General features: G+C 65.7%; 56 protein-coding genes (1 of these 56 only partly in view). 34 read left to right on the top strand and 22 right to left on the bottom strand.

All coding sequences use genetic code 11. The features are described from left to right. The first annotated feature begins 47 nt into the window (after positions 1-47). The 5 genes from ACZ1A1_RS20280 to ACZ1A1_RS20260 all read left to right on the top strand — a co-directional run bounded on the left by ACZ1A1_RS20280 (position 48) and on the right by ACZ1A1_RS20260 (position 2,274). On the top strand, positions 48-218 hold the full coding sequence (locus ACZ1A1_RS20280) for a hypothetical protein (RefSeq protein WP_463621322.1): 171 nt from the start codon (positions 48-50) through the stop codon (positions 216-218). Further along, positions 215-403, top strand: coding sequence for a hypothetical protein (locus ACZ1A1_RS20275; RefSeq protein WP_415212592.1), 189 nt, complete (start codon positions 215-217; stop codon positions 401-403). The genes ACZ1A1_RS20280 and ACZ1A1_RS20275 overlap by 4 nt, the downstream gene beginning before the upstream one ends. A gap of 199 nt (positions 404-602) precedes the next feature. Continuing rightward, positions 603-794: a hypothetical protein gene (locus ACZ1A1_RS20270; RefSeq protein WP_313196375.1), complete on the top strand. Its 192-nt coding sequence runs from the start codon at positions 603-605 to the stop codon at positions 792-794. A gap of 210 nt (positions 795-1,004) precedes the next feature. Continuing rightward, on the top strand, positions 1,005-1,778 hold the full coding sequence (locus tag ACZ1A1_RS20265) for an NAD kinase (RefSeq protein ID WP_313196374.1): 774 nt from the start codon (positions 1,005-1,007) through the stop codon (positions 1,776-1,778). A 31-nt stretch (positions 1,779-1,809) separates the two neighbouring features. After that, complete coding sequence (locus ACZ1A1_RS20260) at positions 1,810-2,274, top strand: hypothetical protein (protein WP_463621321.1); 465 nt, start codon at positions 1,810-1,812, stop codon at positions 2,272-2,274. A 46-nt stretch (positions 2,275-2,320) separates the two neighbouring features. Here ACZ1A1_RS20260 and prfB read toward each other — a convergent pair. The 4 genes from prfB to ACZ1A1_RS20240 all read right to left on the bottom strand — a co-directional run bounded on the left by prfB (position 2,321) and on the right by ACZ1A1_RS20240 (position 7,990). Then, positions 2,321-3,452 (bottom strand): peptide chain release factor 2 gene (gene prfB, locus ACZ1A1_RS20255; RefSeq protein WP_463621320.1). Its coding sequence is split into 2 segments (ribosomal slippage): positions 2,321-3,382 and positions 3,384-3,452, totalling 1,131 coding nucleotides; the frame shifts between segments, so codons are not numbered across the junction. Between the two features lie 132 nt (positions 3,453-3,584). Beyond that, entirely contained in the window at positions 3,585-3,950 is a 366-nt protein-coding gene (locus ACZ1A1_RS20250) for a hypothetical protein (protein ID WP_463621319.1), read from the bottom strand. Positions 3,951-4,028: 78 nt separating this feature from the next. Further along, a complete protein-coding gene (locus ACZ1A1_RS20245) occupies positions 4,029-6,479 on the bottom strand; it encodes a penicillin-binding protein 1A (RefSeq protein WP_463621318.1) in 2,451 nt (816 codons plus the stop codon). Positions 6,480-6,763: 284 nt separating this feature from the next. After that, positions 6,764-7,990, bottom strand: coding sequence for an N-acetylmuramoyl-L-alanine amidase (locus ACZ1A1_RS20240; RefSeq protein WP_463621317.1), 1,227 nt, complete (start codon positions 7,988-7,990; stop codon positions 6,764-6,766). 652 nt (positions 7,991-8,642) lie between these two features. Between ACZ1A1_RS20240 and ACZ1A1_RS20235 the strand changes: the two genes are divergently transcribed. Both ACZ1A1_RS20235 and ACZ1A1_RS20230 read left to right on the top strand, forming a co-directional pair. Then, the gene (locus ACZ1A1_RS20235) at positions 8,643-11,516 is read left to right on the top strand and encodes an Rne/Rng family ribonuclease (protein ID WP_463621316.1); all 2,874 of its coding nucleotides are present in this window, start codon (positions 8,643-8,645) and stop codon (positions 11,514-11,516) included. A 128-nt stretch (positions 11,517-11,644) separates the two neighbouring features. After that, positions 11,645-12,409 carry an SDR family oxidoreductase gene (locus tag ACZ1A1_RS20230; protein ID WP_463621314.1) on the top strand — a complete coding sequence of 255 codons (765 nt, stop codon included), beginning with the start codon at positions 11,645-11,647 and terminating at the stop codon, positions 12,407-12,409. Positions 12,410-12,483: 74 nt separating this feature from the next. Here ACZ1A1_RS20230 and ACZ1A1_RS20225 read toward each other — a convergent pair whose 3' ends face one another. Then, positions 12,484-13,623: a pyridoxal phosphate-dependent aminotransferase gene (locus tag ACZ1A1_RS20225; RefSeq protein WP_463621313.1), complete on the bottom strand. Its 1,140-nt coding sequence runs from the start codon at positions 13,621-13,623 to the stop codon at positions 12,484-12,486. Between the two features lie 208 nt (positions 13,624-13,831). Here ACZ1A1_RS20225 and ACZ1A1_RS20220 point away from each other — a divergent pair, with 208 nt between their 5' ends. The 5 genes from ACZ1A1_RS20220 (at position 13,832) to aat (ending at position 17,647) form a co-directional block, all read left to right on the top strand. After that, a complete protein-coding gene (locus ACZ1A1_RS20220) occupies positions 13,832-14,593 on the top strand; it encodes a DsbA family protein (protein ID WP_313196383.1) in 762 nt (253 codons plus the stop codon). Between the two features lie 144 nt (positions 14,594-14,737). Then, positions 14,738-15,175 (top strand): type II 3-dehydroquinate dehydratase, encoded by a 438-nt coding sequence (aroQ, locus tag ACZ1A1_RS20215; RefSeq protein WP_119258645.1) that lies wholly within the window; start codon positions 14,738-14,740, stop codon positions 15,173-15,175. A 22-nt stretch (positions 15,176-15,197) separates the two neighbouring features. Beyond that, positions 15,198-15,662 carry an acetyl-CoA carboxylase biotin carboxyl carrier protein gene (gene accB / locus ACZ1A1_RS20210; protein WP_463621312.1) on the top strand — a complete coding sequence of 155 codons (465 nt, stop codon included), beginning with the start codon at positions 15,198-15,200 and terminating at the stop codon, positions 15,660-15,662. A gap of 10 nt (positions 15,663-15,672) precedes the next feature. Then, positions 15,673-17,019 carry an acetyl-CoA carboxylase biotin carboxylase subunit gene (gene accC / locus ACZ1A1_RS20205; RefSeq protein ID WP_313196364.1) on the top strand — a complete coding sequence of 449 codons (1,347 nt, stop codon included), beginning with the start codon at positions 15,673-15,675 and terminating at the stop codon, positions 17,017-17,019. 13 nt (positions 17,020-17,032) lie between these two features. Beyond that, positions 17,033-17,647 carry a leucyl/phenylalanyl-tRNA--protein transferase gene (aat, locus tag ACZ1A1_RS20200; protein WP_463621311.1) on the top strand — a complete coding sequence of 205 codons (615 nt, stop codon included), beginning with the start codon at positions 17,033-17,035 and terminating at the stop codon, positions 17,645-17,647. 16 nt (positions 17,648-17,663) lie between these two features. Here aat and ACZ1A1_RS20195 read toward each other — a convergent pair whose 3' ends face one another. The 4 genes from ACZ1A1_RS20195 to gatB all read right to left on the bottom strand — a co-directional run bounded on the left by ACZ1A1_RS20195 (position 17,664) and on the right by gatB (position 20,735). Continuing rightward, the gene (locus ACZ1A1_RS20195) at positions 17,664-18,104 is read right to left on the bottom strand and encodes a DUF2155 domain-containing protein (RefSeq protein ID WP_313196362.1); all 441 of its coding nucleotides are present in this window, start codon (positions 18,102-18,104) and stop codon (positions 17,664-17,666) included. 76 nt (positions 18,105-18,180) lie between these two features. Beyond that, positions 18,181-18,576 carry an NADH:ubiquinone oxidoreductase subunit NDUFA12 gene (locus ACZ1A1_RS20190; protein WP_203318668.1) on the bottom strand — a complete coding sequence of 132 codons (396 nt, stop codon included), beginning with the start codon at positions 18,574-18,576 and terminating at the stop codon, positions 18,181-18,183. A 151-nt stretch (positions 18,577-18,727) separates the two neighbouring features. Next, positions 18,728-19,228, bottom strand: a complete 501-nt coding sequence (locus ACZ1A1_RS20185; RefSeq protein WP_463621310.1) for a GNAT family N-acetyltransferase — start codon at positions 19,226-19,228, stop codon at positions 18,728-18,730. A 4-nt stretch (positions 19,229-19,232) separates the two neighbouring features. Further along, a complete protein-coding gene (gene gatB / locus ACZ1A1_RS20180) occupies positions 19,233-20,735 on the bottom strand; it encodes an Asp-tRNA(Asn)/Glu-tRNA(Gln) amidotransferase subunit GatB (protein ID WP_463621309.1) in 1,503 nt (500 codons plus the stop codon). Positions 20,736-20,864: 129 nt separating this feature from the next. On the opposite strand from gatB, the gene ACZ1A1_RS20175 reads away from it, so the two are divergent. From ACZ1A1_RS20175 to ACZ1A1_RS20160, 4 genes are all read left to right on the top strand, one after another. Further along, a complete protein-coding gene (locus ACZ1A1_RS20175) occupies positions 20,865-21,170 on the top strand; it encodes a DUF1294 domain-containing protein (protein WP_463621308.1) in 306 nt (101 codons plus the stop codon). Positions 21,171-21,227: 57 nt separating this feature from the next. Then, the gene (locus ACZ1A1_RS20170) at positions 21,228-21,671 is read left to right on the top strand and encodes an Rrf2 family transcriptional regulator (RefSeq protein WP_463621307.1); all 444 of its coding nucleotides are present in this window, start codon (positions 21,228-21,230) and stop codon (positions 21,669-21,671) included. 84 nt (positions 21,672-21,755) lie between these two features. Continuing rightward, on the top strand, positions 21,756-22,658 hold the full coding sequence (locus ACZ1A1_RS20165) for an NAD(P)/FAD-dependent oxidoreductase (protein ID WP_463621306.1): 903 nt from the start codon (positions 21,756-21,758) through the stop codon (positions 22,656-22,658). A gap of 187 nt (positions 22,659-22,845) precedes the next feature. After that, complete coding sequence (locus tag ACZ1A1_RS20160; RefSeq protein ID WP_463621305.1) at positions 22,846-23,106, top strand: YjhX family toxin; 261 nt, start codon at positions 22,846-22,848, stop codon at positions 23,104-23,106. Positions 23,107-23,154: 48 nt separating this feature from the next. Here the strand turns inward: ACZ1A1_RS20160 and ACZ1A1_RS20155 are convergent, their stop codons facing one another. The 4 genes from ACZ1A1_RS20155 to ACZ1A1_RS20140 form a co-directional block, all read right to left on the bottom strand. Next, positions 23,155-23,667, bottom strand: coding sequence for a GNAT family N-acetyltransferase (locus tag ACZ1A1_RS20155; RefSeq protein ID WP_463621303.1), 513 nt, complete (start codon positions 23,665-23,667; stop codon positions 23,155-23,157). A gap of 113 nt (positions 23,668-23,780) precedes the next feature. Further along, positions 23,781-25,262, bottom strand: a complete 1,482-nt coding sequence (gene gatA, locus ACZ1A1_RS20150) for an Asp-tRNA(Asn)/Glu-tRNA(Gln) amidotransferase subunit GatA (protein ID WP_463621301.1) — start codon at positions 25,260-25,262, stop codon at positions 23,781-23,783. A 44-nt stretch (positions 25,263-25,306) separates the two neighbouring features. Beyond that, positions 25,307-25,594, bottom strand: a complete 288-nt coding sequence (gene gatC, locus ACZ1A1_RS20145; RefSeq protein WP_119258661.1) for an Asp-tRNA(Asn)/Glu-tRNA(Gln) amidotransferase subunit GatC — start codon at positions 25,592-25,594, stop codon at positions 25,307-25,309. Positions 25,595-25,812: 218 nt separating this feature from the next. After that, the gene (locus ACZ1A1_RS20140; RefSeq protein ID WP_463621300.1) at positions 25,813-26,517 is read right to left on the bottom strand and encodes a metal-dependent hydrolase; all 705 of its coding nucleotides are present in this window, start codon (positions 26,515-26,517) and stop codon (positions 25,813-25,815) included. 133 nt (positions 26,518-26,650) lie between these two features. On the opposite strand from ACZ1A1_RS20140, the gene ACZ1A1_RS20135 reads away from it, so the two are divergent. Both ACZ1A1_RS20135 and ruvX read left to right on the top strand, forming a co-directional pair. Then, a complete protein-coding gene (locus tag ACZ1A1_RS20135; protein WP_463621299.1) occupies positions 26,651-26,947 on the top strand; it encodes an alkylphosphonate utilization protein in 297 nt (98 codons plus the stop codon). A 9-nt stretch (positions 26,948-26,956) separates the two neighbouring features. Next, positions 26,957-27,439: a Holliday junction resolvase RuvX gene (gene ruvX / locus ACZ1A1_RS20130; RefSeq protein ID WP_463621298.1), complete on the top strand. Its 483-nt coding sequence runs from the start codon at positions 26,957-26,959 to the stop codon at positions 27,437-27,439. Here ruvX and ACZ1A1_RS20125 read toward each other — a convergent pair. Then, positions 27,388-27,711, bottom strand: coding sequence for a DUF6105 family protein (locus tag ACZ1A1_RS20125; RefSeq protein ID WP_463621296.1), 324 nt, complete (start codon positions 27,709-27,711; stop codon positions 27,388-27,390). The genes ruvX and ACZ1A1_RS20125 overlap by 52 nt on opposite strands. Continuing rightward, complete coding sequence (locus ACZ1A1_RS20120) at positions 27,708-27,866, bottom strand: hypothetical protein (RefSeq protein WP_162911518.1); 159 nt, start codon at positions 27,864-27,866, stop codon at positions 27,708-27,710. The genes ACZ1A1_RS20125 and ACZ1A1_RS20120 overlap by 4 nt, the downstream gene beginning before the upstream one ends. A gap of 183 nt (positions 27,867-28,049) precedes the next feature. Between ACZ1A1_RS20120 and ACZ1A1_RS20115 the strand changes: the two genes are divergently transcribed. After that, positions 28,050-28,985 carry an AEC family transporter gene (locus ACZ1A1_RS20115; RefSeq protein ID WP_313196352.1) on the top strand — a complete coding sequence of 312 codons (936 nt, stop codon included), beginning with the start codon at positions 28,050-28,052 and terminating at the stop codon, positions 28,983-28,985. Here ACZ1A1_RS20115 and ACZ1A1_RS20110 read toward each other — a convergent pair. Next, positions 28,967-30,613 (bottom strand): acyl-CoA dehydrogenase family protein, encoded by a 1,647-nt coding sequence (locus ACZ1A1_RS20110; protein ID WP_313196351.1) that lies wholly within the window; start codon positions 30,611-30,613, stop codon positions 28,967-28,969. The genes ACZ1A1_RS20115 and ACZ1A1_RS20110 overlap by 19 nt on opposite strands. Positions 30,614-30,785: 172 nt before the next feature. On the opposite strand from ACZ1A1_RS20110, the gene ACZ1A1_RS20105 reads away from it, so the two are divergent. From ACZ1A1_RS20105 to dprA, 4 genes are all read left to right on the top strand, one after another. Continuing rightward, the gene (locus ACZ1A1_RS20105) at positions 30,786-31,727 is read left to right on the top strand and encodes an aspartate carbamoyltransferase catalytic subunit (protein WP_463621295.1); all 942 of its coding nucleotides are present in this window, start codon (positions 30,786-30,788) and stop codon (positions 31,725-31,727) included. Continuing rightward, the gene (locus tag ACZ1A1_RS20100; RefSeq protein ID WP_463621294.1) at positions 31,724-33,016 is read left to right on the top strand and encodes a dihydroorotase; all 1,293 of its coding nucleotides are present in this window, start codon (positions 31,724-31,726) and stop codon (positions 33,014-33,016) included. The genes ACZ1A1_RS20105 and ACZ1A1_RS20100 overlap by 4 nt, the downstream gene beginning before the upstream one ends. Before the next feature lie 172 nt (positions 33,017-33,188). Further along, entirely contained in the window at positions 33,189-33,794 is a 606-nt protein-coding gene (gene plsY, locus ACZ1A1_RS20095) for a glycerol-3-phosphate 1-O-acyltransferase PlsY (protein ID WP_463621358.1), read from the top strand. Positions 33,795-33,796: 2 nt separating this feature from the next. Next, positions 33,797-34,948, top strand: a complete 1,152-nt coding sequence (gene dprA / locus ACZ1A1_RS20090; RefSeq protein WP_415214268.1) for a DNA-processing protein DprA — start codon at positions 33,797-33,799, stop codon at positions 34,946-34,948. On the opposite strand, the gene ACZ1A1_RS20085 is transcribed toward dprA, so the two are convergent. Then, entirely contained in the window at positions 34,880-35,134 is a 255-nt protein-coding gene (locus ACZ1A1_RS20085; RefSeq protein WP_415214267.1) for a hypothetical protein, read from the bottom strand. The genes dprA and ACZ1A1_RS20085 overlap by 69 nt on opposite strands. A gap of 259 nt (positions 35,135-35,393) precedes the next feature. Here ACZ1A1_RS20085 and topA point away from each other — a divergent pair, with 259 nt between their 5' ends. From topA to rpmG, 6 genes are all read left to right on the top strand, one after another. After that, positions 35,394-38,042 carry a type I DNA topoisomerase gene (gene topA, locus ACZ1A1_RS20080; protein WP_463621293.1) on the top strand — a complete coding sequence of 883 codons (2,649 nt, stop codon included), beginning with the start codon at positions 35,394-35,396 and terminating at the stop codon, positions 38,040-38,042. Positions 38,043-38,046: 4 nt separating this feature from the next. Next, positions 38,047-40,398: a ribonuclease R gene (gene rnr, locus ACZ1A1_RS20075; RefSeq protein ID WP_463621292.1), complete on the top strand. Its 2,352-nt coding sequence runs from the start codon at positions 38,047-38,049 to the stop codon at positions 40,396-40,398. A gap of 30 nt (positions 40,399-40,428) precedes the next feature. Then, complete coding sequence (locus ACZ1A1_RS20070) at positions 40,429-40,899, top strand: DUF983 domain-containing protein (RefSeq protein ID WP_463621290.1); 471 nt, start codon at positions 40,429-40,431, stop codon at positions 40,897-40,899. Beyond that, positions 40,896-41,558, top strand: a complete 663-nt coding sequence (locus ACZ1A1_RS20065; RefSeq protein ID WP_463621289.1) for an NUDIX hydrolase — start codon at positions 40,896-40,898, stop codon at positions 41,556-41,558. The genes ACZ1A1_RS20070 and ACZ1A1_RS20065 overlap by 4 nt, the downstream gene beginning before the upstream one ends. A 13-nt stretch (positions 41,559-41,571) precedes the next feature. Further along, entirely contained in the window at positions 41,572-42,756 is a 1,185-nt protein-coding gene (locus ACZ1A1_RS20060) for an MFS transporter (RefSeq protein ID WP_463621288.1), read from the top strand. A gap of 94 nt (positions 42,757-42,850) precedes the next feature. Beyond that, positions 42,851-43,018, top strand: a complete 168-nt coding sequence (gene rpmG, locus ACZ1A1_RS20055; protein WP_006727600.1) for a 50S ribosomal protein L33 — start codon at positions 42,851-42,853, stop codon at positions 43,016-43,018. Positions 43,019-43,675: 657 nt separating this feature from the next. Here the strand turns inward: rpmG and ACZ1A1_RS20050 are convergent. Together ACZ1A1_RS20050 and ACZ1A1_RS20045 are read right to left on the bottom strand one after the other, a co-directional pair. Then, on the bottom strand, positions 43,676-45,043 hold the full coding sequence (locus tag ACZ1A1_RS20050) for a PleD family two-component system response regulator (RefSeq protein WP_463621287.1): 1,368 nt from the start codon (positions 45,041-45,043) through the stop codon (positions 43,676-43,678). Positions 45,044-45,050: 7 nt separating this feature from the next. Beyond that, positions 45,051-45,422 (bottom strand): response regulator, encoded by a 372-nt coding sequence (locus ACZ1A1_RS20045; RefSeq protein ID WP_313196341.1) that lies wholly within the window; start codon positions 45,420-45,422, stop codon positions 45,051-45,053. A 141-nt stretch (positions 45,423-45,563) separates the two neighbouring features. On the opposite strand from ACZ1A1_RS20045, the gene ACZ1A1_RS20040 reads away from it, so the two are divergent. The 3 genes from ACZ1A1_RS20040 (at position 45,564) to ACZ1A1_RS20030 (ending at position 48,748) form a co-directional block, all read left to right on the top strand. Further along, complete coding sequence (locus ACZ1A1_RS20040) at positions 45,564-45,863, top strand: DUF3572 domain-containing protein (protein ID WP_463621286.1); 300 nt, start codon at positions 45,564-45,566, stop codon at positions 45,861-45,863. Between the two features lie 123 nt (positions 45,864-45,986). Continuing rightward, positions 45,987-47,333, top strand: a complete 1,347-nt coding sequence (locus ACZ1A1_RS20035) for a DNA polymerase IV (protein ID WP_463621285.1) — start codon at positions 45,987-45,989, stop codon at positions 47,331-47,333. Positions 47,334-47,443: 110 nt separating this feature from the next. Beyond that, positions 47,444-48,748: a L,D-transpeptidase family protein gene (locus tag ACZ1A1_RS20030; RefSeq protein WP_463621284.1), complete on the top strand. Its 1,305-nt coding sequence runs from the start codon at positions 47,444-47,446 to the stop codon at positions 48,746-48,748. Here ACZ1A1_RS20030 and ACZ1A1_RS20025 read toward each other — a convergent pair. Then, positions 48,741-49,358, bottom strand: coding sequence for a TetR/AcrR family transcriptional regulator (locus tag ACZ1A1_RS20025; RefSeq protein ID WP_463621283.1), 618 nt, complete (start codon positions 49,356-49,358; stop codon positions 48,741-48,743). The two genes, ACZ1A1_RS20030 and ACZ1A1_RS20025, sit on opposite strands and share 8 nt — an antisense overlap. Positions 49,359-49,458: 100 nt before the next feature. On the opposite strand from ACZ1A1_RS20025, the gene ACZ1A1_RS20020 reads away from it, so the two are divergent. Then, a complete protein-coding gene (locus ACZ1A1_RS20020) occupies positions 49,459-49,983 on the top strand; it encodes a DinB family protein (RefSeq protein ID WP_463621282.1) in 525 nt (174 codons plus the stop codon). A 13-nt stretch (positions 49,984-49,996) separates the two neighbouring features. Here the strand turns inward: ACZ1A1_RS20020 and dnaE are convergent, their stop codons facing one another. Beyond that, complete coding sequence (gene dnaE, locus ACZ1A1_RS20015) at positions 49,997-53,491, bottom strand: DNA polymerase III subunit alpha (protein WP_463621281.1); 3,495 nt, start codon at positions 53,489-53,491, stop codon at positions 49,997-49,999. A gap of 475 nt (positions 53,492-53,966) precedes the next feature. Here dnaE and ACZ1A1_RS20010 point away from each other — a divergent pair, with 475 nt between their 5' ends. After that, on the top strand, positions 53,967-54,557 hold the full coding sequence (locus ACZ1A1_RS20010) for a hypothetical protein (protein WP_463621280.1): 591 nt from the start codon (positions 53,967-53,969) through the stop codon (positions 54,555-54,557). 6 nt (positions 54,558-54,563) lie between these two features. Here ACZ1A1_RS20010 and ACZ1A1_RS20005 read toward each other — a convergent pair whose 3' ends face one another. Next, on the bottom strand, positions 54,564-54,572 hold the 3' end of the coding sequence (locus ACZ1A1_RS20005; protein WP_463621279.1) for an ABC transporter ATP-binding protein. Its footprint extends 678 nt past the window's final position; only the last 9 of its 687 coding nucleotides appear in the window; its start codon lies off the right edge, out of view — the gene reads right to left on this strand; it ends in the stop codon at positions 54,564-54,566.

The following is a 54,572-nucleotide window of genomic DNA, read 5'->3' as shown; positions in this document are numbered from 1 at the left end:
TGACGTTTGTCGAAAATCAGAACATAAAGAGAACATCGGAGGATACGATGATGCGGAACGATACGCTCGAACGTGGAAATGCCATCCTTGAAGCCTGCCGGTCGCTGCGGGAGCGGCAGATGCAGAACCGTCTCGAACTCCAGCGCAAGGCCGCGGCCGTCGCCAAGCCGCTCTATGTGCTGAAGGGCAAGAAACAATTGGAGCTGCGGCTGCAATGACCGTGTTCCGTTCACCCACCGGGCGCGAGGAAGCAGCCGAGATTCTTGCGCTTCACAATGGAGACGCGTTGGAAGCGCTGCGCACGATGATCGCCGAGCGCGATGCCGTCGAGGAACGGCTGGCCATCGCGACGATGATCATGGCGCGCCGATGCGACGGCCTGCGGCATGGCCGGGCTGGTTAGGTCTCCAGACAGGCCGCGAACAGGTCGCCCCTGTGGAAGCTGCGTGCCTGACGGGCAATTCCATCAGCTTCGGCGCATTGCCGTGCGCCCTCACCTGTCCTATAGGCGTCTGTAGCTCGAACCCGGTGCCCTGGGGCACCTGTCCTGCGATCGCTGCCGATGGCGGCATGGCGCGGGGCGATCATGCGGAGGAACGGACGTGGCGGCAGACAAGGAACCGGTTTCCAAGGTCACGGTGGAGAAGGACAGCAAGGGACGTTATTTCTTCGCGCTGACCTATCGCGGCGTCACCTATCCGGTGAACGGCCCCTTCGCCAATCCGCTCCAGGCGGCCGCCGCGGGACAGGCCGTGCTCAAGCGCCTCGAGGCGCAGGCCGGCGGAAAATCCTGAGTACGACCTGCCGGCGGCGCCCTTCACCGGCATCCCTGTCATATTTTTCAGATGCGCGTGCCGTAAAGGCATGCGACAAAGACCGGCCCGGGCAATTCCGGCATATGCGCGAAGCGCGTCTGCGGGGGAATCGCGCGGGCACAGGGAACTGTGGCGTGGAAAGCGGGCGGCACCCGGACGAGGCTTTGCAGCGAGGATGCGGATCAGGGCATGACGCGTAATTTCACCTCCTTCTCCTTCGTGGCCTCGCAGGCCCCCGAAGCACAGGAAGCGCGCGACGAGCTGATCGCCATCTACGGCAATACGGACCCGGAGGAGGCCGACGTGATCGTGGCGCTCGGCGGCGACGGCTTCATGCTGCAGACGCTGCACACGACGATGAATTCCGGCAAGCCCGTCTACGGCATGAACCGCGGCTCGGTCGGGTTCCTGATGAACCGCTTCGACACGAAGGACCTTGCGGGGCGAATCGACGGCGCGGTGGAAAACGCCTTCCGCCCGCTGGAGATGACGACAGGCGATGCGAGCGGCCAGGAGCGCCGGGCGCTCGCCATCAACGAGGTCTACCTCTTCCGCCAGTCCTACCAGGCCGCCAAGCTGCGCGTCAGCGTCGACGGGCGCGTGCGGCTGGAGGAGCTGATCTGCGACGGCCTCCTTCTGGCGACGCCGGCAGGCTCGACAGCCTACAACCTTTCCGCCCACGGCCCGATCCTGCCGCTGGAGGCCCCGCTCCTCGCCCTGACGCCCGTCAGCGCCTTCCGGCCCCGCCGCTGGCGCGGCGCGCTGCTGCCCAACAAGGTGACGGTGGAGATCGAGGTGCTGGAGGCGGAGAAGCGTCCGGTCAACGCGGTCGCCGACAATACCGAGGTCAAGTCCGTGACGACGGTGCGCATCGCGGAATCGATCGGCCTTTCCGCGCGCATCCTCTCCGATCCGGATCATTCCTGGTCCGACCGGATTCTTGCCGAACAATTCGATTACTGACGGTGCGACAGCATCAGGACAGGAGTTCGCCATGAGACGGCACCGGCTCGCCAGCGCCCTCGCCTTCCTCCTCCTCACCGGCTCCGCCGCCTTCGCCGCGGACGAGACGCCCGTTCCGGAAACCGTTACCTTCGTCGTGAGCACCGGCTTCTGGGAGGAGCCCGCCGAGGATGCCGCGGAAGGTACGATGCGCCGCGGCTATTACAAGCTCGCCGCCGTGCGCCAGCCGGACGGCACGGCGCAGGTCCATCTCCAGCAGATCGAGGCGACCGACGACGGCCCGAAGATCGCCTCCTCGACAGTCCTCGAGGAATTCTCGGCGCTGAAGCCCTACGTGACCGACATCCGCCCGGAAAACTCCTCCGGCATCACCGCCGAGCCCGGCCTCTTCGCCACCGTCTACCTGAAGACCGATCCCAAGGCCGCCGAGCCCGAAAGCTGGACCGTGCTGATCGACGATCTCGGCGAGATCAAGGTCGAGCGCGCGACGAACTGAAAACGGGCGCCGAAGCGCCCGTTTTCCATGTCGTATCCGGCAGGTCTCAGTTCAGGTCGTCGACGACCGCGTCCGCACCGCCATTGACGCGGTGGGCGAGCGCAGCTTCCATGAACTCGTCGATCTTGCCGTCGAGCACATCCGACGGAGCCGAACTTTCGACGCCGGTCCTGAGATCCTTGACGAGCTGGTAGGGCTGCAGCACGTAGGAGCGGATCTGATGGCCCCAGCCGATGTCCGTCTTGGAGGCGGATTCGGCGTTGGCGGCATCCTCGCGCTTCTTCAGCTCCGCCTCGTAGAGACGGGCGCGCAGCATGTCCCACGCCTTGGCGCGGTTCTTGTGCTGCGAGCGTTCCTGCTGGCAGGCGACCACGATGCCGGTCGGGATATGCGTGATGCGCACGGCCGAGTCGGTCGTGTTGACGTGCTGGCCGCCGGCGCCCGACGAACGATAGGTGTCGATGCGGCAGTCGCTCTCGTTCACCTCGATGTTGATCGTGTCGTCGACGACCGGATAGACCCAGATCGACGAGAACGAGGTGTGGCGCCGCGCATTGCTGTCATAGGGCGAGATGCGCACCAGGCGATGCACGCCCGATTCGGTCTTGAGCCAGCCATAGGCATTGTGGCCCTTGACGAGCATGGTCGCGGACTTGATGCCGGCCTCTTCGCCGTCGTGGATTTCCAGCAGCTCGACCTTGTAGCCGGAGCGTTCCGCCCAGCGGGTGTACATGCGCAGGAGCATGTTCGCCCAATCCTGGCTTTCCGTGCCGCCGGCGCCCGAATGCACTTCGAGATAGGTGTCGTTGCCGTCCGCCTCGCCCGAAAGCATGGCCTCGACCTGCTTGCGCGCGGCCTCGGCCTTGAGCACCTTCAGCGCTTCCTCGGCGTCCTTGACGATCGAAGCGTCGCCCTCTTCCTCGCCGAGCTCGATCAGCTCGACATTGTCCCGGAGCTGCTGCTCGATGGCCTTCACGCCGTTGATGCCCTCGTCAAGCTGCTGGCGCTCGCGCATCAGCTTCTGGGCTTCCTGGGCATCGTTCCAGAGGGTGGGATCCTCCGCCTTGTTGTTCAACCAGTCCAGTCGTCTTACCGCCTGATCCCAGTCAAAGATGCCTCCTCAGCAGGCTTATGGCCTGCTTGATTTCGTCGACGATATTCTCGATTTCCGCGCGCATGTCCGTTTCTTCGATGCTTCAGGTTTCGGTGGCCCCGAAATAGAGAGGGCGGGCGCGGATGTAAAGCCCCGCGTGAACGAGGCAAGCCGGCGGGCTCCTCCAATGGCATAGCGGCCGATCTGGCTGGTATTGTTACGTCGATGGCCTCAACGGAACGGCTTCACGCTTGGCTTTCTGCTCTGCAACCAGCTCGTCCCAGAAAAGCAGAGGGAAGTTGGCTACGACCTGCTCATACTCAAGGGGCGCGATAGAACGAAAAGAAACCCAGAGGTAATTAAAGGCAAACAAAAACAAGAACGGAGCCAAAAGAAATTCAGCCAGAAACAACAGATTCACGGACAGTTTCAATAGATTTTCGATACGATGCACTATCTCCCTCAAGGAATCTTCCCCGACGGTAGAAAGGCCGATAAGAAGCAGCATCTCAAGGAAAAGAAAATAACCGACAGGAACGGCCAATGCCGCGACCGCCAATCGCCGGTTAGTTTTCCGTTTCAATCCCAACTCCGAGCTGCTTGCTGAACATAACAATCGAAGCAGTCGCCCAGCCCCGATGGAGCTGGGCCAAGAAGCGTATCAGAACAGTCCGCCGCTGCCGCCTGTCACGGCCTGGTTGGCCTGCGGCGAGCTCTTCAGGATTTCTTCGGGCGTCGCATATTCGTCGCCGCCGATGACGGAGAAGACGTCGGCCGGGCCGGTGCCGGGCTTGAAGGCTTCCATGATCGTGTCCGGGTCGCCCTCATAGGCCTGCATGCCGGTCTTGCGGTTGACGGCGATGAACTTCATGCCTTCCGGCACGATGAACTTCGTCGGGCGCGTGCCTTCGACGGCGGCCTGCATGAACTCGTTGAAGATCGGCGCGGAGAGCGAGCCGCCGGTACCGCCGCGGCCGAGCGGGGCCGGGTTGTCGAAGCCGATATAGAGGCCGGCGACGAGGTCCGGCGTATAGCCGACGAACCAGGCGTCCTTCTCGTCGTTGGTCGTGCCGGTCTTGCCGGCCGTCGGGCGGTCGAGCTTGATCTTGCCGGCGGCGGTGCCGCGCGTGACGACGCCTTCCATCATTGAGGTGATCTGGTAAGCGGTCATCGGGTCGAGCACCTGCTCGCGGTTGTCTACCAGCTCCGGCTCCGACTGGTTTTCCCAGTCGTTGGCGTTGCAGTTCTCGCAGGTGCGTTCCTCGTGGCGGAAGATCGTCTTGCCGTAGCGGTCCTGGATGCGGTCGATCAGCGAGGGCTTGATCTGCTTGCCGCCATTGGCGAGCACGGCATAGGCCGAGACCATGCGCATCACGGTCGTCTCGCCCGAGCCGAGCGACATTGCCAGAACGGGCAGCATCTTGTCGTAGATGCCGAAGCGCTCGGCATATTCGGCGACGAGGTTCATGCCCATGTCGTTGGCGAGGCGAACGGTCATCAGATTGCGCGAGCGCTCGATGCCGAGGCGCAGCGTCGAGGGGCCTGCCGAGCCGCCGCCGTAGTTCTGCGGGCGCCAGACCTGGCCGCCCGAGACCATCTCGAAGGGCGCGTCGAGGATCACCGAGGCGGGCGTGTAGCCGTTGTCGAGCGCGGCGGCGTAGACGAAGGGCTTGAAGGACGAACCCGGCTGGCGCATCGCCTGCGTGGCGCGATTGAATTCCGACTGGCCGTAGGAGAAGCCGCCGACCATGGCGAGCACGCGGCCGGTATGCGGATCCATGGCGACGAGGCCGCCCTGGACCTTCGGCGGCTGGCGCAGGCGGTAGGAGTTGCCGTCCTCGGTCGGCTCGACATAGACGACGTCGCCGACCTCGAAGACGCCCGCCGGGGACTTCGCCGTCTTGCGGTCGCCCTTGGCCGAGCGATAGGCCCAGCTCATGTTCTTGGCCTCGATGCGGCCGGTCACGCGCTCGGCGACGACCTTGCCGGACGCCTCCTTGCTCGGTTGCAGGCCGATATCGGCACCGTTGTCGTCGACGGCGAGGACGACCGCGAGCTTCCATTCCGGCACGTCGGAGAAGGCGTCGACCTTGGCGAGCGCCGGGCCCCAGTCGCCGCCGACCTCGATGGTCTTGATGGGCCCATGGAAGCCGCGGCGCTCGTCATAGCTCAGGAGGCCGTGCTGCAGCGCCTTGCGGGCCGCGACCTGGATGCGCGGGTCGAGCGAGGTGCGGACCGAAAGGCCGCCTTCGTAAAGGGCGTTGTCGCCGTAGCGGTCGATGATCTGGCGGCGGACTTCCTCCGAGAAATAATCGGAGGCGAAGAGGTAGGTCCCGCGGTGGCGCGGCGTGACGCCGAGCGGCTGGGCCTTGGCTTCCGCGCCGTCGCTCTGCGTGACATAGCCGTTCTCGACCATGCGGTCGATCACCCAGTTGCGGCGCTCCAGCGCGGCGTCCGGGTGGCGGAAGGGATGGTAGTTCGACGGCCCCTTCGGCAGGGAGGCGAGATAGGCGCTCTCGGCGATGGTAAGCTCGGTGACGGACTTGTCGAAATAGGTGAGCGCCGCGCCGGCGATGCCGTAGGAATTCAGGCCGAAGAAGATCTCGTTGAGGTAGAGCTCGAGGATGCGGTCCTTGGAATAGGCCTGCTCGATGCGGAAGGAGAGGATCGCCTCCTTGACCTTGCGGTCCATCGTCTGGTCGGAGGACAGGAGGAAGTTCTTGGCGACCTGCTGCGTGATGGTGGAGGCGCCGACCGGGCGGCGGCCGGAACCCATGTTCTGTACGTTGACCATGATGGCGCGGAAGAGGCCCGTCACGTCGACGCCGGGATGCTGGTAGAAGTTCTTGTCTTCCGCCGAGAGGAAGGCGGCCTTCACGCGGTCGGGGATTGCCTGGATCGGCAGGTAGAGGCGGCGTTCGCGGGCATATTCGGCCATCAGAGCGCCGTTGCCGGCGTGCACGCGGGTCGTCACCGGCGGGGCGTAGTTGTTCAAGACCTCATAATCGGGAAGATCCTTGGCCACACTTGCGAGATAGAGGGCGACCGCCCCCGCCACGCCGAGAAAGAACACGGCGCCAATCCCGAAGAAATATCCAATCAGTCTGATCATGAGCCAGTTACCGATGCCTTATGTCTTATAATGTCATCGGGCGATCCTGCCGCCCGGCCGAGCCGCCCCGGCCTCTTGTGCCGCGCCTTGCCTGTCGAAGACGAGTCGTCCCCATTTTTCCCGATCCGGTCTAGCGATCGGAATGTGAGGAAAATAGGGCTTACAGCATGCGTCGGGCCTTCGCCACCGCACAATGGCGGCCGCTGTCACTTTTCCGGCACAGGCCGACACGGGCGAAAATAGCATGCCTGCCCGCCCGCGTCTCGGCCATCCGCCGGATAGGCTTAACCGCCGTTCGCGACGACCGTCGCCCGGTATTCCTCCACCGCCTTGGCGATAAGGCCGGCAACCTTCTTCTGCCATACCGGATCGACCAGCAATTGCTCGTCCTCCTTGTTCGACAGGAAGCCGAGCTCCAGCAGGATCGAGGGCACGTCGGGCGCCGTCAGCACGCGGAAGCCGGCATGGCGGTGCGGATTGTTGATCAGCAGCACCTCGTCTTTGAACTTGCCGACGACGCTCTCGGCGAGATTGATGGAGAAGGCCTGCGTCTCGCGGCGGGTGAGGTCCAGCAGGATGTCGGCCACTTCGGCCGGCTCGTCCACGAAGGCGATGCCGGCGATCTGGTCGGAAAGGTTCTCGCGCTCGGCAAGGCTTGCGGCGAGGCTGTCGGAGGCCTTGTCGGAGATCGTGTAGACCGTCGCGCCGCGGATGTCCTTCTGCTTCAGCGTATCGGCATGGATGGAGATGAGGAGATTCGCGCCCTCGCTGCGGGCAAGCTGTACGCGCTGGGAGAGCGACAGGAACTCGTCCTTGTCGCGCGTCAGGATGGCGCGCGTGCCGGGCAGCCTGTTCAGCGCCTCGGCAAGCTGGCGGGCGAAGGCGAGCGTGACGTTCTTCTCCTCCGTCTTGGTGGTGGCGCCGCGCGCGCCGTTGTCGATGCCGCCGTGGCCGGCATCGACCGCGATGACGAAGGGGCCATCCGCCTTGCCGCCCGGCAGGATGACCGATGGCTGCTCGCCGGCGGGGGCGGAGGCCTGCTGCCAGCTCTGCTTTTCCATCTGGCCCTGGAAGACCTCGCCCGTGACGATCGCCGTGTCGATGACGAGCCGGTAGCTTGCCGCCCCCTGCTCTTCCTGCACTTCCGCCAGTACCACGCCGACGGGACGCGAGGCGGTCAGCACGATGCGGGAGCGGCCCTCTGCCATGGTGCCGTAGCGGATGTCGGAGAAGATGCCGCGCGCATCCAGCTCGTCCGGCTTGATGCCGAAATCGGTCTCCGGCAGGTCGATCAAGACGCGGTAGGGATTGGCGACATAGTGGACCTTGAAGTCCGGCTTGCGATCGAAGTCGATGATGAGGCGCGTGCGGGCATCATCGCCGGCAATGCGGGCGCCGAAGGCGAGCAGCGGCGCGGCGGAGGCGGAAGCGGAGGCGGCAAGCGCCGGCGACAGGATCGCAAGGCAGAGGGCAGCGGCAAGCGCGCCCGCCGCACGGCGGAAAAAGCTCATTGTCGGAAGGTTCGGCATCACCACCTGCAGTCCGTTCAAACGCGTGGAAACCGCGCGATGCGGCGCTGGACAAGGCCTATAGATGCCCCCATATGGTTAACCGAAGCTTGCCGCGCACACCCGTCGGCGGGTTCACGCACAGATCACGGCAAATCGATCAAGATTATGACGCTTTTGGCTTTTCCCTTGCCATTGTGACATATCCGCCATAAAAGCAAAATCAGGGAAAAAGAATTGACGGGATAGAATCGCTTAGAGCAGGCAGCCACTCCTTCGGGGTCTTGGCGCCGAACCGGGCCTTCATCCGCCGTCGCGCTGCTTTTTCCCGGCCGATTAGATCGCGTAAACCGGCGGTGGCCGGAACAGTCAAGGTGGGTTTCCACCGCACGCCCTTACCAAAGGGCATTTCATCGGACCGAACAGGTCTATGGCACTGGCATTCTCGTTGGACGTTGATGTTGTCACGGCGGATTTTATCAGAGGGTAACCGGCATCGGGGCGCATGCGTTCCGACCTCCCTCCGTCCGCTTACCCCTCACCGGGGCCCGACGGGAACTTACTTATCCGGCGCATCCCACTCCTCCCCCGGCACGTCCCTTTCAGGGACCGGCTCGCCGCCAGGATTGCGGCTGCGCCGAGGAGCTCAAATTACATGGCAGAGAAAATGCTTATCGATGCGTCTCACGCTGAGGAGACGCGGGTTGTCGTCGTACGCGGGAACCGCATAGAAGAATTCGACTTCGAATCCCAATACAAGAAGCAGATCCGCGGCAATATCTACCTTGCCAAGGTCACGCGCGTCGAACCGTCGCTCCAGGCGGCCTTCGTCGATTACGGCGGCAACCGCCACGGCTTCCTGGCCTTCGCCGAAATCCACCCGGATTACTACCAGATCCCCCTCGCCGACCGTCAGGCGCTCCTGAAGGCCGAGGCCGAGGAACATCGTCGCGACGACGATATCGAGCCGATCGAGACGGGCACGCGCGCCTCCGAAGAGATCGAAGTGCCGGCCGAGGTCGAGATTGAGGCCGCCGCAGCCGTCGAGGAAACCGTAGCCGCCGCACCGGCCGAGCCGGACGTCGCCGAAGCCTCCGCCGATCTTGCCGCCGAGGAAGCGCCGGCCGAAAAGCCGAAGAAGCCCCGCCGCACCCGCAAGGCCAAGGCGAAGACCGAGGAAGAAGCCCCGGCCGCGGAAGAGGCCGCTGCTCCCACCGAAGGAGGCGACGACGAGACGCCCGGCGGCGCGATGGCCATGGCCGTCGATACCGACGAGATCTCCGAGCCGGCCGAGCGTTCGCGTGGCCGCCGTCGTCGCCGCGACGACGACGACGATGACGACGATCAGGGCGGCGAGGAGAAGGAAGTCATCGAATCCGTCGGCGCCGAGGACGCCATGGAAGAGGTGCCGGACCGCACGCAGCGCAAGCCGCGCAAGCAGTACCGCATCCAGGAAGTCATCAAGCGCCGCCAGATCCTGCTCGTGCAGGTCGCCAAGGAAGAGCGCGGCAACAAGGGCGCGGCGCTGACCACGTATCTGTCGCTCGCCGGCCGCTACTCCGTCCTGATGCCGAACACGGCGCGCGGCGGCGGCATTTCCCGCAAGATCACCAACCTGCAGGACCGCAAGCGCCTGAAGGAAATCGCCCGCGACCTCGAGGTTCCGCAGGGCATGGGCGTGATCCTGCGCACCGCCGGCGCGAACCGCACCCGCGTCGAGGTCAAGCGCGACTTCGAATACCTGATGCGCCTGTGGGAGAACGTCCGCACGCTGACGCTCGCCTCCACCGCCCCCAGCCTCGTCTACGAGGAAGGCTCGCTCATCAAGCGCTCGATCCGCGACCTCTACAACAAGGACATCAGCGAGATCGTCGTTGCCGGCGAGGAAGGCTACAAGGAGGCGAAAGCCTTCATGAAGATGCTGATGCCGAGCCACGCGAAGGTCGTCCAGCCCTATCGCGACGTGCATCCGATCTTCTCGCGCTCGGGCATCGAAGCCCAGCTCGACCGCATGCTGCAGCCGCAGGTGACGCTGAAGTCCGGCGGCTACATCATCATCAACCAGACCGAGGCGCTCGTCTCGATCGACGTTAACTCCGGCCGCTCGACGCGCGAGCACTCCATCGAGGAGACCGCGCTCCAGACGAACCTGGAAGCCGCCGAGGAAGTGGCGCGCCAGCTCCGCCTGCGCGACCTTGCCGGCCTCGTCGTCATCGACTTCATCGACATGGAGGAGAAGCGCAACAACCGGGCCGTCGAGAAGCGTCTGAAGGACCATCTGAAGAACGACCGCGCGCGCATCCAGGTCGGCCGCATCTCGCATTTCGGCCTTCTCGAAATGTCGCGCCAGCGCATCCGCGCCTCGGTTCTCGAATCGACCATGCAGACCTGCCCGCACTGCAACGGCACGGGCCATATCCGCTCGCAGTCGTCGGTCGCGCTGCATGTCCTGCGCGGCATCGAGGAATATCTCCTCAAGAACACGACGCACGACATCACCGTCCGCACCACGCCGGATATCGCGCTCTACCTGCTCAACCACAAGCGCACGACGATCATCGACTATGAGGCCCGCTTCGGCGTCGCCATCATCATCGAGGCGGATGCCCATGTCGGCGCGCAGCACTTCGCGATCGATCGCGGCGAGCCTGTCGAGAACCCGGTCAAGATCGAACAGCTCCTGCATTTCGAGCCGGAGCCGGAAGAAGACGACGTCGTGATCGAGGACGAGATCGACGAAGAGGAAGAAGACGCACGTCCCGCCGCTGCGGGCCAGGCCTCGCCGTCCGCCTCCTCCGACGAGAACGGCCGCAACAAGCGCAAGCGCCGCCGCCGCCGTCGCGGTCGCGGCCGCGAGAACGGTGAAGGCACGGATACGGCCTCCTTCGGCGGCGAACAGGCCGGCGACGAGGACGTCCTCGACGATGACGAGGCGGAAGGCGACGACGGCCAGGAAACCACGCAGGCCGATGCCGGCGATTCGGCCGAAACGCGCCGCAAGCGCCGCCGCCGCGGCAAGCGCGGTGGCCGCCGCAACCGCCCCGAAGACGGTGTGGAAGCAGCAGCGGACGGCGACGAGGCCGAAGGCGACGGCGATAGCGACGAGGACGCGGCGGAAGACGTCGTCACCGTCGAGGCCGAGGTCGCCGAGGTAGAGGTCGCCGCCGAGGAAGCGCCGGCCGAGCCGGTTGCCGAAGAGGCGCCCGCCAAGCCGAAGCGCGCACGCCGCAGCCGCGCCAAGGCCGCCGCCGAAACGCCGACCGACGAAGCTGCCCGCAGCGAGATCGAGGCGCAGCCCGCACCGGTTCCGGCCGAGCCGGAAGCCGAAGCGACGCCGGCCGAACCGGAAGTCGAGACGGCCGCCGCCGACCTCGCCGAGCCGGCGAAGCCGGTCCGCGCGAACCGCGACATCAGCAACATCGCCTCCGAACCGGTGGTGAAGTCCTCCACCGCCAAGGAAGGCGCGCCGGAAGACGAGCCCGAAAAGCCCAAGAAGGGCGGCTGGTGGCAGCGCCGCGGCTTCTTCTAAGAAGCTGCCTGCATTACGGAATTGAAGAGGCCCGGTGAAAACCGGGCCTTTTTCTTGCGCTGGAATCGGGTGGTTGCGCCCTCCTCCTTCTGCGACATGGCTGTCGTCAGAACCAACAGGAGTTCCCCATGACACGCCTCGACGACAAAGTCGCCATCATCACCGGCGCAAGCTCCGGCATCGGCCGGGCCGCCGCGCTGCTTTTCGCCCGGCAGGGTGCGAAGGTCGTGCTTTCGGCGCGCGGACGCGAACGGCTGGAAGCGGTCGCCGACGAAATCCGCGCGGCCGGCGGTTCGGTCACCGCCATTGCCGGCGATGTGAGTGAGGAAGCGCATCACGAAGCGCTGGTCGATGCCGCGCGGACGGAATTCGGCGGCCTCGACATCGCCTTCAACAATGCCGGCACGACGGGGCCGGTCGGTGCCCTGCCCGCGCTTTCCATGACGGAATGGCAGAAGGTGCTCGACATCAACCTGACGAGCGGCTTCCTGGCCGCGAAGTACCAGCTTCCCGCCCTGGAGGCGCGCGGCGGCGGCAGCCTCGTCTTCACCTCCACCTTCGTCGGCCATACGGCGGGCTTTCCGGGGCTGGCGGCCTATGCCGCCTCGAAGTCCGGCCTCATCGGCCTGGTGCAGGTGCTCGCCTCCGAATATGGCCGCAAGGGCATCCGGGTGAATGCGCTGCTGCCGGGCGCGACGGATACGCCGATGGGCCGCGCGGTCGCGAACACGCCGGAGGCGTTGCAGTTCGTCACGGGTCTCAATGCCTTCAAGCGCATCGCCGATCCGGCGGAAATCGCGGAGGCCGCCCTGTTCCTCTGCTCGCCGGCCTCCAGCTTCACGACCGGCACGGCGATGCTCGTCGACGGCGGCGTGTCGATCAACCGCGTCTGAGAAAGTGATTCAAGTGCCTGAAAGATCGATTCCGCCTGCGGGCGCAAGCTACTGAAGCGGAATCGCTTTCGTTCTCAGGCGAGCCAGCGCGCGAGGCGGTCGACCGCCTCGCTCATCTCCTCGAAGGAGCCGGCATAGGAAAAGCGCATGGTGTGGTGACCGTCGCGCGGATCGAAATCGATGCCGGGCGTTGCCGCCACATCCGTCTCGGCCAGCATGCGGCGGGCAAAGGCCATGCTGTCATTGGTGAAGCGGCGGACGTCGACATAGGCATAGAAGGCGCCGTCCATCGGCGAGGCGATGGAGAAGCCGAGCTGCGGCAGGCGCTCGACGAGGAAATCGCGGTTCACGAGGTAGGCGTCGCGATAGACGTTCAGCTCCGCCTCGGCGCCGAGCGCGGCCTCCGCGGCAATCTGGGACAGTTCCGGCGCGGAGATGTAGAGGCTCTGCGCGATGCGCTCGACCGGGCGCACCAGCTTTTCCGGCAGCACCATCCAGCCGATCCGCCAGCCGGTCATGCAATAGTATTTCGAGAAGGAGTTGATGATCACCGCCTCCTCGCCGAATTCCAGCGCCGTAGCCTCCTCGCCGACGAAGGTGAGGCCGTGGTAGATCTCGTCCGAGATGAAGGCGATGCCGTTGTCCCGGCAATAGGCGGAGAGCGCCGCAAGCTTCGCCCGGCCCGTCACGGTGCCGGTCGGGTTGGCGGGGCTTGCCAGCAGCACGCCGTCGATACGGCCCGCCGCCTGCAAGGCCTCGGGCGTCAGCGTGAAACCGTTCTCGGCGCTCACCTCGATCTCCACCGTCTCGATGCCGAGCGCGGCGAGGATGTTGCGATAGGCCGGATAGCCGGGCCGCGCGATGGCGACGCGGTCTCCGGCGTCGAACAGCGCGAGGAAGGCGAGGTTGAAGCCGGCGGAGGAGCCCGTGGTGATGGCGATGCGGCCGGGATCAACCGTAACGCCGTGGCGGGTCCGGTAGAAATCCGCAATGGCCTGGCGCAGCGAAATGAGGCCGAGCGCATCCGTATAGCCGATGCGGCCGACCTCCAGCGCCCGGCGCGCGGCTTCGCGGGCGGCCTGCGGCGCGGGGTGGACGGGCTGGCCGACGGCCATCGAGATCACCGGCCGGCCGGCCGCGCGGCGCTTCGTCGCCTCGGCCAGCACGTCCATGGCGTGAAAGGGTTCGACTGCACCGCGGCGGGAGAGTTTCATGGGTTTTGCTTCCGGTTGGTGGGATGCCGCCTTCCTGCCGCAAGACGCCGGCCTTCACAATCCCGCGAGGGCCGAAAATCCGCCGCTTTTGCCCTATCGTTTGCATGCCGCCCGCCATAAGGTCGTTGAAAGCGCTGCGCAGCGCATTGACGCGCGGGTGCCGCCGATGGCACTTCTCCGGCGCATCAAGGACGAGGACAGGACAGACATGACATTCCAGACGAAGCTCGCGGCCACCGTCGCTCTTACCATCGCGGTCGCAGCCCCCCTTCCCGCTCTCGCCCTCGACGACGCGCAGAAAAAGGAGATGGGCGAGTTCATCAAGGAATATCTCGTCGAGAACCCGGAAATCCTGCTGGACGTGCAGGAGGCCCTGCAGAAGAAGCAGGAAGCGCAGCAGCAGGCCAAGGCCCAGTCCGCCATCACCGACAACGAGAAGGCGATCTTCTCCTCGCCCTACGACATCGCGCTCGGCAATCCGAAGGGCGACGTCACCATCGTCGAGTTCTTCGACTACAATTGCGGCTACTGCAAGCGGGCCCTTTCCGACATGGACGAGCTGCTGAAAGAGGACAAGAACATCCGCTTCGTCCTCAAGGAGCTGCCGATCCTCGGCCCCGATTCGCTTGCCGCCCACAAGGTGAGCGCCGCCTTCCGCGATCTCGCGCCGGAGAAGTACGGCGAATTCCACCGCGCCTTGCTCGGCGGCGAAGGCCGCGCGACGGAGGAGAGCGCCATCGCGCTGGCCGCAAGCATGGGCGTTCCGGAAGCCGATATCCGCAAGACCATGACCGAGAAGCCGCATGACGACGCGGTGCGCCAAGCCTATTCGCTGGCCAACGACCTCGGCATCACCGGCACGCCCTCCTACGTGCTCGGCCAGGAGATGGTGTTCGGCGCGGTCGGCGCGGACGACCTGAAGGAAAAGATCGCCAATGTCCGCGCCTGCGGCAAGGCGAACTGCTCGTAAGCGCCATTTTCTCGCCATGCTGGCCGTGTTGAGCCTTTGGCTTGTGGACACGCCCTTTCGACCGGCAAAGCCCCTTCCTTGGGGCTTTCCTCGCGCAAACCGCCGGTCTATAGGTAAATCTCTATCCAGCATGCGGAATTGCGAATGGCTTTACCCCTTTTCGTGCTCAACGGCCCCAACCTGAACGCACTCGGCAAACGCGAGCCCGGTATCTATGGCGGCCAGACGCTCGCCGATATCGAAGCGCTCTGCAAGGCCGAGGGCGAGACGCTGGGCTTTGCCGTCGATTTCCGCCAATCCAACCACGAAGGCGACCTGGTCGACTGGATCCATGAGGCCGGCGATGTCGCCGCCGGCGTCGCCATCAACGCCGGTGCCTATACCCACACTTCGATCGCGCTGCACGACGCCATCCGCGCCGTGAAGGTCCCGGTCGTCGAACTGCACCTTTCCAACGTGCATGCCCGCGAGGAATTCCGCCACAAATCGATGATCGCGCCCGCCGTGAAGGGCGTCATCTGCGGTTTCGGGGCGCATAGCTATGTCCTCGCGCTCCATGCGCTTTCATCCATCACGAAATAAAAAGAACCAGAGGCTCACTTCCATGGCTGAAAAGAAACACGGCATCGATCAGGCTCTGATCCGCGATCTCGCCAACATCCTCAACGAGACGGACCTGACGGAGATCGAAGTGGAGCAGGACGACCTGCGCATCCGCGTCTCGCGCGCCGGCACGCCGCAATATGTCCAGGCGCCGATCGCCGCCCCCGTTGCCGCCGTCGGCGCAGCGCCCACCGCTGCCGTCGCAGCCGCGCCGGCCGATGCCCGCAGCAACAAGAACGCCGTGACCGCGCCGATGGTGGGCACCGCCTACCTTTCGCCCGCTCCGGGTGCCCGCCCCTTCATCGAGGTCGGCGCGAGCGTCAAGGAAGGCCAGACCATCCTCATCATCGAAGCCATGAAGACGATGAACCAGATCCCGGCGCCGCGCTCGGGCAAGGTCACCGAAATCCTCGTCTCGGATGCGAGCCCGGTCGAATATGGCGAACCGCTGATCGTCATCGAATAAGGCGGATCCCATGATCTCCAAAGTCCTCATTGCCAACCGCGGCGAAATCGCCCTCCGGGTCCTCCGGGCCTGCAAGGAACTGGGCATCGCCACGGTCGCCGTGCATTCGACGGCCGATGCCGACGCCATGCATGTGCGCCTTGCCGACGAGAGCGTGTGCATCGGCCCGCCGCCCTCGCGCGAAAGCTACCTGAACATCCACCAGATCGTCGCCGCCTGCGAGATTACCGGCGCCGACGCCGTGCATCCGGGCTACGGCTTCCTGTCGGAAAACGCCAAGTTCGCGGAGATCCTCGACGCGCACGGCATCACCTTCATCGGCCCGACGGCGGAACATATCCGCATCATGGGCGACAAGATCACCGCCAAGCAGACGGCGCAGGAACTCGGCATTCCCGTCGTTCCGGGCTCCGACGGCGAGGTGAAGCCGGAGAACGCGCTGGAAGTCGCCCGCAAGATCGGCTTCCCCGTGCTCATCAAGGCCACCGCCGGCGGCGGCGGCCGCGGCATGAAGGTCGCCAAGACCGAGGCCGACCTTGAAGAGGCCGTCTCGACCGCCCGTTCCGAGGCGCTCGCCGCCTTCGGCAACGACGCCGTCTATATGGAAAAGTACCTCGGCAAGCCGCGCCACATCGAAATCCAGGTCGTCGGCGACGGCATGGGCAACGCGGTGCATCTCGGCGAGCGCGACTGCTCCCTGCAGCGCCGCCACCAGAAGGTCTGGGAAGAAGCCAATTCCCCTGCCCTCAATGTCGAGCAGCGCATGAAGATCGGCCAGATCTGCGCCGACGCCATGAAGAAGCTGAAATACCGCGGCGCCGGCACGGTCGAGTTCCTCTACGAGAACGGCGAGTTCTATTTCATCGAAATGAACACCCGCCTCCAGGTGGAGCATCCGATCACCGAGGCGATCACCGGCATCGACCTCGTGCACGAGCAGATCCGCGTCGCCTCCGGCGCGGGTCTGTCGGTCCAGCAGGAAGACATCGTCTTTTCCGGCCACGCCATCGAGTGCCGCATCAATGCCGAGGACCCGCGCACCTTCGTTCCCTCCCCGGGCACGATCACGCATTTCCATGCGCCGGGCGGTCTTGGCGTGCGCGTCGATTCGGGCGCCTATCAGGGCTACCGCATCCCGCCCTATTACGACAGCCTGATCGGCAAGCTCATCGTGCACGGGCGCACCCGCGTCGAATGCATGATGCGCCTGCGCCGCGTGCTGGACGAGTTCGTCATCGACGGCATCAAGACGACGCTGCCGCTCTTCCAGGACCTGATCGGCAACCAGGACATCGCTAACGGCGATTACGACATCCACTGGCTGGAAGACTACCTGGCCAGCAAGACCGACGCTTAAGGAGCGTCGGTCAGTGGCAGGGCGACGCAGACGGCATCCGGAAATCACCCCGGAACTGCTCCTGCGCGCCTATTCCATCGGGCTTTTCCCGATGGCCGATTCGGCGGACGACCCGGAGCTCTTCTGGGTCGAGCCGGACATGCGTGGGGTCATCCCCCTCGACGGTTTCCACGTCTCGCGCAGCCTCGCCAAGACGATCCGCAAGGCCCCCTTCGACATCCGTTTCGACACCGCCTTCGACGCGGTTGTGGCGGCCTGCGCCGCGGCGGCGCCCGACCGGCCCTCGACATGGATCAACGCCAAGATCAAGTCGCTCTACGGCACCCTGCACCGGATGGGCCATGCGCATTGCGTGGAAGCGTGGGAAGGCGACCAGCTCGTCGGCGGCCTCTACGGCGTCTCGCTGGGCGCGGCGTTCTTCGGCGAGAGCATGTTCTCGCGGCGGACCGATGCTTCGAAGGTTTGCCTCGTGGCGCTGGTGGAGCGGCTGAAGGCGAACGGTTTTCGCCTGCTCGACACGCAGTTCACCACCGAGCACCTCAAGACGTTCGGGGCCATCGACGTGCCGAAGATCGAATACGAGGACATGCTGGCGAACGCGCTGGCCTCGCCGCACCTGCCGTTCTGACCGCCCCTGATCCGGCCTACTTGCCGTCCGGCGGCGGGACGTCCGACTTTGTCTTGCACTCGGTCAGCCAGACGTCATAGACGGGGTGCTCCACGGCGTTGAGGCCGGGGCTGTCGGCGAACATCCAGCCGGTGAAGATGCGGCGGATCTTGCGGTCGAGGGTGATCTCGTCGACCTCGACGAAGGAGGTGATCTTCTGCGCTTCCGTATCGTCGCGGCTGTAGCAGACCTTCGGCGTCACCTGCAGCGCGCCGAACTGCACGGTCTCGCCGATATAGACATCGAAGCTGGTGATGCGGCCGGTGATCTTGTCGATGCCGGAAAAGGTGGCGACGGGGTTCTCGATACGTGCGGCCTTGGCCGCGACGGGCGCCATGGCGATGCCCGCGGCCGCCGCTGCAAGCGCGACCGAAAGGAACCGCCCTGCGGCGCCTGCCCGTGAAAACCCTGCTGTCATCGATGCCGTCTCCTGCGATCCGAACCGGCCGTCGCCGGTCGCTCCGAGCTACCGGCGAAATGTGGCCAAATCGGTATCAGTTGCCCGGCGTCCAGGCGTCGTAGTCGCCCGTCACGCGCGGACGCTCACCGGCGGCGGCAATCGAGCCCGGCGGGCGGTAAGCCTGCGAGGTGCCGGTCCGGTTCGGGCGGTGCGGCTGCTCCCACTCGCGCGCCTTGTATTCCTCGTCGGCCGGGGAAACGTCGGTGCGGTGGTGCATCCAGCCGTGCCAGCCGGCCGGAATGGCGGATGCGTCGGCATAGCCGTTATAGATCACCCAGCGGCGCGTGCGGCCCTCGGAATCCTTGCCGCCCTGATAGTAGACGTTGCCGAATTCGTCCTGGCCGACCCGGGTGCCGAAGCGCCAGGTATGGAAACGAGTGCCGATCGTCTGACCGTTCCACCAGGTGAAAATCTGCTTGAGAAGGTTCATGGGCTGGCGTCCTTGGCAGGGCCGTGCCGGAAGCGCGGCCCGAGACTGATTGTTCGCCCGCAAGAGCGGGTGATATTTCTTCCGCTTATGGCGCGGCAGCGCCGGAATGTCCAGCGATTCCCGCGCCTTCGCACACGGCTTTTCACCGCGGTCAACCGTGAAGCGGCTTCTCGTAGACGTGAAGCGGCACGCCCGAGACGTCATCCGCCGTGTGCTTCGCCTCCCCGACCTTGACGAAACCGTGCGCGAGATAGAAGGCGACCGCCGCATCGTTGCGCGGATCGACCTCCAGCAGCATGGCATCGGCATCGGGAAAGCAGGTTTCGAGCTCGGCGAACATGTCGCGGCCGATGCCCTGGCGCTGGTAGCGCGGCAGCACGTAGAGCTGGTGCAGGAGCGCCGCCTTCGGCCGGTCCTTCGACATGGCGACATAGCCCATGCCGGCCAGCTCCCTGCCGTCGTCGGCGACGACGAATTCGCTGTCCTTGCGCTCCAGCCGGGCCTTCAGCGCCGGCACGGAATGCCAGCGCGCGGTGACCGCGCTCACCTTGTCGGCGCCGTAGAGCGCGTCATAGGTCGCGTGCCACGTCTCGGCCAGAAGCGCGCTGACCTTCGCCAGATCGCGTTCGGTGGCCGTGCGGACAAAAAACACCGGGTTACTCCTCGATGCCGAGCTTGGCCTTGACGAGGGCCTGGACGGCCTGCGGATTGGCCTTGCCGCCCGTCGCCTTCATGACCTGGCCGACGAACCAGCCGGAGAGCGTCGGCTTGGCCTTGACCTTCTCGACCTGGTCGGGGTTCGCGGCGATGATCTCGTCCACGGCCTTCTCGATGGCGCCGGTATCGGTCACCTGCTTGAGGCCGCGCGCCTCGACGATCTCGGCCGGGTTGCCGCCCTCGTTCCAGACGATCTCGAAGAGGTCCTTGGCGATCTTGCCGGAGATGGTGCCGTCCTTGATGAGATCGATGATGCCGCCGAGCTGGGCGGGCGAAACCGGAGTCTCTTCAATGGCCTTGCCGTCCTTGTTCAAGGCGCCCAGCAAGTCGTTGATGACCCAGTTCGCGGCGATCTTGCCGTCGCGGCCGGCGGCCACGGCCTCGTAATAGTCGGCGATCGCCTTTTCCGAGACGAGCACCGAGGCGTCGTATACGGAAAGGCCGAGATCCTTGACGAAGCGGATCTTCTTGTCGTCCGGCAGTTCCGGCAGGTCGGCGAGCAGCGCGCCGACGAATTCGTTGTCGAATTCGAGCGGCAGGAGGTCCGGGTCGGGGAAATAGCGGTAGTCGTGCGCGTCTTCCTTCGAGCGCATCGAGCGCGTCTCGCCCTTGCCGGGATCGAAGAGGCGGGTTTCCTGGTCGATGCTGCCGCCATCCTCCAGGATGCCGATCTGACGGCGGGCCTCATATTCGATGGCCTGGCCGATGAAGCGGATGGAGTTGACGTTCTTGATCTCGCAGCGCGTGCCGAAGGCCTCGCCCGGGCGGCGCACGGAAACGTTGACGTCGGCGCGCATGGAGCCCTCGTCCATGTTGCCGTCGCAGGTGCCGAGATAGCGCACGATGGAGCGCAGCTTCGTCATGTAGGCCTTGGCCTCGTCCGAGGAGCGCATGTCCGGCTTGGAGACGATCTCCATCAGCGCGACGCCCGAGCGGTTGAGGTCGACATAGGACATGGTCGGGTGCTGGTCGTGCATCGACTTGCCGGCGTCCTGCTCAAGGTGCAGGCGCTCGATGCCGATCTCGATATCCTCGAAATTGCCCTGGCGGTCCGGGCCGAGCGAGATGGTGATCTTGCCCTCGCCGACGATGGGGTCCTTGAACTGCGAGATCTGGTAGCCCTGCGGCAGGTCCGGATAGAAGTAGTTCTTGCGGTCGAAGATCGAGCGGTGGTTGATCTGCGCCTTGAGGCCGAGGCCCGTGCGCACCGCCTGCCTGACGCACTCGATGTTGATGACCGGCAGCATGCCGGGCATCGCGGCATCGACCAGCGAGACGTTGGCGTTCGGCGCCTTGCCGAATTCGGTCGACGCGCCGGAGAAGAGCTTGGAATTGGAAAGGACCTGCGCGTGCACCTCCATGCCGATGATGACTTCCCAGTCGCCGGTGGCGCCGGGGATCAAGCGTTTCGGATCGGGGGTGCGGACGTCGACGAGGGTCATTGCAGGCTCTTTTTGTGGTGTCTTCGGTGCTGTCTCGGTAGAACATATGGGCAGGCGGCGCAAGGTTTTCAGCGGGTGCCGTCCACCCTCGTTAGCCAAGCCGCAAGGATAATCGGCTAAAAGCATGCCATGGGCACCACAGCAACGCTTTTCGTCATCTTCCTTCTCTTCAACGTCGTCACGTTCTGCCTCTACTGGTGGGACAAGGAAGCGGCGCGCGATGGCACCTGGCGCGTTTCCGAAGCGCGGCTGCTGCAGTTCGCCTTCCTCGGCGGCAGTTTCGGCGCCGTCGCCGCGCAGCGGCTGCTGCGGCACAAGACGCGCAAGGAGCCGTTCCGCACGCAGCTCATGGCGATCCTCGTGCTGCATGTGGCGCTCGTGCCGGCGGCGCTGATCTTCGGCCCTGCCCTCCTCGATATGCTGCGTGCCGGCTGAGCGGCCTCCTGCCGGCATGTGTTGACATGCGGCAGGATTCGTAACTATTATTGTTACATGAAAAGAAACAGCCGCCTTTCCGCCGTGCTCCATGCACTCATGCACATGGCCGAGCGCGAGGAGCCGATGACCTCGGACGATCTCGCGCTCTGCCTCGACACCAACGCCGTCGTCGTCCGGCGCACCATGGCCGGGCTGCGCGAGGCCGGCATCGTGCAATCCGGCCGCGGCCATGGCGGCGGCTGGCATTTCGCCCGACCGCTCGCCGAAATCTCGCTGCTCGACATCTACAATGCGCTCGGCGAGCCGATCCTCTTCCAGATCGGCCCGGCGACGGAAATGCCGGGCTGCGTGGTCGAGCAATCCGTCAACCGGGTGATCGGCGACGCGCTGAAGGATGCCGAGACGATCCTGATGGCGCGCTTCGCCGGCACGACGCTGGCCGACCTCGCGGCCGATTTCCGGGTGGCGGCGAAACACTGCCGGGCCGATACCGGCTAAAGGCAGCCAATTCCCAAGACCTGCATCGAACGGGCGGCACCGGCCGGCCGAACGATGCCGCTCGCTCCATAGAAAGGATGAACCATGACCGAAGATGCCATCATCATCGGCGGGGGCTTTGCCGGCCTTTCCGCCGCCATGCAGCTCGCCCGCGCCCGCCGCCGCATCACCATCATCGACACCGGCGAGCCGCGCAACCGCTTCGCCGCCCATTCGCACGGCTTCCTCGCGCAGGACGGAAGGCCGGGCGGCGAGATCCTCGCCGATGCCCGCCGCCAGCTTGCCGCCTACGAGACCGTGACCTTCCGCGATGCGCCGGCCGAGCGGCTGGAGGGGACAAGGGACGCCTTCTCCGTCGTCACCGGCGACGGCGGGCGGATCGCGGCGCGGCGCGTGCTGCTCGCGACGGGTTTCGAGGACCGGCTGCCCGCCATCCCGGGCCTTGCGGAGCGCTGGGGCAAGACGGTGCTGCATTGCCCCTATTGCCATGGCTATGAAGTGGGCGGCGGGCCGGTCGGGGTGCTCGCGCGCACGGCGGAGGCCGCGCGCTTTGCGGCGGTGGTCGCCGACTGGGGCGATGTCACGCTCTTCACCAATCAGGTGCCGGAACCGGACGAAGAGGCCCTTGCCGTTCTCGCGAAACGCAATGTGAAGCTGCGGCCGGGCCGCGTCACGGCCATTTCGGATGGGCCTGACGGCATGCTCGCCGTCGAGACCGGCCCCGGCATTCCGACGCTGGTCAAGGCGCTCTTCGTCATGCCGGAGGCGCGGGTGCGCAGCGCCATTCCGGCCGAACGCGGCCTGAGGCTGAAGGAGACGCCCGTCGGCAGCATCCTCGACACCGACGACACCGGCCAGACCTCCCTGCCCGGCCTCTATGCCGCCGGCGACATCGCGCTCGGCGCCGCCAATATCTCGCTCGCCTCCGCCAACGGCGTGAAGGCCGGCGTCTTCCTGCACCATTCGCTGATCTGGCCTGCGCATTGACCTTTATGGATGCCCCGGCTATTTCGGGGCATCCGCAATGGAGTTTTGATGTCTAGCTCTGAGGCCCGCTGAGGACCCTGCCCGCGAAAGCTTGCGCGCAGGGTCGGAAAAACGACGAGCCCTGCCACCCCTGGGTGGCGGAACGTTTTTTCGCGTTCATTCGAACGCCGGACGGATTCTCAGGACAATGGACATTTCACGCGCCGAACAGCGCATCCTTCATCTGCTCGCCCAGGGCGGCAGGATCGATATCGAAAAAGACGACGACAACAGGAAGATCGTGACGGTCGCCTGCATCACGCGGGACGGCTGGCGGGCGGGTGGCCTCGACCTCGACCTCTTCCGCAAGCTGAAACGCCGGCGCTGCATCGCCTCCTCCGGCGGCAGGCCCTACCGCATCACGCAGCGGGGCCTGGAACTGGTGCGCGCGCAGCTCGACAACCAGTGATTCGACGGGCAGTGATTCGACGGGAGGCGCGGCGAAGGCCCGCCTCCCTCAAAAACCGCCCGGCCCGTAGCCGATCGGCTCGTCCGCGACGAGCTGCCGGCGCAGGCCGATGGATTCGACGTTGCGGTCGAGCCGCGGCGAATAATCCACCGACAGCCAGCTCACCGAATAGCCATGCTTCTGGAAGAAGCCGACGGCCGCGGTGTTGCGCGCATGCGTCTGGAGGCGCGCGGCCTTCAATCCAGCCGCGACGATCTCGTTTTCCATGGCGGCAAGCAGGGCCGAGCCGAGCCCCTTCCTCTGCTGCGGCGGATCGATCCAGAGATCGGTGATCTCGTCGTCCAGCGCCTCGCGCGAGGCCCAGCCCGCAAGGACGCCGCCGAATTCGGCGACGCTGGCGCGCAGCCAATGGGCGGCAAGGAACTGCTGGAAGGCATTGCGGGCATGATCGCGCCGCACCTGGAGGTCGGCCACGCCGATGACGGCCTGTTCCCAGGCCCGGACGCCGATGTCGATCAGCGCCGGTACATCTTCCTCGAGGGCATTGCGAACGGTGATCATGCGGCTCTCTCCGCCGCCATCAAAGCACCGCGCGGCGCGATTGGCGAGAGACGCCGGCCGCTATCCACGGAGATGATGAAGCGGCGGAAGCCGATAAGGGGCCGGACGCCCCCTTACCACCAGCGGGTCGGCGCGAAGCGGCCGGCGGCCTTCTCGATGACATGGGCCGTCTTGAAGAGGGTTTCCTCCTCGAAGGGCTTGCCGATGAGCTGGAGGCCGAGCGGCAGCCCCTTGTGATCGAGGCCGGCGGGAACGGAAAGGCCCGGCAAGCCGGCCATGTTCACCGTCACCGTGAAGATGTCGTTGAGATACATCTTCACCGGATCGGAGGCGAGGTCCTCGTCGGCGATGCCGAAGGCCGACGACGGGGTGGCGGGCGTCAGGATGGCGTCGACGCCGGCGTTGAAGGCCAGCTCGAAGTCGCGCTTGATCAGCGTGCGCACCTTCTGGGCCTGCAGGTAATAGGCGTCGTAGTAGCCGGCCGAGAGCACATAGGTGCCGATCATGATGCGGCGCTTGACCTCGGTGCCGAAGCCGGCCGCGCGGGTCTTCTCGTACATGTCGACGATATCCTTGCCGTCGACGCGCAGGCCGTAGCGCACGCCGTCGTAGCGGGCAAGGTTCGAGGAGGCTTCCGCCGGGGCGACGATGTAGTAGGCCGGCAGGGCGTATTTCGTGTGCGGCAGGGAGATGTCGATGACGTCGGCGCCGGCATCCTTCAGCCAGGCGATGCCCTGCTGCCAGAGCGCCTCGATCTCTTCCGGCATGCCGTCGACGCGGTATTCGCGCGGGATGCCGATGCGCATGCCCTTCAGCGACTGGCCGAGCGAGGCTTCGTAATCCGGCACCGGTAGATCGACGGAGGTCGTGTCCTTGGCGTCGACGCTGGCCATGGATTTGAGGAGGATCGCGGCGTCGCGGACGTCGCGGGCGATGGGGCCGGCCTGGTCGAGCGAGGAGGCGAAGGCGACGATGCCCCAGCGCGAGCAGCGGCCATAGGTCGGCTTGATGCCGACCGTGCCGGTGAAGGCGGCGGGCTGGCGGATCGAGCCGCCGGTGTCCGTGGCGGTCGCGCCGGCGCACAGGAACGCGGCGACGGCAGCGGCCGAACCGCCCGAGGAGCCGCCCGGCACGAGATCGGCATTGGAGCCGGCCGCGCGCCATGGGTTCTTCACCGGGCCGTAATAGGAGGACTCGTTGGAGGAGCCCATGGCAAACTCGTCCATGTTCAGCTTGCCGAGCATGACGGCGCCGTCGTTCCACAGGTTCTGCGTGACGGTCGATTCGTATTTCGGCTTGAAGCCGTCGAGGATGTGGCTGCAGGCCTGCGTGTGCACGCCTTCGGTCGCGAAGAGGTCCTTGATGCCGAGGGGGATACCTTCCAGCGCACCCGCCTTGCCTTCGGCGATGCGGGCGTCGGAGGCCTTCGCCATCTCGCGCGCCTTTTCCGGCGTGACGGTGACATAGGCGTTGAGCGCGCCGTTCGCGGCCTCGATCGCGCCGAGATAGGCGTCCGTCAGCTCGACGGCGGTGATCTCCTTGGCGCCGAGCTTTTCGCGGGCTTCGGCAATGGTGAGGCGGGTGAGTTCGGTCATGGAGGACTACTTTCGGAAGCGGACGGCTCTGGCGGCGAAGGGCGTTATTCGACGACCTTGGGCACCTGGAAGAAGTTGCGGTCGGACGCCGGGGCATTGGCGACGATATCGTCCGCCTTGCTGCCGTCGTTGACGACGTCTTCGCGCTTGCGCATCTCCATGGGCGTGACGGACGTCATCGGCTCGACGCCCTCGACATTCACCTCGGAAAGCTGCTCGACGAAGCCGAGGATGCCGTTCAGCTCGCCCATCATGCGGCTTGCCTCTTCCTCGCTGACGGCGATGCGGGCAAGGCGCGCGACGCGCTTCACGGTGGCTAGATCTACGGACATGGGTGGTCTCCGACAGGAAATTTCATCCCCGCTATACTGACCAAGCCCAAGGGGCGCAACGGGGAATGCGGTCAATCTCCGACAAGGCCCCCTCCGCTTGCCGGCATCTCTCCCACAAGGGGGGAGAAGAAGGAGGCTTGCTCATCGTTCGAAATGGAATGCAGAGGGCGCGGCCCGTTAAGTCCCTCCCCCTTGTGGGGAGGGGTTGGGGAGGGGTCTTACCGCGAGATCGAACCGCCGACCTTCGGCACCTCGATCTTCGCCGACGCGCCGTCCATCGCCTTCACGAAAAGGTCCGCCGTCTGGTCGATGATGCCGAAGGAGCCGTAGTGGCAGGGAAGGACGGTGTCGAACTTGAAGAAGCGCTGGCAGGCGAGCGCGGCCACGGCACCGCCCATGGTGAAGCGGTCGCCGATCGGCACGAGGCCGATTTCCGGCTGGTGCAGCTCGTTGACCAGCGCCATGTCGGAGAAGATGTCGGTGTCGCCCATGTGATAGAGCGTCGGCTCGTCCTCGAAATGGAGGACGAGGCCGTTGGCATTGCCGAGCGAATGGGAAACGCCGTCCTCGGTGATCTGCGCGGAAGAATGGAGCGCATTGACGAAGGTGGTCGAGAAGCCGTCGAAATGCACGGTGCCGCCGGTGTTGCCCATGTCGACCTTCTCCACGCCCTTCGCGCCGAGCCAGGCGGCAAGGTCGGCATTGGCGAGAACCGTCGCGCCGGTTTCCCTGGCGATCTCGATCGTATCGCCGACATGGTCGCCGTGGCCGTGGGTCAAGAGGATATGGGTGAGGCCCGCGACGGCGTCCTTGCGGGTCGATTCGTCGAAAGCGGGATTGCCGGTGAAGAACGGGTCGATGAGGATTCTGGCCTTCGCCGTCTCGATGCGAAAGGCGGAGTGGCCGAGCCAGGTGATTTTCATGCATGTTCTCCCGATTGATTGCCTGCCCGCAATATAGAAACCGCGAAGGCTGTTTCCATCCGCGGCGCGAACGCTATAAGCGTGATTTAAACCTTATAAGCGTGGCTTACACCATAATGAAAGGAACCCCGCCATGAGCGACGACGACTACATCTATGACGAAGCCACCGGCGAATGGCGTCCGGCCTCGGAAATCGCAGCCGAAAAGGCCTCCGCGAGCGTGGTGCACGACGCCAGCGGCAACGTGCTTGCGGACGGCGATTCGGTCGTGCTGATCAAGGACCTGAAGGTGAAGGGCGCCGGCCAGACGCTCAAGCAAGGCACCGTCATCAAGTCGATCCGCCTCACCGACAACCCGGAAGAGATCGACTGCCGACACGACGCCATCAAGGGGCTGGTGCTGCGCACCGAATTCGTCCGCAAGCGCTGAGGGCTTTTCATGGCGACGCTCACCCTCGAAGAACTGGCGGCGTTCCTCGGCCCCGGCCAGCCCATCGCCGGCCTCGACCTCGGCACCAAGACCATCGGCCTTTCCGTCTCGGACCTTGGCCGGCGGCTGGCGACGCCCCGGCCGGTGCTGAAGCGGGTGAAGTTCACGCAGGATGCCGAGGTGCTGCTCGCCTTTGCCGAGAAGGAGAAGGTCGTCGCCTTCGTCATCGGCCTGCCTGTCAACATGGACGGCAGCGCCGGCCCGCGCGTGCAGGCGACGCGCGCCTTCGTGCGCTCGATGGCCGACAAGACCGACATCCCCTTCGTCTTCTGGGACGAGCGGCTGTCGACGGTCGCGGCGGAGCGCACGCTGATCGAGATGGACGTGTCGCGCAAGAAGCGGGCCGAGCGGATCGATTCGGCCGCCGCTTCCTTCATCCTTCAGGGCGCGCTGGACAGACTCTCGTCGCTGGCAAGGGCTGCCGACGCCTGACGGCGCGCGCGCCACCAGGCGGTGATCTGCCGGCGGCGGCGGAAGGCGATGAGACCGAACACCAGGAAACTGTCGAAGACGATGGCGCGCAGCACGAGCGGCGGCAGGTCTTCCGGCGGAATGCCGAGGATATGGCCGTAGATGCGGAAGACGAGGTCATGCGCATCCCGCGTCAGCATGAAGATGCCGAAATTCATGTCGTAGTAAGAAAGCCCGTACCAGCTTCCGAGCAGCGCGATGGGACCGGCCCACAGAATCAGGAACCACTTCATGCCGCCCTCCTCCGCATCGCGAAGAGGTCGCCGGCTGCAAAAATCATCTCGCTGACCGCCACGCCCGCAACGAGCACGAGGAGCGGCACGACGATATCCACCGCCGCGAAGGAAAACAGGGTCGTCATGACCGATATGCGGGCCGTTCTGGCCATGGCAGGCACTCGCTTCACATGGTTAACACCAGGTAAACGGCACCTTTGCCCGTTAACCTTCCCCGCGCAACGGAAACCCTCCATTAAGGTTAATTTCCACACGGCGCTTCCCGCCCCCTGCCCCTTGCAAGGCCGGCCGCGGCGTGGAATGAGCAGCGGTCCCTTCCCTGCCGATCCGGTGCCATGCCCGCCATCTTCGAAAGCATCCTGCCCGTCTTCCTGCTCGTGGTTCTCGGCGCCCTCATCAAGCGCTGGCGGCTGATCGACCGCGACATGTGGACCGGGCTCGAGCAGCTCGGTTTCTTCGTGCTGTTCCCCTCCCTGCTCTTCACCACGCTCGCCAAGGCGGAATTTGCCGGCATGGCGGCTGGCGACGTCGCCCTCGGCTCCATCGGATCGCTCAGCCTCATCGCGCTCCTCCTAGGCCTTTGCTGGCCGCTGTTCCGGGCGGCGGGCATCTCGCCGCCGACCTATACCTCGGTCTTCCAGACCTCGACGCGGTGGAACGCCTTCATCGCGCTGGCGATCGCCGAAAAGCTCTACGGCGCGCAGAGCCTCGCGCTCGTCGCGCTGGTGGCGACGCTGATCATCATCCCGATCAACCTCTACAATATCGGCGTGCTGGTGCTTTTCGGCGGCGGCACGCGGAGCCTCAGGACCTTCGCGCGGAAGATCCTGACCAATCCGATGATCATCGGCTCGGTGCTCGGCGTCGCGGTGAACCTCCTCGGCATCCGCATCTATGCGCCGCTGATGCAGACGGCGGAGCTGGTGGCGGATACCTCGCTCAGCCTCGGGCTCATCATGGTCGGCGCCGGGCTGAAGCTCACGGATGCCCTGCGGCCCCGGCCGCTGGCCTTTCTTCCCGTCGTGCTCAAGCTTCTCTTCATGCCGCTGGTCATGACGGGCGCGGCCTATGCGCTCGGCATGCGCGGCGAGCAGCTTCTCACCATCGCCATGGGCGCGAGCGTGCCGACCGCCATGAACGGCTACGTGCTGGCCAAGCAGATGGGCGGCGACGCGCCGTTCTACGCCGCCGTGGCGACGCTCCAGACGATCGCCTCCTTCTTCACCATTCCGATGGTGCTGGCGACGACGGCTTATCTCGCCGGCGGATAGAGCAGGTCGACGATATAGGCCGAATCGAAGCGAGAATCGAGCATGCCGTAGGTCGAGCGCCAGCCGGAGGCGAGGCGCGTTTCGAGGAACGCATCGGCGATGCGGCCGGCACCGGCGCGATAGAGCTCGGCGGCGGCGGCGGCAAGCGCCAGCTGCTCGATGAGCATGCGGGCCGCGCCCTCGTCGCGCTCGCAGAGCGACAGGCAGGCGCGCAGCACCTCCACCGTCTTCCGTCCGGCCGGGCCGAGGTCGCGGGCAAGGCCGGCGAAGAGCATCTCGAAGAGATCCTTGCCCCGGCCGATGACGCGCATCAGGTCGAGCGCCATGACGTTGCCGGAGCCCTCCCAGATCGCGTTGACCGGCGCCTCGCGGTAATGCCGGGCGATGGGCCGCTCCTCGACATAGCCGCTGCCGCCGATGCATTCCATCGCCTCGTAGATGAGGGCGGGCGCGATCTTGCAGCACCAGTATTTGGTGACAGGCGTCATGATGCGGGCATAGGCGGCGTCTTCCGCGCTGTCGCGCGCCTTGTCGAAGGCTTCGGCAAGGCGCAGGGAAAGCGCGGTCGCCGCCGCGACGTCGAGCGCCATGTCGGCAAGGACCCGCGTCATGATCGGCTGGGCGACGAGCGGCTTGCCGAAGACATGACGGCCGCGCGTATGGTGCACGGCCTCGGCCAGCGAGGCGCGCATGATGCCGGATGAGGCCAGCGCGCAGTCGAGCCGCGTCAGCGTCACCATGTCGAGGATGGTGCGGATGCCGGCATCGGGCGCGCCGAGCAGGAAGCCGAAGGTCTCGGAGAACTCGACCTCCGAGGAGGCGTTCGAGCGGTTGCCGAGCTTGTCCTTCAGCCGCTGGAAGCGCAGGCCGTTGCTGGAGCCGTCCTCCAGCAGGCGCGGCACGAGGAAGCAGCCGATGCCCTCGCGGGTCTGCGCCAGCATGACGAAGCCGTCGCTCATCGGCGCCGACATGAACCACTTGTGGCCGGTCAGCCGGTAGATGCCTTCGCCGACGCGCTCGGCGCGCGAGGTGTTGGCGCGCACATCCGTGCCGCCCTGCTTTTCCGTCATGCCCATGCCGATGGTGACGGCGCTCTTCTGCATGGCGGGCTTGTTGGTGGAATCGTACTTGCGCGACAGGATCTTGCGGCCCCATTCGCGCTGCACCTGCGGCGAGGCGGAAAGCGCGGCGACCGAAGCGCTCGTCATCGTCAGCGGGCAGAGATGGCCGCATTCGAGCTGCGCCGTCAGGTAGAAGCGCACCGCGCGCGCCTTATGCGCCCTGCCCTGCTCGTCCGGCACGTTTTCCCAGAGCGAGGAATGCAGGCCGTTCGCCATGGAGCGGCGCATCAGCGCGTGCCAGGCCGGATGGAAATCCACGACATCGAGCCGCTCGCCTCGCGGACCGTGGGTGCGAAGCTGCGGCACGCCCTCGTTCGCCATGCGGGCGAGCTCCTGCGCCTCCGGCGCGGTCACGTAGCGGCCGATCGCGTCGAACTCGTCGCGCAAAGGCTTCGGCATCGCATCGGTGGCGTCGACCAGCAGCGGATCGGAGCGATAGGCGTTGATGCCCGACCAGAGCGGCGGCTGGTTGAGATCGGCAAGTTTCTGTTCGGTGTCGCGAGTCATGAGCGGGTTCTATCCCAAGTCGGGGCGGTGCGAAACGGGGCCTTGCGGCCACAGGCGCGGTTGCGCGCACAAAAGCGTGGGAATGCGCAAAGCCTTGGCCGCTCCGCCTTGCCGGGGCCGGATCGAGGCTCTATAGACCCCGCGTATCCACGACAGTTGAGGCGGAGCCCCCATGGACTTCTTTCCGCATCGCCACCTTCTCGGCATCAAGGGTTTGACCGAGCAGGAAATCACCCTCCTGCTCGACCGCGCCGACGAGGCCGTGAAGATCTCCCGCCAGCGGGAGAAGAAGACGTCGACCCTTCGGGGCCTGACGCAGATCAATCTCTTCTTCGAGGCCTCCACCCGCACGCAATCCTCCTTCGAGCTTGCCGGCAAACGCCTCGGCGCCGACGTGATGAACATGTCGGTCGGCAATTCCTCGGTGAAGAAGGGCGAAACGCTCATCGACACGGCGATGACGCTGAACGCCATGCACCCGGACGTGCTGGTGGTGCGCCACTCCTCCGCCGGCGCCGCCGCGCTCCTTGCGCAGAAGGTCTCCTGCTCGGTGGTGAATGCCGGCGACGGCCAGCACGAGCACCCGACGCAGGCCCTCCTCGACGCGCTGACCATCCGCCGCGCCAAGGGCAAGCTCTCGCGCATCATCGTCGCCATCTGCGGCGACGTGCTGCATTCGCGCGTCGCCCGTTCGAACATCCTGCTCCTCAACGCCATGGGCGCGCGGGTGCGCGTCGTCGCCCCGGCGACGCTGCTGCCCGCCGGCATCGCGGAGATGGGCGCCGAGGTCTACCACTCCATGGAAGAGGGCCTGAAGGACGCCGACGTCGTGATGATGCTGCGCCTCCAGCGCGAGCGCATGTCCGGCGCCTTCGTGCCCTCGGTGCGCGAATACTTCCACTATTACGGCCTCGACGCTGCAAAGCTGAAGGCGGCGAAGGAGGATGCGCTCGTCATGCATCCGGGGCCGATGAACCGCGGCGTCGAGATCGCCTCCGAGATCGCCGACGGGCCGCAGAGCGTGATCGAGCAGCAGGTCGAGATGGGCGTCGCCGTCCGCATGGCCGTGATGGAAACGCTTCTTCTTTCGCAGAACCAGGGACCCCGCGCATGACCCGCACGACCGTCCTCAAGAACCTCCGCATCGTCGACCCCTCCCGCGACCTGGATGAGACGGGCTCCATCGTCATCGAGAACGGCAGGATCGCCGCCATCGGCAGCGGTGCGCAAAACCAGGGCGCGCCGGAAGGCGCCGAGATCGTCGACGGGCGCGGCATGATCGCCGCTCCCGGCCTCGTCGACGCCCGGGTCTTCGTCGGCGAGCCCGGCGCGGAGCACCGCGAGACCATCGAATCGGCCTCCCGCGCGGCGGCGGCCGGCGGCGTCACCACCTTCATCATGATGCCGGACACCGATCCCGTCATCGACGACATCGCGCTCGTCGAATTCGTGCTGAAGACGGCGCGTGACAAGGCCGTGGTGAACATCCACGCGGCGGCCGCGCTCACCAAGCATCTCGCCGGCGAGGAGATGACGGAATTCGGCCTGCTCAAGGCGGCCGGCGCCGTCGCCTTCACCAATGGCCGCAACCCGATGCACAATGCGCAGGTGCTGCGCCGCGCCATGACCTATGCCCGCGAATTCGGCAGCGTCATTTCGCTGGAGACCCGCGACAGGCATCTTGGCGCCGGCGGCGTCATGAACGAGGGGCTTCTGGCGAGCTGGCTCGGCCTTTCCGGCACGCCGCGCGAGGCCGAACTCATCCCGCTCGAACGGGACCTGCGCATCGCCGGCCTCACCCGCGCGAAATACCATGCCGCGCAGATCTCGATGCCGGAATCGGCGGAGGCCGTGAAGATCGCCCGCGAGCGCGGCGCGAACGTCACCTGCGCCGCCTCGATCAATCACCTGACGCTGAACGAGAACGACATCGGCGAATACCGCACCTTCTTCAAGCTCTCCCCGCCGCTGCGCGGCGAGGACGACCGCAAGGCGATGGTGGATGCGCTGGCCCGGGGCGAGATCGACATCATCGTCTCCTCGCACGATCCGCAGGACGTCGACACCAAGCGCCTGCCCTTCGCGGATGCCGCGGACGGCGCCATCGGCCTCGAAACCATGCTTGCGGCGGCGCTTCGGCTTCACCACAGCGGCGAGGTTCCGCTGATGCGCCTCATCGACGCGCTCTCGACGCGCCCGGCAAAGATCTTCGGCCTCGATGCCGGCACGCTGGCGCCGGGCGCCCGTGCCGACATCGTGCTGATCGATCCGGACGAGCCGTGGCTCGCCGTCAAGGACGGCTTCGTTTCGCGCTCGAAGAACACGCCGTTCGAAGATGCCCGCTTTACGGGGCGCGCCGTTAGCACCTATGTTGCCGGCGAACGGGTGCATTCGCTCGGCTGACGGAACGCGGCGAATTGCCCCTCATCCGCCCTGCCGGGCACCTTCTCCCCGCAGGCGGGGAGAAGGAGACTTGCCGCAACGCTTCCATTCGCCTCCCCGCTTGTGAGGAGGAGGTCAGGGGCAGAGCGGTTCCATGGAAAGAGACGTCTCGGGGGAGAACACAGTGTCCGACATCTTCACCTGGCAGCTCGGCGCCTTGCCGACGCTGGCCGCCCTCGCCTTCGGCTATCTTCTCGGCTCCATCCCCTTCGGCCTGATCCTCACCCGCATGGCCGGGCTCGGCGATGTGCGCGCCATCGGCTCTGGCAATATCGGTGCAACGAACGTCCTGCGCACCGGCAACAAGAAACTCGCCGCCGCAACGCTGCTGCTCGATGCGCTGAAAGGCACGGCGGCGGCGGCCGTCGCCTCGCGCTGGGGGCTCGACGCAGGCATCGCGGCGGGCCTTGCCGCCTTTCTCGGCCATCTCTTTCCCGTGTGGCTCGGCTTCAAGGGCGGCAAGGGCGTCGCGACCTATGTCGGCGTGCTGCTCGGCCTCGTGCCGGTCATGGTCGCGGTCTTCGCCGCCGTCTGGATCGGCATGGCCTATCTCACCCGCTATTCGTCGCTCTCGGCCCTGGTTGCAACTGCCGTATCTCCGGTTGTATTGTGGTTCATCGGTCACGAGAAGGTGGCGCTGCTCTTCGCCGTCCTCACCGTGATCACCTGGTGGAAGCATCGGGCCAATATCGGCCGCCTGATGAACGGCACCGAAAGCAGGATCGGCAGCAAGGGATAGCCATGGACGACCGCAGCGCAAGGACAAGGGGAATTGCGCTGACGGAACGACAGAGGATCGCCTGGCTGCGGCTGATCCGCAGCGACAATGTCGGTCCGGTCACCTTCCGCGAGCTCATCAATCATTTCGGCAGCGCCGAGACGGCGCTGGAAATGCTGCCGGAACTCTCCCGCCGCGGCGGCGCCTCGCGCAGCATCCGCGTCGCCGGCCGGGCAGAGGCGGAACGGGAACTGGAAATCGCCGAGCGGCACGGCGCCGGCTTCGTCGGCATCGGCGAACCGGACTATCCGCCGCTCCTGCGCCAGATCGATGGCGCGCCGCCGCTTCTCGCCGTCAAGGGCAACCGCAAGGTCACGGCGGCGCCGGCCGTCGGCATCGTCGGCGCGCGCAACGCCTCGATCTCCGGCATCAAGTTCGCCAGCCTCGTCGCGCGGGAGGTCGGCCGCACCGGCTATGTCATCGTGTCGGGCCTTGCGCGCGGCATCGATACGGCGGCCCACCGTGCCAGCCTTTCCACCGGCACCATCGCCGCCATGGCCGGCGGGCTCGACAAGCCCTATCCCCCGGAAAACATCGGCCTGCTGGAGGAGCTGACGGACGGACAGGGCCTTGCCGTCAGCGAAATGCCCTTCGGCTGGGAGCCGCGGGCGCGGGACTTTCCCCGCCGCAACCGGCTGATCGCCGGCATGTCGCTCGGGCTCGTGGTCGTGGAGGCGGCGGTGCGCTCCGGCTCGCTGATCACGGCGCGCAACGCGGCCGATTTCGGCCGGCTGGTCTTCGCCGTGCCCGGCTCGCCGCTCGATCCGCGCTGCGAGGGCACCAACGGCCTGCTCAAGGACGGCGCGACCATCACCACGACGCCGGAAGACGTGCTGGAGGCCCTGCGGCCCCTGTCGGAGCCGGACCTCTTCACCCCCCGCCCCGGCGCCGGCGAACCGGCGGAGGACGTCGCACCCGGCCTGCGGCTGCCGCCGAGCGACGGAGAACGCGACCGTATCGCGGATGCGCTGAGCCAGGTGCCCGCCGAGATCGACGAGATCATCCGCCACACCGGCATCCCGGCGGCGACCGTCTATCTCGTCCTCCTAGAACTTGACCTTGCCGGCCGGCTTCAGCGGCATGTCGGCGGCGGCGTCTCGCTGAACCTTGTGTGACAGCGGGCGCAGCCCCGCCAGGATATCGCCCGCCTCCATATAGGCCATCTCTATGAAATAGCGCAGGACGTCCGCACCCTCGTTGTTCACGACGGTGCGCAGCTCGCCCAGCATCTGGCGGGTGTAGGCGATGTTCTCCTCTGCCGTATGCGGCGGAAGCGCAGGTCTGGTGGGTTTCGAGTTCATGGCTTTCCCGTTGTGCCTACGTTTCAGAATCACCGAAAGGTTGCAATTCCTCTCCCTAGGAAACGATACAACGATTATTTATAATTGCAACATCACAATAATCTCGCATTGGTTGCATCTCGTTGCATTCGACTAATTTCAACCCTACCTCTTGACCCGAACGCTTTCCCTGTTCATGTCGAGACACGACTTTCCGGCGGATAAACGCCCTTTCGCCGCGCATCCAACCCTGCGGCGCCCGGTATCAGAGAAAATGACGATGAATGTTGTAGTTGTGGAATCGCCCGCCAAGGCCAAGACGATCAACAAGTATCTCGGCCCCGGCTACAAGGTGCTCGCCTCCTTCGGCCATGTGCGCGACCTGCCGGCCAAGGACGGTTCCGTGCGCCCGGACGAGGACTTCGAAATGTCCTGGGAAGTGGACAGCGCGTCCGCCAAGCGCATCAAGGACATCGCCGACGCGATGAAGTCCTCCGACGGCCTCATTCTGGCGACCGACCCGGATCGCGAGGGGGAAGCCATTTCCTGGCACGTGCTGGACGTCCTCAAGAAGAAGCGGGTGATCGGCGACAAGCCGGTGCAGCGCGTCGTCTTCAACGCCATCACCAAGTCGGCCGTGCTCGATGCCATGCGCAACCCGCGCGACATCGACATCGCGCTCGTCGACGCCTATCTCGCCCGCCGCGCGCTCGATTACCTCGTCGGCTTCAACCTGTCGCCGGTGCTGTGGCGCAAGCTGCCGGGCGCGCGCTCGGCCGGCCGCGTGCAGTCGGTTGCATTGCGCCTCGTCTGCGACCGCGAGTCCGAGATCGAGCGCTTCGTCTCGGAAGAATACTGGAACCTTTCCGCGCTCCTCAAGACGCCGCGCGGCGACGAGTTCGAGGCGCGCCTCGTCTCGGCCGAAGGCAAGCGCCTTCAGGCGAAGTCCATCGGCAACGGCGAGGAGGCGAACCGCCTCAAGGCCCTGCTCGACGGCGCGGCCTACCGCGTCGAGAGCGTCGAGGCCAAGCCGACGAAGCGCAACCCGGCCCCGCCCTTCACCACCTCCACGCTCCAGCAGGCCGCCTCCTCCAAGCTCGGCTTCTCGGCCTCGCGCACCATGCAGGTCGCGCAGCGGCTCTATGAGGGCATCGATATCGGCGGCGAGACAGTCGGTCTCATCACCTATATGCGTACCGACGGCGTGCAGATGGCCCCCGAGGCGATCGACGCGGCCCGAAAGGCCGTCGGCGAGCAGTTCGGCGCGCGCTACGTGCCGGAAAAGCCCCGCTTCTACTCCACCAAGGCCAAGAACGCGCAGGAAGCCCACGAGGCGATCCGCCCCACCTCCTTCGACCGCACGCCGGACCAGGTGCGCCGCTATCTCGACCCCGACCAGCTCCGCCTCTACGACCTCGTCTGGAAGCGCGGCATCGCCAGCCAGATGGCCTCCGCCGAGATCGAGCGCACCACCGTTGAGATCGAGGCCGACAATGGCAGCCGCAAGGCGGGCCTTCGCGCCACCGGCTCGGTCATCCGCTTCGACGGCTTCATCGCCGCCTATACGGACCAGAAGGAAGACGGCGAGCAGCCGGACGAGGGCGACGAGGACGGCCGCCTGCCGGAGATCAACGCTCAGGAAAAGCTGGACAAGCAGAAGGTGAACGCCACGCAGCACTTCACCGAGCCGCCGCCGCGCTATTCCGAAGCCTCCCTCATCAAGAAGATGGAAGAGCTCGGCATCGGCCGCCCGTCGACCTATGCCGCCACGCTCGCCACGCTGCGCGACCGCGAATATATCGTCATCGACAAGCGCAAGCTGATCCCGGAAGCCAAGGGCCGGCTCGTCACCGCCTTCCTCGAAAGCTTCTTCACCCGCTATGTCGAATACGACTTCACGGCGGACCTCGAGGAGAAGCTCGACAAGATTTCGGCCGGCGAGCTCGACTGGAAGCAGGTCCTTCGCGACTTCTGGAAGGACTTCTTCGCCCAGATCGAGGACACCAAGGAACTGCGCGTCACCAATGTGCTCGACGCGCTGAACGAGGAACTCGCCCCGCTCGTCTTCCCCAAGCGCGAGGACGGCAGCGATCCGCGCATCTGCCAGGTCTGCGGCACGGGCAAGCTTTCGCTGAAGCTCGGCAAGTTCGGCGCTTTCGTCGGCTGCTCGAACTATCCGGAATGCAACTACACCCGCCAGCTTTCCGCCGACGGCGGTTCGGATGCGGAGGCGGCGGCCGCCAACGAGCCGCAGAGCCTCGGCAAGGACCCGCATACCGGCGAGGAGATCACCCTTCGTTCCGGCCGCTTCGGGCCCTATGTCCAGCGCGGCGACGGCAAGGAGGCCAAGCGCGCCAGCCTGCCGAAGGGCTGGACGCCGGCGAGCATCGATCACGAGAAGGCGCTCGCCCTGCTCTCACTGCCGCGTGACATCGGCCAGCATCCCGAGACCGGCAAGATGATTTCCGCCGGCATCGGCCGCTACGGCCCGTTCCTGCTGCATGACGGCGGCTATGCCAACCTCGAAACCGTCGAGGACGTGTTCTCCATCGGCCTCAACCGCGCCGTGACCGTGATCGCCGACAAGCAGTCGAAGGGTCCCGGCCGCGGCCGCTCCGCACCGGCGGCGCTGAAGACGCTCGGCGACCACCCGGATGGCGGCGCCATCACCGTTCGCGACGGCAAGTACGGTCCCTATGTCAACTGGGGCAAGGTCAACGCCACCCTGCCCAAGGGCAAGGCCGCCGATAGCGTCACGCTGGAAGAGGCGCTGGTGCTGATCGCCGACAAGGCGGGCAAGACGCCGGCCAAGGGCAAGGCGAAGGCTCCGGCCAAGGCGAAGGCCAAGTCCGGCGAAACCAAGACGGCAAAGCCGAAGGCGAAGGCTGCGGCCAAGCCCAAGGCGGCCGCGAAGGCAAAGAAGGCGTGAGGTCATGACGAAGGAACCACGCAGCCGGGCAGGACACGAAAGACGGTCCGGCCGCGCGGGCCGTGACCTCCCGCCTGTCGACAATGCCCCGATCATCCACGGCGCCGTCCCGCCGCGCGACGTGCTGCTGCGCTTCATTGCCGAGCACCCGGAGCAGGCTTCCAAGCGCGAGCTCGCCAAGGCCTTCGGCCTGAAGGGCGAGGCGCGCGTCGAGCTGAAGGCGCTGCTGAAATCCTTCGAGGAAGACGGGCTCCTGGAAAAGCGCCGCAAGTCGCTGGTGCGGCCGGGCGCCCTGCCCCCCGTCACCGTGCTCGACATCACCACCCGCGACGTCGACGGCGAGCTGATCGGCCGCCCCGCCGAATGGCTCGACGATGCAGGCGTCGCGCCTGCCGTGCTCATCCGCCAGTCGGGCGGGCCGCGCAAGGACAAGGCACCGGTGGCCGGCCTCGGCGACCGGGTGCTGGCGAAGATCTTCCCGGCCAAGGAACGCGGCGGGCCGGCCTATACCGGCCGCGTCATCAAGGTTCTCGACAAGAAGAAGAATTCCGGCATGGGCGTCTTCCGCTCCATGGCCGGCGGCGGCGGGCGGATCATGCCCATCGACCGGCGCGGCGAGGAGATGGAGGTCGACGCCGAGTTCACGGCGGACGCCAGGGACGGCGACCTCGTGGAGATCGACGTCGTGCGCATGGGCCGCTACGGCTTGCCGCGCGCCCAGATCAAGGCCGTGATCGGCTCCGTCGCCTCGGAAAAGGCGATCTCGATGATCGCCATCCACGCCCATGGCATTCCCCACGTCTTCCCCGATGCGGTCATCCGCGAGGCGGAGGCCGCCGGTCCCGCCACCATGTCGCATCGCGAGGACTGGCGGAGCCTGCCGCTCATCACCATCGACCCGGCCGACGCCAAGGACCACGACGACGCGGTCTATGCCGAGCCGGACCCCTCGCCCGACAATCCGGGCGGCGTGATCGTCACCGTCGCCATCGCCGATGTCAGCTACTATGTCCGCCCGAAATCGGCGCTCGACCGCGAGGCGCTGAAGCGCGGCAATTCGGTCTATTTCCCCGACCGCGTGGTGCCCATGCTGCCGGAGCGCATCTCCAACGACCTCTGCTCGCTGAAGGAAGGCGTCGACCGGCCGGCGCTCGCCGTGCGCATGGTCTTCTCGCATGAGGGCCGCAAGGCAAGCCACACCTTCCACCGCGTCATGATGAAGAGCGCGGCCAAGCTCTCCTACCAACAGGCGCAGGCCGCCATCGACGGCGCGCCGGACGACAAGACCGGCCCGATCCTCGAAACGATCCTGAAGCCGCTCTGGCAGGCCTATCGCATCCTCACGACTGGCCGGAACCGCCGCCAGCCGCTCGAGCTCGACATGCCGGAGCGCAAGATCCTCCTGAAGGAGGACGGCACCGTGGACCGGGTCTTCGTGCCGCCGCGGCTCGATGCGCACAAGCTCATCGAGGAGATGATGATCCAGGCGAACGTTTCGGCCGCCGAGACGCTGGAGAAGAAGAAGCAGGCCCTCGTCTACCGAGTGCACGACGCGCCCTCGCTTGCCAAGCAGGAGGTGCTGCGCGAATTCCTGCAGACGCTCGACATCTCGCTGGTGAAGGGCGGCAACATGCGCTCCAACCATTTCAACGGCATCCTCGCCAAGGCCAAGGACAAGCCGTTCGAGCAGATGGTGAGCGAGATGGTGCTGCGCTCGCAGAGCCAGGCGATCTACAGCCCGGAGAATATCGGCCATTTCGGCCTGAACCTGATGAAGTACGCCCACTTCACCTCGCCGATCCGCCGCTATGCGGACCTGATCGTGCACCGGGCGCTGGTCGGCTCGCTCGGCCTTGGCGAGGGCGGCATCACGCCGGACGAGGAAGCGGTGCTCGACGATATCGCCGCCGAAATCTCGACCTTCGAGCGCCGCGCCATGGCGGCCGAGCGCGATACGGTCGACCGGCTGATCGCCCATCACCTTGCCGGGCGCATCGGCGAGGAATTCGACGGCCGCGTCTCCGGCGTCACCAAGGCGGGACTTTTTGTCACCTTGCCGGAGTATGGCGCCGACGGTTTCGTGCCTATATCCCTGCTCGGACGCGACTATTACATCTACGACGAGGCCCATCAGGCGCTTTCCGGCGAAAAGACCGGGCTCGGCTACCGTCTCGGGGATGAAGTGCGTGTGAGGCTCGCGGAAGCGGTGCCGCTCGCCGGTTCGCTCCGGTTCGACGTGATCAGCGAGGGGCGCAAGATGCCGACGGCGGTGCGTTCCTTCCACAAGTCGGGCCGGCGCAAGGGCGGCGCGCCGAGACGCCAGCCGGGCACGCGCCCGCCCCGCGGCAAACGCTAGGCCATGCAGCAGCCGGCAGGAGAACACGACATGCAGACGAACGAAACCGACGGCAGCACGCAGCATTTCGGCGACACGCCGGCCGCCACCCCCGCCGAGCGCCCGCTCGGGCGCGCCATCAAGCGCGGCATGCTGAACCGCTGCCCGGCCTGCGGCACCGGCAAGCTCTTCCGCTCCTACGTCAAGCCGGTCGACCATTGCGCCGCCTGCGGCGAGGACTACACGCACCAGCGCGCCGACGACCTGCCGCCCTATCTCGTCATCACCATCGTCGGCCATGTCGTCGTCGGCGGCTACATGGCGACGGACCTCGTCTGGCCGCTCAGCACCTGGCAACACCTCGCCATCTGGACGCCGATCACGCTCATTCTGTCCCTCCTCCTGCTGCAGCCCATCAAGGGCGGCGCCATCGGCCTGCAATGGGCGCTGAAGATGCACGGCTTCGGCGACAAGCCGGAGGAAGCGGAAGAATCGCCCACCTACGGCGACAGAACCGCATGACCGCGGTCCGGCCCGTCGATGCAGCCTCCATCCTGCTTCTCGACCGGTCGGGAGGCGGAATTCGCGTGCTGGTCGGCCGGCGCAGCAGCCGGCATGCCTTCATGCCGGACGTCTATGTCTTTCCCGGCGGAAGGCGCGATGCGACGGACCGCCTGGTTCCCGTCTCGGGCCCGCTGAACCCCCTCGCCTGCGAGCGGCTTGCACTGCGGACCGGCACGCGATGTTCCGATTCGCGCCTGCACGCCCTTGGCGTGGCGGCGCTGCGCGAACTCTACGAGGAGGCCGGCATCGCCGTCGGCCGCCCGCTGGAGGCCATGGTCGGCGGCGGCCTCCCCTTCCGGCCGGACCTTTCCAGCCTGCGCTTCCTCGCCCGCGCCATCACGCCCGCCGGCATGGTGCGGCGCTTCGACACGCGCTTCTTCACGCTCTTCACCGACGAGGCCGGCATCGATCCGGCCGGCGCGACCGCCAGCCACGAGCTGGAGGACGTGCGCTGGGTCGATATTTTCGATCACGGGGGCATCGACATGCCCGACATAACCGTATTGATCCTTGAAGAGCTTCGAAAAAGCATTCAGGAAGACAAGTCTTTACCCTTCGGGAGAGCCGCGCCGCTGTATTACACCCAGCGCGGGCGCTTCCTGCGGGACCTGCTTTGAGGATCGATTGCATATGACGCAGCCGCAATCCGGCACAACCGGCCCGGTGGAGCACATTCACCGGCGGTCTCTCATTGCAGCCATCGCGGCCATTTCCGCAGTCGGCATCGCCATGGGCCTCGGCCTGCCGCTGCTTTCCATCATCATGGAAAAGCGCGGCATCTCCTCCACGATGATCGGCATCAATTCCGCCATGGCCGGCATCGCCGCGATGGCCGCCGCCCCCTTTACCACGCGCCTCGCGCATGAATGGGGTACCTCCACGACCATGCTCGGCGCGATCCTGCTCGCCGCCGTCAGCGGCCTCGGCTTCTACTATATCGAGAACTTCTGGCTCTGGTTCCCGCTGCGCCTCGTCTTCCACGGCGCGACGACCATGCTCTTCATCCTCTCCGAGTTCTGGATCAACGCGGCGGCGCCCCCGCGCCGGCGCGGGCTGGTGCTCGGCATCTATGCGACCGTGCTGTCACTGGGCTTTGCGACCGGGCCCCTCATCTTCTCGCTGATCGGCAGCGAGGGCGTGCTGCCCTTCGCGCTCGGGGCCGCGATCATCCTGCTCGCCGCCGTTCCCATCTTCATCGCACGCGGCGAGAGCCCGATCATCGACGAGAAGCCGGAGCTGCATTTCATGCGCTACATCCTTCTCGTGCCGACTGCGACGGCGGCGGTCTTCATCTTCGGCGCGGTGCAGGTGGGCGGGCTCTCGCTGCTGCCGATCTACGGCACGCGCGCTGGCTTCACCGAATCGCAGGCGGCCCTGCTTCTCACCGTCATGGGCATCGGCAACATGGCCTTCCAGATCCCGCTCGGCATGCTTTCCGACCGCATGCGGGACCGCAGGAGCCTGCTGACGATCATGGCCGCCATCGGCCTCGTCGGCGCCCTCTCGCTGCCCGTCATCTCGCACAACTGGCTGCTGATGGCGGCGGTGCTGCTCGTGTGGGGCGGCTGCGTGGCGGGCCTCTACACGATCGGCCTCAGCCATCTCGGCTCCCGCCTCACCGGTGCGGATCTTGCCGCCGCCAACGCCGCCTTCATCTTCTGCTATGCGGTCGGTACGGTGGTCGGGCCGCAGGCGATCGGCGCGGCGATGGATGTCGGCGGCAATGACGGTTTTGCCTGGGCGATCGTCGGTTTCTTCGGCCTTTACCTGGTACTTTCTCTGGTGCGGATAGTTTTCCGGCCGAAACGGGCTTGACTTTTCGGGCGCGATTTGTAGTTTCCGGCCAGATTTAAAGCCGTGGAACAGAATGGCTGTCCGCGGCTTCGTTTTTCATAAAGGCAGGACGACCATGGCCAAGGCTACCACCATCAAGATCAAGCTGCTGTCGACGGCCGACACCGGTTTCTTCTACGTGACCACGAAGAACAGCCGTACGATGACGGAAAAGATGACCAAGACCAAGTATGACCCGGTCGCCAAGAAGCACGTCGAATTCAAGGAAACCAAGATCAAGTGATCCTGGGAGCCCTTTGAGGTTCGCAAAGGCGCTGGACGGAAACGTCCGGCGCCTTTTCTTTTGCGCCCTCGCCCGCAACCTCCTGCAACCGCCCGAATCGAAACGCCGCCCCCGTTTCCGGGAGCGGCGTCGAAACGGGGGTCGGTCAGGCACGACGACGGCACGAGGATTCCGTTTATGTCGTAGCTGACCGACCGACCCCACGACCCAGGAGATGCGGCGGACCTAGCATCATGGGGTAACCGGTTGTGCGGGCTTGTTTCCCGCCTATGAGTTGAGCATCGCGCGAAAGAGAAAAAAAATCAACGAATTCTTAACGCTCGCGGAGCGCGTCCTTGTCTCATAGTTAACCGCCGGGCCCTGTTTTGTTCCATCGAGCGGCAGTTTCGTCATGGAAGACGACACAGCAACGGGCGGCCGATTCGATCGTGGCACGAGCAAATCCACAACCCAGGAAACTGGCCGCCCGCACACGGCCAGATTGCGGAATGCGCAAGCCGTTGATTAGCTTCATCAAAAATGAATGGTACGACATACGGCCGAAAACCTGCCGCAAGGCGTCAAGTTAACGGGCGTCCAGAAATTCCGGCAACTGCCCGGAATCAAAGGTAAATGCCGGAAATGTGAATGGCCCTGTGGAAAAGCCGCCCGGCCCGCTCAGGCGGCCGCGGCCACAACCCGGTTGCGGCCCGAGCGCTTGGCCTCGTAGAGCGCGGCGTCGGCACGCTTCACCAGCGCCTCGGGGCTGTCCCCTTCCGGCAGGATCGAGGCGATGCCCATGGAGGCGGTGATCGGCAGGAAGACATCCGTGCCGGGAACGCGGAAGGGCTCGCGCTCGACGATCGCCCGCAGGCGCTCGGCGACGCCCGCCGCCATCTCGGCAGAGGTGTCGGGCATGACAAGCACGAATTCCTCCCCGCCATAGCGGCAGGCAAGGTCCGCGCCGCGCACGGCCGAGCGCACCCGGCTGGCGAATTCGCGCAGCACGGCATCGCCGGCATCGTGGCCATAGGTGTCGTTGACCAGCTTGAAGCGGTCGATATCCGTCATGCAGACGGAGAGCGCGCGGCCGCGCGCGGTCGCGCGGTCGATCAGCAGTTTCATGTGGTTGTCGAGATAACGGCGGTTGTGCAGGCCCGTCAGCCCGTCGGTGACGGCGAGCTCGATGGTCTGGCGCACGCTGGCGCGCAGGCGGTCGTTGCAGCGCTTGCGGCGGATCTGGGTGAGGCTGCGGGCGATCAGCTCGTTGGGATCGATCGGGCGCACCAGATAGTCGGTGACACCGAGATCCAGTGCCCGCACGACCATGTCGTCGTCGCCCTGCTCGGCGATCAGCAGGATCGGCAGGAAGCGCGTGCGCTCCAGCGAGCGAAGCTGCGAGCAGAGGCGCAGCGGATCGTAGTCCTCGAAGTTGGCGTTGACGATCACCAGCTCGTAATTGCTCTCGGCCGCCTGGAAGAGCGCGGCCTGCGGGTCGGACATGCAGGTGACGTCCGCAATGGGCTTCAGCGCGCGGGCGATGCGCTCCTGCGAGGTCGCGCGGCCATCGACCAGCAGAACGTCGCCCGGCTCGTCGCCGAGATTGCTTTCCAGTCCCTCTTCGAGGGAAATCGCGCGGGCCGTCGCCGCGCGCAGGCGCAGCTCGTCGGTCAGCGTCTTGAGGCGCACGAGGCTCTTGACCCGCGACATGAGCTGCAGGTCGTTGACCGGCTTGGTCAGGAAGTCGTCGGCGCCGGCCTTGAGGCCGCGCACGCGGTCGGAGGGCTGGTCGAGCGCCGTGACCATGACGACGGGAATATGGGCGGTGCGCGGATTGGCCTTCAGCCGCTCGCAGACCTCGAAGCCGTCGATGCCCGGCATCATGATGTCGAGGAGGATGAGATCGACCTGGGTGCTCTCGCAGATGGACAGGGCCTCGTAGCCGTTCTCGGCCGTCAGCACGTCGAAATACTCGGCCAGCAGCCGCGCTTCGAGCAGCTTCACATTGGCCGGGATATCGTCGACGACGAGGATTCGCGCTGTCATGTCCGCCTCATGCGTCCCCGAGATAGGTCTTGATGGTCTCGATGAACTTCGGCACGGAGATCGGCTTGGAGACATAGGCCTCGCAGCCGCCCTGCCGGATCCGCTCCTCGTCGCCCTTCATCGCGAAGGCCGTGACGGCGATCACGGGAATGACGTGCAGCTCGTCGTCCTCTTTCAGCCACTTGGTGACTTCAAGGCCAGAAACCTCCGGGAGCTGGATGTCCATCAGGATCAGGTCGGGGCGGTGCTTGCGCGCGAGATCGAGAGCCTCCATCCCGTTCCGGGTCTGGATGGTCAGATAGCCGGACGCCTCGATGAGGTCCCGGAAGAGCTTCATGTTCAGCTCGTTGTCCTCGACAATCATGACCTGCTTGGGCATCGTGCGTCCCTGTTCCTCTCGCCGGCCTTGCAACCGTCCGGGAGATAGATAAGTTGCGGCAAAGCCGAAATCACCCAGCCCGACCGCAGCCACGTTAGCGTCACTTGGTTGATGAAAAGGTAAATTTCCCGAGGGAAAAGAATGAAACGCCAAAAAGAAACACCCGCGCGTGAAGACGCGGATGCGACGGCCCTTTCCATCCTCGGCTGGCTGGCCGGCGAGCCGGAGCTCCTGTCGCGTTTCCTGGCGCTGACAGGCGTCGCCCCCGGCGAGGTCCGCAACGCGGTGAACGACCCCGGCTTCCTTGCCGGCCTCGTCGATTTCCTCATGGAGCACGAGCCGACGCTCATGGCCTTCAGCGCCGCGACGGGCATCCAGCCGGAGGCCGTCGTCCACGCCCATGCGGTCCTGTCCGGCCCCCATGGCGGCGGCGACCTCTGACAAGCCGGTCCGTGGGGTCCATCCTGCGCATGCCTGTGCATCGTCATGCGTTCAGCCCCTCTGCCTGTTGAGACTCGCGAATTTAGGCTTTAATGTCGCGATGTTCAATATTTGTTCCAGATCATGAGCACCGCCGACACGCGTTTTCCGGGCTTCTGCCGCGACTGCCTTGCCGGGCAGCCCGCGGGCCTGCGCCGCTGCCGGGCCTGCGGCAGCCCGCGCCTCCTCTATCACGGCGAGCTTTACGACCTGACGCTCGCCCATATCGACTGCGATGCCTTCTATGCCGCGATCGAGAAGCGCGACGATCCGGAGCTTGCCGACAAGCCGGTGATCATCGGCGGCGGCAAGCGCGGTGTCGTCTCCACGGCCTGCTATATCGCGCGCATCCACGGCGTGCGCTCCGCCATGCCGATGTTCAAGGCGCTGGAAGCCTGCCCGAACGCCGTCGTCATCAAGCCGGACATGGAGAAATACGTCAAGGTCGGCCGCGAGGTGCGCGCGATGATGCAGGAGCTGACGCCGCTCGTGCAGCCGATTTCCATTGACGAGGCCTTCCTGGAGCTGAAGGGCACCGAGCGGCTGCACCACGATCCCCCTGCCCGCGTGCTGGCACGTTTCACCCAGCGCGTGGAGAAGGAGATCGGCATCACCATTTCCGTCGGGCTCTCCTACTGCAAGTTCCTCGCCAAGGTCGCCTCGGACCTCAACAAGCCGCGCGGCTTTTCCATCATCGGCGCGGCCGAAGCGCTGGATTTCCTGCGCGACAAGCCGGTGCGGCTGATCTGGGGCGTCGGCAAGGCCTTTGCCGAGACGCTGGAGCGCGACGGCATCCGCAGCGTCGGCCAGCTCCAGACGATGGAGGAAACCGACCTGATGCGCCGCTACGGCGTCATGGGCAAGCGGCTCTTCCACCTTTCGCGCGGGCAGGACGACCGCGAGGTGCATCCCAACGACCCGGCAAAAAGCGTTTCGGCCGAGACCACCTTCTTCGACGACATCTCGCGCTATGACGAACTCACCGCGCATCTGCGCCGGCTGAGCGAGAAGGTCGCCACGCGGCTGCGCAAATCCGGCATCGCCGGCCAGACCGTCGTGCTCAAGCTGAAGACGGCGGATTTCAAGAGCCGCACGCGCAACCGCAAGCTCGAAGACCCGACCATGCTCGCCGACCGGATCTTCCGCACCGGCATGGAGCTCCTGCGCAAGGAGGCGGATGGCACGAAATACCGCCTCATCGGCATCGGCGTCAGCGACCTTGCCGATCCCGGCCGCGCCGATCCGCCCGACCTCGTCGATCCCGCCGCGACACGCCGCGCGGCGGCGGAAGCCGCCATGAACACGCTGCGCGACAAGTTCGGCAAGGCGAGCGTGGAGACCGGCTATACATTCGGCAAGACGGGCCCGGAGCGCTTTCACGGAAAGTTGACCGTCAAGACCTCGGGAAAAACCGGCGATCCCGGCGAATAAAACCCCGCAGGCCCGCGTCCTTCCCTGCATCGGGATGGCACGCATCAAGCCTTCCTTAAGCCCGATGTCCTAGGCTTGCCACCGGTTTGTATTGCGTACGGATGGGTTACATGAAGTTTCGCCTCGCCACTGGCATGAGCATTCTGGGCCTGATGCTGAGCTGCACCACCGTGCTCGGCGGAACGCTGGAAGGGCCGCTCCAGATCATCGTGTCGAAGGACCGCCAGGAGCTGAAGATCTACGACGGCGGCGTGGTGGTGGCCACCTCGCGCGTCTCCACCGGCAAGGCCGGCCACGGGACGCCGACCGGCATCTTCTCGATCCTCGAAAAGAAGCGCTCGCACTTCTCGAACATCTATGACAGCGCGCCGATGCCCTTCATGCAGCGGCTCACCTGGTCGGGCATCGCGCTGCATGCCTCCAACAGCGTGCCGTCCTACCCCGCCTCGCATGGCTGCGTGCGCCTGCCGAACGATTTCGCCAAGACGCTGTTTTCCGTCACGCGGCGCGGCGGCCACGTGCTGATCACCGACGGCGAGGTCGCGCCGCAGCGCATCGTGCACGACGCGCTCTTCCGGCCCTCCGTCGTCGTGCCCGACACGCCGCTGCTTTCCGATGCGGGCCTGCGCCCCGCGCTCATCGAGGCCGGCGACAAGAGCGTCGAGGTGGCGATGACCGATCCGAAGCCGGAAATCCTCACCCCCGCCGTGGAGCGCACCGAACGGGACCCGATCCGCATCCTCGTCACGCGCCGCGGCGAGCGCGAGATGCTGCTCGACCTCCAGCGGATGCTGGCGGACCTCGGCTACGATGCCGGCATGCCCGACGGGCGCCACGGCAAGCAGACGGTCGTCGCCATCCGTGCCTTCCAGCTCGCCGAAGGGCTCAAGGAGGACGGCATGGTGACGCCGGAACTCCTCGCCGCCGTCTATGCGAAAGCCGGCAAGGGCACGCCGCCGAACGGCCAGGTCCTCGTGCGCCAGAAATTCACGCCGCTCATCGAGGAGCCGATCACCATCCGCGAGCCGGAAATCGCGCTCGGCACGCATTTCCTCATCGCCCGCGACGTCGATGCCGACAAGGGCACGGCCGAATGGTACGGCGTTAGCATGGACAACCAGCTCCCGAAGGCCACCATGAAGCGCCTCGGCATCACCACCGAGGCCGACGCCGAAGCACCGGACGCCATCTCGAAGACGCTCGACCGGCTCGATATTCCGGAGGAGACGCGCAACCACATCTCCCGCCTCGTCAGCGAAGGCGCGTCCCTCTCCATCTCCGACACCGGCCTCGGCCCTGAAACCGGCGACGGCACGGACTTCATCACCGTGACCCGCAAGGTACAGAAGGCGGACGCGGCGGTCGTGCAGGGCAAGAAGAAGAAAAAGAGATCGTCGATCACGGTCGTCAATTGACGATCGGCCCGGGCGGCGATGCCGACGCATCGCCGAGATAAAGGCTGACGAGCCGCACCAATCCACTCGCGACGGCGGAATCGCCCAACGTGCCCCGCCGGGCCGCGTTGTGAATAACCCCGTCGATGGCATCCGAGAGGATGCGCGCGGCCTCGCGATCTTCCGTCGTGACCGCGCCCTTGCGGCATGAGGCAATAGCCTTCGCGTAGAGGCCGAGAAACGCGACTTCGAATTCGCTGTCCGGATCGCGATAATCGTCCGTCGCGGGCGCTTCATCGAGAAGCACCCGATGGAGGCCGGGATAGCGGCTGTGCGCGGCGATCATCCCGTGCACGACGGAAACCGCGAAGGCGGACGGCGAAAGGGCATCCGCCTGCGCCCCGCGCAGGACCGCCATGCTATCCTCGAGGTGGCGGCCGCGGATCGCATCGACCAGGGAAAGCTTGTCGGGGAAATACTGATAGAGCGAGCCGATGCTCACGCCCGCGACCTCGGCGACCCTGTTCGTCGTGAAGGCCGCCCAGCCTTCGTCGCTCAAAATGCGAGCGCCCGCATCGAGGATCGCCTCGACCGTCACCCGCGAGCGCGACTGGCGCGGCTCCTTGCGCATCGCCAGGCTCCTTTTCGCAATGCGAGTAGACATCGACTTCCTCCCTGCCAGAATGTGAGCAGTTTACTCGCATTCTCAAAGCCCTGGAAGGAGATGCACGATGACCGCAATGCTAAGGGAACTCTTCGGCTATCACGCCTGGGCGAACGGCGATCTTTTCGACAAGCTGGAAACGCTCGATACGGAGCGGCAGGCCGCCACGCTTCACGACGCCCTCCGGCTGATCAACCATTCCCACGTCGTCGCCCGGATATTCGCAGGCCACCTTTCCGGCAGGCCGCACGGTTATCTCTCCGACAATACGGCCGAGACGCCGACGCTCGATTCCCTGCGCGCCGCGGTCGCCGCCTCCGACCAATGGTATCTCGACTATCTTCACGGCATGCCGGCGCCGGACCTCTTCAAGACCATCGCCTTCACCTTTACCGATGGCGACGACGGCGCGATGACGCGGGCGGAAATGCTGGTCCATGTGGCGCTTCATGCAGGCTACCATCGCGGGGAAGCCGGCCGCCTGCTGTCGCAGGCTTCCGTCACCCCGCCCTGGGACACCTTCGCCGTCTACCTTCATCGGCGCGAGCCGTCACGGCGCACGCTTGGAGCAAAGCCGGCGGCCTCGGCCTGAGCCGGATGCCCCGCTATACCAGCTCCACGTCCAGCACCCCCGGCGTCGAGCGCATGGCGGCGGCGATTTCGGGGGAGATGCGGAAGCGGTCGTTGAGCTCCACCTCGATCTCGCGCTGGCCGCTGTCCTTGATGACGATGAAGGAGACGAGGCCGTCGCCCTTCGTATTGAGATGGGCGGCGATGGAGCGAAGCGGGCCGCTGTCGCGGACATAGACGCGCAGCGCCTTCTGGGTCTGGAGCGATTCCTCCTCCAGCGAGCGCAGGGTCTGGATGCGCAGGCCGATGCCCTCCGGCCGCTCTTCCGCCTGCACCGTCATGACCAGCGATTTGCCCGCCTCCAGCAGGTCGCGATACTGGTTCAGCATTTCGGAGAACAGCACCGCCTCGAACTGGCCGGAGGAATCGGAGAAGGCGACGATGCCCATCTTGTTGCCGGTGCGCGTCTTGCGCTCCTGCTTCGACGTCACGGTGCCGGCAAGGCGGCCGGCGGTGGCGCCGCGCTTCACGGCGGCGGAGAAATCGCCGAAGGTCTGCACGCGCATCTTGGCGAGGATCGGCGCATAGGTGTCGAGCGGATGGGCGGAGAGGTAGAAGCCAAGCACCTGGAATTCGCGGTGCAGCTTCTCCGAGGCGAGCCAGGGCGTATAGGAGGGCAGCGTGATGACCTCCGGCCCGGTCGCCGCCCCCATGCCGAAAATGTCGCCCTGCCCGCTCGTCTTGTTCTCCTGCGCGCGCTGGGCGGCGCCGAGCAGGCGGTCGAGGCCGGCAATCATCGCGGCGCGGTCATGGCCGAAGCAGTCGAAGGCGCCGGCGACGATCAGGCTTTCGAAGACGCGGCGGTTGACGAATTTCGGATCGATGCGCTCGCAGAAATCCTCAAGGCTCCTGAAGGGCGCACCGCCCCGCACCTCGACGATGTGCTGCACCGCCGCCTCGCCGACGCCCTTGATGGCCGCGAGCGCATAATAGATGCGGTTCTCGCCGGTCTCGAAATGGGCGAAGGACGTCTGGACGGAGGGCGGCACCACCTCGATGCCGAGCCGCGCGGCATCCTGCCGGAAGTCGTTCAGCTTGTCGGTGTTGGACATATCGTAGGTCATCGACGCGGCGAGGAACTCGACCGGATAATGCGCCTTCAGATAGGCCGTCTGGTAGGAGACGATGGCATAGGCGGCGGCGTGCGACTTGTTGAAGCCGTAATTGGCGAACTTGGCGAGCAGGTCGAAGATCAGGTCGGCCTGAGGCTTGGAGACGCCGTTCTTCACCGCGCCGTCGACGAAGCGGGCGCGCTGCTTGTCCATCTCCTCCTTGATCTTCTTGCCCATGGCGCGGCGCAGGAGGTCGGCCTCGCCGAGCGAGTAGCCGGACAGGACCTGGGCGATCTGCATCACCTGTTCCTGGTAGACGATGACGCCCTGCGTTTCCTTCAGTAGGTGGTCGATCATCGGATGGATCGATTCGATCTCCTCCTCGCCGTGCTTGCGAGCGTTGTAGACCGGGATGTTCTCCATCGGGCCGGGGCGGTAGAGCGCCACCAGCGCGATGATGTCCTCGATGCAGTCGGGCCGCATGCCGATCAGCGCCTTGCGCATGCCCGCGCTTTCCACCTGGAACACGCCGACCGTCTCGCCGCGCGAGAGCATCTCGTAGGTCGGCGGATCGTCGAGGGGCAGGCTTTCGAGCTTCACCTCGATGCTACGCTTGCGGATGAAATCGACAGCCGTCTTCAGCACCGTCAGCGTCTTGAGGCCGAGGAAGTCGAACTTCACGAGGCCGGCCTGCTCGACCCATTTCATGTTGAACTGGGTGACCGGCATGTCCGAGCGCGGATCGCGGTACATCGGCACGAGCTTGGAGAGCGGCCGGTCGCCGATCACGATGCCGGCGGCGTGGGTCGAGGCGTGGCGGTAGAGGCCTTCGATCTTCTGGGCGATGTCGAGCAGGCGCGCGACGACGGGCTCCTTTTCGGCCTCCTCCTGCAGCTTCGGCTCCTCCTCGATCGCCTTGTAGAGCGGCGTCGGGTTGGCCGGGTTGTTCGGCACGAGCTTGCAGATCTTGTCGACCTGGCCATAGGGCATTTCGAGCACGCGGCCGACGTCGCGCAGCGCCGCGCGGGCCTGGAGAGAACCGAAGGTGATGATCTGCGCCACCTGCTCGCGGCCGTATTTCTGCTGCACGTAGCGGATCACCTCTTCGCGGCGATCCTGGCAGAAGTCGATGTCGAAGTCGGGCATCGAGACGCGTTCCGGATTGAGGAAGCGTTCGAAGAGCAGCGAGAAGCGCAGGGGATCGACGTCGGTGATGGTCAGCGCATAGGCGACGAGCGAGCCCGCGCCGGAGCCGCGGCCCGGCCCGACGGGGATGTTGTGCTGCTTGGCCCATTTGATGAAGTCGGCAACGATGAGGAAGTAGCCGGGGAACTTCATGCGTTCGATGACGCCGAGCTCGAAATCCAGCCGCTCGCGATAATCCTCCTCGCTATAGCCGGGCGTCAGGCCGAGCAGCGCCATGCGGCTCTCCAGACCCTCCACGGCCTGCCGGCGCAGTTCCGCCGCCTCGGCGCGCTCGGCCTCCTCGGGATCGTCCGTCGCGCCGGTGAAGCGCGGCAGGATCGGTCCGCGCGTCTTCAGCACGAAGGAGCAGCGCCGGGCGATCTCCACCGTGTTCTCCAGCGCCTCCGGCAGATCGGCGAAGAGCACCGCCATGTCCTTGCGGCTCTTGAGGTAATGGTCCGGCGACAGGCGGAAGCGGTTGTCGTCCGACACCATGGCGTTGTGCGCCACGGCCATGAGCGCATCGTGCGCGTCGTAGTCGTCGGGCGCCGGGAAGAAGGGCTCGTTGGTCGCCACCAGCGGCACGTCCCGCGCATAGGCAAGCTCGACCATGCGCCGCTCGTGCTGCCGGTCATAGCGCCCGTGGCGTTGCAATTCGATATAGAGCCGGTCGCCGAAGACGCGCTTCAGCGCATCGAGACGGGCTTCCGCGGCAGTCGGCTGGCCGGCGAGGTAAGCCATGTCGACCGGGCCGCCCCGCGCGCCGGTAAGGGCGATTAGCCCCTCCGTCCCCTCTTCCAGCCAGCGATAGGCGATGTGGATCGCCTGGTTGCCCTCGCCGCCGAGATAGGCGCGGCTGACGAGATCGACGAGGTGCGCATAACCGGCATCGCTCGCCGCCAGCAGCACGATGGACGGCAGCTTCTGGAGATGCGCCTGCTGGCCGCGCCGCTCCCCCTCGCCTTCGTCCTCCATGTCGATGGAGAGCTGGCAGCCGATCAGCGGCTGGATGCCCTCGCCGACCGCCTTCTGCGAAAATTCGAGCGCAGCGAAGAGATTGTTCGTGTCGGTGATGGCGATCGCCGGCTGCTGGTCGGAGGTCGCCTTGCCGATGATCTTCTTGATCGGCAGGGCGCCTTCCAGCAGCGAGAAGGCCGAATGCACGCGCAGATGCACGAATTGCGGCGTCTCCGCGATCTTCCCGTCGTCCGTCCTGGGTGTCTCGTCCGCCATCGCAATCGTCCTTTCAGTCAGACGGGAAGCTTAAGCGGATTCGACCCCGTCTCGTCCAGACGGTTCTTGGCTTTGCACCCGGTTTCCACGCCGGGCGCACATGGCGGATGGCCCCGCCGTCAGATGCCGAAAAGAATGACGGAGAAGCTGGCGACGAACATGGCCATGGAGGCGAATGCAGCAAGATCACGAAGAAAATCGGTCATTTTGGCTTCCTTTCCCTTTATGTTTTTAGTTTGTTCTATTTTTGTTCATGCGTCAACCGGTTTTCCACAGGGGCCCGGAAAAACCTTCCGGCCAAAGATTTAGGGTCGGGTCCAAACCAAGCATGACGCGCAGAGGCCTTCGGGAATTTGCCGATGGTTCGCCGGCCGGCAGGCTGCTACTTCCTGTTGATTTCCCCCATGGGACGGGTGCAAACCGGCTGCATGCTTTCGTGGTGTGCTTTATGGTCGCCTCCACGAATGGAGGAAACATGATGAAGCCTTGGATTGCCGCCCTTCTTCTCTCGGTCACGCTGCCCGCCGCCGCTGCGGCCGCGGACTTTCCCGCCGGCCGCATCATCGCCATGGCGAGTGGCGACTGGGACAAGGACGGCACGCCGGATCTTGCGGTGGTGGCGACGCCCGGCGATGACAGCGGCGACGACAACGGGCTCTATGTCTGGCTCACGAGGAAGACGGAGGGGCGCCTGACGCCGGTCCTGTCGCTGCCCAATTCCGTCTGGGGCAACCTGACCCTTTACGGCCAAGAGCCGGAATTGACGGCGCTTGCCAACGGCTCCTTCACGCTGACGACGAAGAACGACTCGGTCGGCCGCGACCGCTGGCGCCAGTCGCTCACTATCGCCTATCGCAATTTCGACTTCATCGTCGCCGGCTACACCTTCTCCTCCTACGACACGATCGCGGAGGAAGGAGCCGAGAACAGCACGAAAGAGTGCGACCTCAACGTCCTGACCGGCAAGGGCAAGAGCAATGGCCAGCCGGTGGCCGGCAAGGCGCAGTTCGTGCTTTTGAAGGACTGGAAGGACGAGATCGGCCGTTCGATCTGCGGGCTGGACTGACAGCCGTCAGGCCAG

This window comes from Shinella sp. R2-11, assembly GCF_055330205.1.
The sequence above is the reverse complement of the archived record's forward strand: the minus strand, read 5'-3'. Positions and strand labels throughout refer to the sequence as shown.

Bases quoted from the DNA above. Each gene is read 5' to 3' on its own strand.
- ACZ1A1_RS20280 (WP_463621322.1), top strand. From the start codon at position 48: ATGATGCGGAACGATACGCTCGAACGTGGAAATGCCATCCTTGAAGCC.
- ACZ1A1_RS20275 (WP_415212592.1), top strand. From the start codon at position 215: ATGACCGTGTTCCGTTCACCCACCGGGCGCGAGGAAGCAGCCGAGATT.
- ACZ1A1_RS20265 (WP_313196374.1), top strand. From the start codon at position 1,005: ATGACGCGTAATTTCACCTCCTTCTCCTTCGTGGCCTCGCAGGCCCCC.
- ACZ1A1_RS20260 (WP_463621321.1), top strand. From the start codon at position 1,810: ATGAGACGGCACCGGCTCGCCAGCGCCCTCGCCTTCCTCCTCCTCACC.
- ACZ1A1_RS20245 (WP_463621318.1), bottom strand. From the start codon at position 6,479: ATGATCAGACTGATTGGATATTTCTTCGGGATTGGCGCCGTGTTCTTT.
- ACZ1A1_RS20240 (WP_463621317.1), bottom strand. From the start codon at position 7,990: ATGAGCTTTTTCCGCCGTGCGGCGGGCGCGCTTGCCGCTGCCCTCTGC.
- ACZ1A1_RS20235 (WP_463621316.1), top strand. From the start codon at position 8,643: ATGGCAGAGAAAATGCTTATCGATGCGTCTCACGCTGAGGAGACGCGG.
- ACZ1A1_RS20230 (WP_463621314.1), top strand. From the start codon at position 11,645: ATGACACGCCTCGACGACAAAGTCGCCATCATCACCGGCGCAAGCTCC.
- ACZ1A1_RS20225 (WP_463621313.1), bottom strand. From the start codon at position 13,623: ATGAAACTCTCCCGCCGCGGTGCAGTCGAACCCTTTCACGCCATGGAC.
- ACZ1A1_RS20220 (WP_313196383.1), top strand. From the start codon at position 13,832: ATGACATTCCAGACGAAGCTCGCGGCCACCGTCGCTCTTACCATCGCG.
- aroQ (WP_119258645.1), top strand. From the start codon at position 14,738: ATGGCTTTACCCCTTTTCGTGCTCAACGGCCCCAACCTGAACGCACTC.
- accB (WP_463621312.1), top strand. From the start codon at position 15,198: ATGGCTGAAAAGAAACACGGCATCGATCAGGCTCTGATCCGCGATCTC.
- accC (WP_313196364.1), top strand. From the start codon at position 15,673: ATGATCTCCAAAGTCCTCATTGCCAACCGCGGCGAAATCGCCCTCCGG.
- ACZ1A1_RS20195 (WP_313196362.1), bottom strand. From the start codon at position 18,104: ATGACAGCAGGGTTTTCACGGGCAGGCGCCGCAGGGCGGTTCCTTTCG.
- ACZ1A1_RS20190 (WP_203318668.1), bottom strand. From the start codon at position 18,576: ATGAACCTTCTCAAGCAGATTTTCACCTGGTGGAACGGTCAGACGATC.
- gatB (WP_463621309.1), bottom strand. From the start codon at position 20,735: ATGACCCTCGTCGACGTCCGCACCCCCGATCCGAAACGCTTGATCCCC.
- ACZ1A1_RS20175 (WP_463621308.1), top strand. From the start codon at position 20,865: ATGGGCACCACAGCAACGCTTTTCGTCATCTTCCTTCTCTTCAACGTC.
- ACZ1A1_RS20170 (WP_463621307.1), top strand. From the start codon at position 21,228: ATGAAAAGAAACAGCCGCCTTTCCGCCGTGCTCCATGCACTCATGCAC.
- ACZ1A1_RS20165 (WP_463621306.1), top strand. From the start codon at position 21,756: ATGACCGAAGATGCCATCATCATCGGCGGGGGCTTTGCCGGCCTTTCC.
- ACZ1A1_RS20160 (WP_463621305.1), top strand. From the start codon at position 22,846: ATGGACATTTCACGCGCCGAACAGCGCATCCTTCATCTGCTCGCCCAG.
- ACZ1A1_RS20155 (WP_463621303.1), bottom strand. From the start codon at position 23,667: ATGATCACCGTTCGCAATGCCCTCGAGGAAGATGTACCGGCGCTGATC.
- gatA (WP_463621301.1), bottom strand. From the start codon at position 25,262: ATGACCGAACTCACCCGCCTCACCATTGCCGAAGCCCGCGAAAAGCTC.
- gatC (WP_119258661.1), bottom strand. From the start codon at position 25,594: ATGTCCGTAGATCTAGCCACCGTGAAGCGCGTCGCGCGCCTTGCCCGC.
- ACZ1A1_RS20140 (WP_463621300.1), bottom strand. From the start codon at position 26,517: ATGAAAATCACCTGGCTCGGCCACTCCGCCTTTCGCATCGAGACGGCG.
- ACZ1A1_RS20135 (WP_463621299.1), top strand. From the start codon at position 26,651: ATGAGCGACGACGACTACATCTATGACGAAGCCACCGGCGAATGGCGT.
- ruvX (WP_463621298.1), top strand. From the start codon at position 26,957: ATGGCGACGCTCACCCTCGAAGAACTGGCGGCGTTCCTCGGCCCCGGC.
- ACZ1A1_RS20125 (WP_463621296.1), bottom strand. From the start codon at position 27,711: ATGAAGTGGTTCCTGATTCTGTGGGCCGGTCCCATCGCGCTGCTCGGA.
- ACZ1A1_RS20120 (WP_162911518.1), bottom strand. From the start codon at position 27,866: ATGGCCAGAACGGCCCGCATATCGGTCATGACGACCCTGTTTTCCTTC.
- ACZ1A1_RS20115 (WP_313196352.1), top strand. From the start codon at position 28,050: ATGCCCGCCATCTTCGAAAGCATCCTGCCCGTCTTCCTGCTCGTGGTT.
- ACZ1A1_RS20110 (WP_313196351.1), bottom strand. From the start codon at position 30,613: ATGACTCGCGACACCGAACAGAAACTTGCCGATCTCAACCAGCCGCCG.
- ACZ1A1_RS20105 (WP_463621295.1), top strand. From the start codon at position 30,786: ATGGACTTCTTTCCGCATCGCCACCTTCTCGGCATCAAGGGTTTGACC.
- ACZ1A1_RS20100 (WP_463621294.1), top strand. From the start codon at position 31,724: ATGACCCGCACGACCGTCCTCAAGAACCTCCGCATCGTCGACCCCTCC.
- dprA (WP_415214268.1), top strand. From the start codon at position 33,797: ATGGACGACCGCAGCGCAAGGACAAGGGGAATTGCGCTGACGGAACGA.
- ACZ1A1_RS20085 (WP_415214267.1), bottom strand. From the start codon at position 35,134: ATGAACTCGAAACCCACCAGACCTGCGCTTCCGCCGCATACGGCAGAG.
- topA (WP_463621293.1), top strand. From the start codon at position 35,394: ATGAATGTTGTAGTTGTGGAATCGCCCGCCAAGGCCAAGACGATCAAC.
- rnr (WP_463621292.1), top strand. From the start codon at position 38,047: ATGACGAAGGAACCACGCAGCCGGGCAGGACACGAAAGACGGTCCGGC.
- ACZ1A1_RS20070 (WP_463621290.1), top strand. From the start codon at position 40,429: ATGCAGACGAACGAAACCGACGGCAGCACGCAGCATTTCGGCGACACG.
- ACZ1A1_RS20065 (WP_463621289.1), top strand. From the start codon at position 40,896: ATGACCGCGGTCCGGCCCGTCGATGCAGCCTCCATCCTGCTTCTCGAC.
- ACZ1A1_RS20060 (WP_463621288.1), top strand. From the start codon at position 41,572: ATGACGCAGCCGCAATCCGGCACAACCGGCCCGGTGGAGCACATTCAC.
- rpmG (WP_006727600.1), top strand. From the start codon at position 42,851: ATGGCCAAGGCTACCACCATCAAGATCAAGCTGCTGTCGACGGCCGAC.
- ACZ1A1_RS20050 (WP_463621287.1), bottom strand. From the start codon at position 45,043: ATGACAGCGCGAATCCTCGTCGTCGACGATATCCCGGCCAATGTGAAG.
- ACZ1A1_RS20045 (WP_313196341.1), bottom strand. From the start codon at position 45,422: ATGCCCAAGCAGGTCATGATTGTCGAGGACAACGAGCTGAACATGAAG.
- ACZ1A1_RS20040 (WP_463621286.1), top strand. From the start codon at position 45,564: ATGAAACGCCAAAAAGAAACACCCGCGCGTGAAGACGCGGATGCGACG.
- ACZ1A1_RS20035 (WP_463621285.1), top strand. From the start codon at position 45,987: ATGAGCACCGCCGACACGCGTTTTCCGGGCTTCTGCCGCGACTGCCTT.
- ACZ1A1_RS20030 (WP_463621284.1), top strand. From the start codon at position 47,444: ATGAAGTTTCGCCTCGCCACTGGCATGAGCATTCTGGGCCTGATGCTG.
- ACZ1A1_RS20025 (WP_463621283.1), bottom strand. From the start codon at position 49,358: ATGCGCAAGGAGCCGCGCCAGTCGCGCTCGCGGGTGACGGTCGAGGCG.
- ACZ1A1_RS20020 (WP_463621282.1), top strand. From the start codon at position 49,459: ATGACCGCAATGCTAAGGGAACTCTTCGGCTATCACGCCTGGGCGAAC.
- dnaE (WP_463621281.1), bottom strand. From the start codon at position 53,491: ATGGCGGACGAGACACCCAGGACGGACGACGGGAAGATCGCGGAGACG.
- ACZ1A1_RS20010 (WP_463621280.1), top strand. From the start codon at position 53,967: ATGATGAAGCCTTGGATTGCCGCCCTTCTTCTCTCGGTCACGCTGCCC.